This window comes from Bradyrhizobium sp. 61 (assembly GCF_023073075.1).
Classification (GTDB): Bacteria; Pseudomonadota; Alphaproteobacteria; order Rhizobiales; family Xanthobacteraceae; genus Bradyrhizobium; species Bradyrhizobium barranii.
The window spans coordinates 344,342-401,640 of record NZ_JADPIU010000084.1; the positions used below are offsets into that span (position 1 = coordinate 344,342).

General features: G+C 65.1%; 49 protein-coding genes (2 of these 49 running past the window's edge). 21 read left to right on the forward strand and 28 right to left on the reverse strand.

Annotated elements, in window-relative coordinates; translation table 11 throughout:
* Together IVB46_RS35060 and IVB46_RS35065 are read right to left on the reverse strand one after the other, a co-directional pair.
* A protein-coding gene (locus IVB46_RS35060; RefSeq protein WP_247308266.1) for a hypothetical protein crosses the window boundary here: on the reverse strand, positions 1-156 show its 5' portion. It extends 678 nt beyond the left edge of the window; 156 of the gene's 834 nt are visible here — the first part of the coding sequence; it begins with the start codon at positions 154-156; its stop codon lies beyond the left edge, outside the window.
* A gap of 75 nt (positions 157-231) precedes the next feature.
* Positions 232-729 (reverse strand): hypothetical protein, encoded by a 498-nt coding sequence (locus IVB46_RS35065; protein ID WP_028146949.1) that lies wholly within the window; start codon positions 727-729, stop codon positions 232-234.
* 457 nt (positions 730-1,186) lie between these two features.
* Between IVB46_RS35065 and IVB46_RS35070 the strand changes: the two genes are divergently transcribed.
* From IVB46_RS35070 to IVB46_RS35095, 6 genes are all read left to right on the forward strand, one after another.
* Positions 1,187-1,420 (forward strand): hypothetical protein, encoded by a 234-nt coding sequence (locus IVB46_RS35070; RefSeq protein WP_028143219.1) that lies wholly within the window; start codon positions 1,187-1,189, stop codon positions 1,418-1,420.
* A gap of 192 nt (positions 1,421-1,612) precedes the next feature.
* Positions 1,613-2,497 carry a squalene synthase HpnC gene (gene hpnC / locus IVB46_RS35075; protein WP_247308268.1) on the forward strand — a complete coding sequence of 295 codons (885 nt, stop codon included), beginning with the start codon at positions 1,613-1,615 and terminating at the stop codon, positions 2,495-2,497.
* Positions 2,487-3,326 (forward strand): presqualene diphosphate synthase HpnD, encoded by an 840-nt coding sequence (hpnD, locus tag IVB46_RS35080; RefSeq protein ID WP_208085714.1) that lies wholly within the window; start codon positions 2,487-2,489, stop codon positions 3,324-3,326. The genes hpnC and hpnD overlap by 11 nt, the downstream gene beginning before the upstream one ends.
* Complete coding sequence (gene hpnE / locus IVB46_RS35085; protein ID WP_247308270.1) at positions 3,326-4,582, forward strand: hydroxysqualene dehydroxylase HpnE; 1,257 nt, start codon at positions 3,326-3,328, stop codon at positions 4,580-4,582. Before hpnD ends, hpnE begins: the two co-directional genes overlap by 1 nt.
* Positions 4,583-4,633: 51 nt before the next feature.
* The gene (gene shc / locus IVB46_RS35090; RefSeq protein WP_247308272.1) at positions 4,634-6,601 is read left to right on the forward strand and encodes a squalene--hopene cyclase; all 1,968 of its coding nucleotides are present in this window, start codon (positions 4,634-4,636) and stop codon (positions 6,599-6,601) included.
* Positions 6,598-7,347, forward strand: a complete 750-nt coding sequence (locus tag IVB46_RS35095; RefSeq protein ID WP_063984634.1) for a phosphorylase — start codon at positions 6,598-6,600, stop codon at positions 7,345-7,347. The genes shc and IVB46_RS35095 overlap by 4 nt, the downstream gene beginning before the upstream one ends.
* A gap of 166 nt (positions 7,348-7,513) precedes the next feature.
* On the opposite strand, the gene hpnH is transcribed toward IVB46_RS35095, so the two are convergent.
* Complete coding sequence (hpnH, locus tag IVB46_RS35100; protein WP_063984632.1) at positions 7,514-8,674, reverse strand: adenosyl-hopene transferase HpnH; 1,161 nt, start codon at positions 8,672-8,674, stop codon at positions 7,514-7,516.
* A 35-nt stretch (positions 8,675-8,709) separates the two neighbouring features.
* Positions 8,710-9,636 (reverse strand): 4-hydroxy-3-methylbut-2-enyl diphosphate reductase, encoded by a 927-nt coding sequence (gene ispH, locus IVB46_RS35105; protein ID WP_247308275.1) that lies wholly within the window; start codon positions 9,634-9,636, stop codon positions 8,710-8,712.
* 462 nt (positions 9,637-10,098) lie between these two features.
* Here ispH and IVB46_RS35110 point away from each other — a divergent pair, with 462 nt between their 5' ends.
* On the forward strand, positions 10,099-12,687 hold the full coding sequence (locus tag IVB46_RS35110) for an MMPL family transporter (RefSeq protein ID WP_247308278.1): 2,589 nt from the start codon (positions 10,099-10,101) through the stop codon (positions 12,685-12,687).
* Here IVB46_RS35110 and IVB46_RS35115 read toward each other — a convergent pair.
* Entirely contained in the window at positions 12,655-13,323 is a 669-nt protein-coding gene (locus IVB46_RS35115) for a DUF2147 domain-containing protein (protein ID WP_247308282.1), read from the reverse strand. The genes IVB46_RS35110 and IVB46_RS35115 overlap by 33 nt on opposite strands.
* Positions 13,324-13,464: 141 nt before the next feature.
* Here IVB46_RS35115 and hpnO point away from each other — a divergent pair, with 141 nt between their 5' ends.
* Positions 13,465-14,856 carry an aminobacteriohopanetriol synthase HpnO gene (gene hpnO, locus IVB46_RS35120; RefSeq protein ID WP_028146959.1) on the forward strand — a complete coding sequence of 464 codons (1,392 nt, stop codon included), beginning with the start codon at positions 13,465-13,467 and terminating at the stop codon, positions 14,854-14,856.
* A gap of 113 nt (positions 14,857-14,969) precedes the next feature.
* Here hpnO and IVB46_RS35125 read toward each other — a convergent pair whose 3' ends face one another.
* The 6 genes from IVB46_RS35125 to IVB46_RS35150 all read right to left on the reverse strand — a co-directional run bounded on the left by IVB46_RS35125 (position 14,970) and on the right by IVB46_RS35150 (position 20,509).
* Positions 14,970-15,737 carry an anti-sigma factor gene (locus tag IVB46_RS35125; RefSeq protein ID WP_063984628.1) on the reverse strand — a complete coding sequence of 256 codons (768 nt, stop codon included), beginning with the start codon at positions 15,735-15,737 and terminating at the stop codon, positions 14,970-14,972.
* On the reverse strand, positions 15,734-16,282 hold the full coding sequence (locus IVB46_RS35130; protein ID WP_028146963.1) for a sigma-70 family RNA polymerase sigma factor: 549 nt from the start codon (positions 16,280-16,282) through the stop codon (positions 15,734-15,736). The genes IVB46_RS35125 and IVB46_RS35130 overlap by 4 nt, the downstream gene beginning before the upstream one ends.
* A gap of 142 nt (positions 16,283-16,424) precedes the next feature.
* Positions 16,425-16,754 carry a cupredoxin family copper-binding protein gene (locus tag IVB46_RS35135; RefSeq protein ID WP_247308286.1) on the reverse strand — a complete coding sequence of 110 codons (330 nt, stop codon included), beginning with the start codon at positions 16,752-16,754 and terminating at the stop codon, positions 16,425-16,427.
* A 39-nt stretch (positions 16,755-16,793) separates the two neighbouring features.
* Positions 16,794-17,735 carry a metallophosphoesterase gene (locus tag IVB46_RS35140; RefSeq protein WP_247308289.1) on the reverse strand — a complete coding sequence of 314 codons (942 nt, stop codon included), beginning with the start codon at positions 17,733-17,735 and terminating at the stop codon, positions 16,794-16,796.
* Between the two features lie 260 nt (positions 17,736-17,995).
* The gene (locus IVB46_RS35145) at positions 17,996-18,877 is read right to left on the reverse strand and encodes an alpha/beta hydrolase (RefSeq protein ID WP_247308290.1); all 882 of its coding nucleotides are present in this window, start codon (positions 18,875-18,877) and stop codon (positions 17,996-17,998) included.
* 12 nt (positions 18,878-18,889) lie between these two features.
* Positions 18,890-20,509, reverse strand: coding sequence for a GMC family oxidoreductase N-terminal domain-containing protein (locus IVB46_RS35150; protein ID WP_247308293.1), 1,620 nt, complete (start codon positions 20,507-20,509; stop codon positions 18,890-18,892).
* Positions 20,510-20,720: 211 nt separating this feature from the next.
* Between IVB46_RS35150 and IVB46_RS35155 the strand changes: the two genes are divergently transcribed.
* On the forward strand, positions 20,721-21,893 hold the full coding sequence (locus IVB46_RS35155; protein WP_085403878.1) for a M20 aminoacylase family protein: 1,173 nt from the start codon (positions 20,721-20,723) through the stop codon (positions 21,891-21,893).
* A 76-nt stretch (positions 21,894-21,969) separates the two neighbouring features.
* Here the strand turns inward: IVB46_RS35155 and IVB46_RS35160 are convergent, their stop codons facing one another.
* From IVB46_RS35160 to IVB46_RS35170, 3 genes are all read right to left on the reverse strand, one after another.
* Entirely contained in the window at positions 21,970-23,598 is a 1,629-nt protein-coding gene (locus tag IVB46_RS35160; RefSeq protein ID WP_071915688.1) for an inorganic phosphate transporter, read from the reverse strand.
* A 108-nt stretch (positions 23,599-23,706) separates the two neighbouring features.
* Positions 23,707-25,149 carry a UdgX family uracil-DNA binding protein gene (locus IVB46_RS35165; protein WP_247308296.1) on the reverse strand — a complete coding sequence of 481 codons (1,443 nt, stop codon included), beginning with the start codon at positions 25,147-25,149 and terminating at the stop codon, positions 23,707-23,709.
* On the reverse strand, positions 25,149-26,384 hold the full coding sequence (locus IVB46_RS35170) for a putative DNA modification/repair radical SAM protein (RefSeq protein WP_247308299.1): 1,236 nt from the start codon (positions 26,382-26,384) through the stop codon (positions 25,149-25,151). Before IVB46_RS35170 ends, IVB46_RS35165 begins: the two co-directional genes overlap by 1 nt.
* A 163-nt stretch (positions 26,385-26,547) precedes the next feature.
* Here IVB46_RS35170 and IVB46_RS35175 point away from each other — a divergent pair, with 163 nt between their 5' ends.
* Genes IVB46_RS35175 through IVB46_RS35185 form a run of 3 tightly spaced genes read left to right on the forward strand, consistent with a single transcriptional unit; the run spans position 26,548 to position 32,190 of the window.
* Positions 26,548-27,330 carry a DNA repair protein gene (locus IVB46_RS35175; protein WP_247308302.1) on the forward strand — a complete coding sequence of 261 codons (783 nt, stop codon included), beginning with the start codon at positions 26,548-26,550 and terminating at the stop codon, positions 27,328-27,330.
* Positions 27,233-28,819: a DNA polymerase Y family protein gene (locus IVB46_RS35180; protein WP_247308305.1), complete on the forward strand. Its 1,587-nt coding sequence runs from the start codon at positions 27,233-27,235 to the stop codon at positions 28,817-28,819. The genes IVB46_RS35175 and IVB46_RS35180 overlap by 98 nt, the downstream gene beginning before the upstream one ends.
* Entirely contained in the window at positions 28,816-32,190 is a 3,375-nt protein-coding gene (locus IVB46_RS35185) for an error-prone DNA polymerase (protein ID WP_247308309.1), read from the forward strand. Before IVB46_RS35180 ends, IVB46_RS35185 begins: the two co-directional genes overlap by 4 nt.
* 255 nt (positions 32,191-32,445) lie before the next feature.
* On the opposite strand, the gene IVB46_RS35190 is transcribed toward IVB46_RS35185, so the two are convergent.
* On the reverse strand, positions 32,446-33,216 hold the full coding sequence (locus IVB46_RS35190) for an SDR family oxidoreductase (protein WP_247344594.1): 771 nt from the start codon (positions 33,214-33,216) through the stop codon (positions 32,446-32,448).
* 176 nt (positions 33,217-33,392) lie between these two features.
* A complete protein-coding gene (locus tag IVB46_RS35195; RefSeq protein WP_085403970.1) occupies positions 33,393-33,680 on the reverse strand; it encodes a hypothetical protein in 288 nt (95 codons plus the stop codon).
* 113 nt (positions 33,681-33,793) lie between these two features.
* Here IVB46_RS35195 and IVB46_RS35200 point away from each other — a divergent pair, with 113 nt between their 5' ends.
* The 3 genes from IVB46_RS35200 (at position 33,794) to IVB46_RS35210 (ending at position 39,742) form a co-directional block, all read left to right on the forward strand.
* Positions 33,794-35,200: a CoA transferase gene (locus IVB46_RS35200; RefSeq protein ID WP_247308315.1), complete on the forward strand. Its 1,407-nt coding sequence runs from the start codon at positions 33,794-33,796 to the stop codon at positions 35,198-35,200.
* Between the two features lie 151 nt (positions 35,201-35,351).
* On the forward strand, positions 35,352-36,596 hold the full coding sequence (locus tag IVB46_RS35205) for an efflux RND transporter periplasmic adaptor subunit (protein ID WP_247308318.1): 1,245 nt from the start codon (positions 35,352-35,354) through the stop codon (positions 36,594-36,596).
* Positions 36,597-36,625: 29 nt separating this feature from the next.
* Entirely contained in the window at positions 36,626-39,742 is a 3,117-nt protein-coding gene (locus IVB46_RS35210) for a CusA/CzcA family heavy metal efflux RND transporter (protein WP_247308321.1), read from the forward strand.
* Between the two features lie 20 nt (positions 39,743-39,762).
* On the opposite strand, the gene IVB46_RS35215 is transcribed toward IVB46_RS35210, so the two are convergent.
* From IVB46_RS35215 to IVB46_RS35235, 5 genes are all read right to left on the reverse strand, one after another.
* Positions 39,763-40,725: an amidohydrolase family protein gene (locus IVB46_RS35215; protein WP_247308324.1), complete on the reverse strand. Its 963-nt coding sequence runs from the start codon at positions 40,723-40,725 to the stop codon at positions 39,763-39,765.
* Between the two features lie 51 nt (positions 40,726-40,776).
* A complete protein-coding gene (locus tag IVB46_RS35220; protein WP_247309093.1) occupies positions 40,777-41,334 on the reverse strand; it encodes a hypothetical protein in 558 nt (185 codons plus the stop codon).
* Positions 41,335-41,359: 25 nt separating this feature from the next.
* Positions 41,360-42,790, reverse strand: coding sequence for a TolC family outer membrane protein (locus IVB46_RS35225; protein WP_208073218.1), 1,431 nt, complete (start codon positions 42,788-42,790; stop codon positions 41,360-41,362).
* A 188-nt stretch (positions 42,791-42,978) separates the two neighbouring features.
* Positions 42,979-43,758 (reverse strand): enoyl-CoA hydratase, encoded by a 780-nt coding sequence (locus IVB46_RS35230; protein WP_063984610.1) that lies wholly within the window; start codon positions 43,756-43,758, stop codon positions 42,979-42,981.
* 162 nt (positions 43,759-43,920) lie between these two features.
* The gene (locus IVB46_RS35235) at positions 43,921-44,556 is read right to left on the reverse strand and encodes a hypothetical protein (protein WP_247308327.1); all 636 of its coding nucleotides are present in this window, start codon (positions 44,554-44,556) and stop codon (positions 43,921-43,923) included.
* A gap of 289 nt (positions 44,557-44,845) precedes the next feature.
* Here IVB46_RS35235 and IVB46_RS35240 point away from each other — a divergent pair, with 289 nt between their 5' ends.
* A complete protein-coding gene (locus IVB46_RS35240) occupies positions 44,846-45,391 on the forward strand; it encodes a sigma-70 family RNA polymerase sigma factor (protein WP_028146986.1) in 546 nt (181 codons plus the stop codon).
* Positions 45,392-45,393: 2 nt separating this feature from the next.
* A complete protein-coding gene (locus IVB46_RS35245) occupies positions 45,394-46,032 on the forward strand; it encodes a DUF1109 domain-containing protein (RefSeq protein WP_014496784.1) in 639 nt (212 codons plus the stop codon).
* Between the two features lie 11 nt (positions 46,033-46,043).
* Here the strand turns inward: IVB46_RS35245 and IVB46_RS35250 are convergent, their stop codons facing one another.
* Together IVB46_RS35250 and IVB46_RS35255 are read right to left on the reverse strand one after the other, a co-directional pair.
* Positions 46,044-47,147 (reverse strand): DUF2336 domain-containing protein, encoded by a 1,104-nt coding sequence (locus tag IVB46_RS35250; RefSeq protein ID WP_247308330.1) that lies wholly within the window; start codon positions 47,145-47,147, stop codon positions 46,044-46,046.
* Between the two features lie 63 nt (positions 47,148-47,210).
* On the reverse strand, positions 47,211-48,368 hold the full coding sequence (locus IVB46_RS35255) for a GGDEF domain-containing protein (protein ID WP_247344597.1): 1,158 nt from the start codon (positions 48,366-48,368) through the stop codon (positions 47,211-47,213).
* A gap of 433 nt (positions 48,369-48,801) precedes the next feature.
* On the opposite strand from IVB46_RS35255, the gene IVB46_RS35260 reads away from it, so the two are divergent.
* The 4 genes from IVB46_RS35260 (at position 48,802) to IVB46_RS35275 (ending at position 53,013) form a co-directional block, all read left to right on the forward strand.
* On the forward strand, positions 48,802-49,371 hold the full coding sequence (locus tag IVB46_RS35260; protein ID WP_008140099.1) for a sigma-70 family RNA polymerase sigma factor: 570 nt from the start codon (positions 48,802-48,804) through the stop codon (positions 49,369-49,371).
* On the forward strand, positions 49,368-50,057 hold the full coding sequence (locus IVB46_RS35265; RefSeq protein ID WP_063984606.1) for a hypothetical protein: 690 nt from the start codon (positions 49,368-49,370) through the stop codon (positions 50,055-50,057). The genes IVB46_RS35260 and IVB46_RS35265 overlap by 4 nt, the downstream gene beginning before the upstream one ends.
* A gap of 15 nt (positions 50,058-50,072) precedes the next feature.
* Entirely contained in the window at positions 50,073-51,779 is a 1,707-nt protein-coding gene (locus IVB46_RS35270; RefSeq protein WP_247308335.1) for a S8 family serine peptidase, read from the forward strand.
* A gap of 511 nt (positions 51,780-52,290) precedes the next feature.
* Positions 52,291-53,013 carry a TIGR03809 family protein gene (locus IVB46_RS35275; protein WP_247309095.1) on the forward strand — a complete coding sequence of 241 codons (723 nt, stop codon included), beginning with the start codon at positions 52,291-52,293 and terminating at the stop codon, positions 53,011-53,013.
* 125 nt (positions 53,014-53,138) lie between these two features.
* On the opposite strand, the gene IVB46_RS35280 is transcribed toward IVB46_RS35275, so the two are convergent.
* The 5 genes from IVB46_RS35280 to IVB46_RS35300 form a co-directional block, all read right to left on the reverse strand.
* Complete coding sequence (locus IVB46_RS35280) at positions 53,139-53,447, reverse strand: GIY-YIG nuclease family protein (protein WP_247308337.1); 309 nt, start codon at positions 53,445-53,447, stop codon at positions 53,139-53,141.
* A gap of 243 nt (positions 53,448-53,690) precedes the next feature.
* Positions 53,691-55,061, reverse strand: a complete 1,371-nt coding sequence (locus IVB46_RS35285; protein ID WP_247308339.1) for a TIGR03808 family TAT-translocated repetitive protein — start codon at positions 55,059-55,061, stop codon at positions 53,691-53,693.
* Between the two features lie 199 nt (positions 55,062-55,260).
* Positions 55,261-55,917: a pyroglutamyl-peptidase I gene (locus IVB46_RS35290; protein ID WP_247308341.1), complete on the reverse strand. Its 657-nt coding sequence runs from the start codon at positions 55,915-55,917 to the stop codon at positions 55,261-55,263.
* Positions 55,914-56,903, reverse strand: coding sequence for a methylmalonyl Co-A mutase-associated GTPase MeaB (gene meaB, locus IVB46_RS35295; protein ID WP_247308343.1), 990 nt, complete (start codon positions 56,901-56,903; stop codon positions 55,914-55,916). The genes IVB46_RS35290 and meaB overlap by 4 nt, the downstream gene beginning before the upstream one ends.
* 51 nt (positions 56,904-56,954) lie before the next feature.
* Positions 56,955-57,299 carry the 3' portion of a tripartite tricarboxylate transporter permease gene (locus IVB46_RS35300; protein ID WP_208085735.1) on the reverse strand. 1,167 nt of this gene lie beyond the right edge of the window, so 345 of the gene's 1,512 nt are visible here — the last part of the coding sequence; the start codon falls outside the window, past its right edge; the stop codon is at positions 56,955-56,957.

A 57,299-nucleotide genomic window follows, 5' to 3' on the forward strand; every position in this document is an offset into this window, starting at 1 on the left:
ATGCAGCAGGCTCTCGTCCTTGCCGAGGAAGCAGAGCACGTGACGCGGTTTTACCGACGAAGGCTGCATGCTCGTACCCTGCTGGTCATTGGCGAAGGCGCGGCTGGTTACGAAGAGCCCGGCGGCCTTGAGCAGCTGTCTGCGAATTGGGTCCATGTCCGCAACAATGTCAGCAAAAAGCCCCCGGCTCGCGAGAACCGGGGGCGTGTTCCTTATCCGCTGGGAAGGGCGTCAGCCCTTCGTCATCGTGATGTTGACGCCGCGGATCTCGCCCTTCGAGCTGATCTGCACCGTCTGCTTGGTGCCGTTGGTGCGCAGCGACAGGTTGGCGGCGAAGCCGTTGGCCTCGACGAACACCTCGATCTGGCCGCCGCCGGCGGTGCCCTGGAGATTGCCGAAGATGTTGCGGTTGGTCTCGCTCCAGTTGCCGGAGATTCGCTCGCCCTGGCTCGTCACGTCGCTGGTGAGGTCGAACTTGTAGCTGTCGGACGCGCAGTGAAGGGCCTGCTTGAGGCTGAGACCGGTGCCGGCGACCTTGTAGTCGGCCTTGCAGCGGATGCGCTCGGTGCTGCCATCGGACAGCGACACCGTGCCGGTGCCGCTCCACGCACCGTCGAAACCTGCAAACGGTCCGGACGACTGAGCATGGCTTGCCGAGACTGAGAAGAGCAGCGCAGCCCCGATGCCGGCCGCCTTGATTGCCTGTCCAGATCGCCCAAAGAATTGCATTTTGAATATCCCGTTTTCGAACGACGTTCGCTTAGGATGAACGTCTCGCCACATCGAAAGTTTAGTGTTCCGAGCCTGTGTCTGGTTCAAAGCCTGACGGCCAGGGACGGCGGTTCACGACGCCCTCGCGCCAGGTCAGGCTGCGCGATTCTCTCTGTTTCGGTGTGTTTCTGGCGGCAAAAGCAGGGCGGAGAGATGCAGCTCTGCAACAGGTGCGCATCAAAACGCGGTGTGCCAGAATTATGACGTAGTATCAATCTCTTACATCTGCCAATGAAGAGCGAGGGAAGACCTGATTTGGTGGCTGTGGCGCCAATTTGGCCGCATTTGCCAGTGCTTGTGCCTTCTCCGAGGCCGCACGTTCCGCGGCGACTTGCCATCAGAACAATCCGTTCCGGTCGTCCGCCCTTTGCTGTCCGGGATCGGTGTGGTTCTGCCGTCAGAATGAAGGAATACAATGCGTAAGCTTCTCGTCGCTCTCACCCTGCTGTCGGCATCCCTTTCGACGGCGGCATTCGCCCAGGCAGGACGCGGCACGGACGCGGAACAGAAGGCCTGCACGCGCGATGTGCAGAAGTTCTGCCGCCCGGTCATCGACCAGGGCGATTTCACCATCCTGGCCTGCCTCAAGGAGAACCGGGCCAAGATCTCGCAGGCCTGCGACCAGGTCCTGAAGACCCACAACCAGTAAGCTCGGCCACTGGCCTACCAAGGGCGGCCCCGGGGCCGCCTTTTCGGGCCGGATCCGGAAGGGCAGCCATCGAGAGACAGGATTGGTTTTGCGGCCGTATTCCCCTATATGGGGGCCGCGGCGGCATCGTCGGCATGAGCCCGCGCGAGCGAAAAAGCCCTTCCTGTCCAAACGATTGTAAACCAGCCCTCGATGACCTCTGCGAGCGAATTGCGATCCGGCAAGGGTGACCGCGACGAGAATTTTCCCGTCGCGTCCTGGATCATTCATCCGCGCCATCGTGCGCTGATCCTGGCGTACTACAATTTCGTCCGCACCGCCGACGACATCGCGGATCACGCGACGCTGCCGCCCGACCAGAAACTCGCTTATCTCGACCTGCTCGAGGCGGAACTGCTCGGCGAGGGCGACACTCAGGCCGAAGCTGTCATTCTGCGGCGGGCGTTGGCCGAGCGAGGCATGGCGCCGCGCCACGCGCTCGACGTGCTCATCGCGTTCCGCATGGACGTCACCAAGCTGCGCTACGAGAACTGGGACGAGGTCATCCACTATTGCCGCTACTCGGCGATGCCGGTCGGCCGTTTCATGCTCGACGTCCACGGCGAGAGCACGTCGACCTGGGCGGCCTCGGACGCGCTCTGTGCGGCGCTCCAGATCAACAACCACCTCCAGGATTGCGGCAAGGATTTTCGCGAGCTCAATCGCGTCTATCTGCCGCGCGACGCGCTGGCCGCGAGTGGCGCCTCGGTCGAGCAGTTGGGGCTGACGCAGTCGCCGCCGGCGATGCTGGCCTGCCTTCAGGCGCTCGCCGTGCGCAACGCAGCCCTGCTCGACGAGGGCAGGTCGCTGAGCGCGGATATCCGGGATTTCCGCCTCGGCGTCGACGTCGCGGTGATCCAGGCCTATGCCGATCGTATCGTGCGTCTGTTGAAGGTGCGCGATCCCCTGCGCGAGCGTGTGCATCTGAACAAGTTCGAGCTTCTCATTTTCAGCGTCGCCGGCATGATCGGCGAAGTCGGCCGCCGCGCGATCGGACGCAAGGCCATTTCCAGACCGGGGACTGCACATGACGCTTGAGGCGACCTCGCCCAGCGCCAATTACGGCTCGACCGCATCGAACAGCTCCTTCTACGCTGCGATGCGCATCCTGCCGCATGACCAGCGCGAAGCGATGTTCCAGATCTACAGCTTCTGCCGACAGGTCGACGACATCGCCGACTCCGACGGCCCGCGCGACGAGCGGCTCGCCGCGCTTCAGGAGTGGCGCAACGACATCGACGCGCTCTATCAGGGCCATCCGCCGCCGCGGCTGAAGGACTACGTCGCCTCGGTGAAGACCTTCGGCCTCAAGCGCGAGGATTTCCTTGCGATCGTCGACGGCATGGAGATGGACGTGCCGCAGGACATCCGCGCGCCCGACATGACGACGCTCGATCTCTACTGCGATCGCGTCGCCAGCGCCGTGGGGCGGCTGTCGGTGCGGGTGTTCGGCCTGCCCGAGGAAGACGGCATCCAGCTCGCCTACCATCTCGGTCGCGCGCTCCAGCTCACCAACATCCTGCGCGACATCGACGAGGACGCTGGCCTCGGCCGGCTCTACCTGCCGCGCGAGGCGCTGCTGCATGCCGGCATCACCTCCAACGACCCGAACCGCGTGATCACCGAGCGCGCGCTACCGAAGGTCTGCCAGCCGCTGACGCAGCGTGCGAAGGCGCATTTCGAGAAGTCTGACGAGATCATGAACCGCAACAAGCGCCGCGCCGTGCGCGCGCCGCGGATCATGTCGAAGTACTACCATTCCATTCTGGACCTCTTGATCGCGCGCGGCTTCAACGCGCCGCGCGAGCCGGTGCGTGTGTCGAAGGTCACGCGCATCCTGATCCTGCTCCGTTACGCTTTCATCTGATGCAAAAGACAGCTCACATCATCGGTGCTGGAATTTCCGGCCTCTCCGCCGCCGTGCGGCTCGCCAATGCCGGCTTCAAGGTCGCCGTGCACGAGGCGACGCATCAGGTCGGCGGCCGCTGCCGTTCCTATTTCGACGGCGCCACCAATCTCACCATCGACAACGGCAATCATCTGCTGCTGTCGGGCAACAGCCATGCGCGCGCCTATGCCCGCTCGATCGGCACCGAGGCGGGCCTCGTCGGTCCCGAACGCGCGCAGTTTCCGTTCGTCGACATCAAGACCGGGCAGCGCTGGCAGATCGATCTTGGCGATGGCCGGCTGCCGACCTGGGTGCTCGACGAGAGCCGCCGCGTTCCCGACACCGGGCTCAGCGATTATCTCAAGCTGGCGCCGCTGATCTGGGCGTCGGAGGAAACGCTGGTCGGCAAGTCCATTCCCTGCGAAGGCATCCTGTATCAGCGGCTGGTGCAGCCGCTGCTGCTTGCGGCGCTCAACGTCGATCCGCCCGAGGGCTCGGCCGGGCTTGCCGGCGCGATCGTGCGCGAGACGCTGCTTGCCGGCGGACAGGCGTGCCGGCCGCTGATTGCGCGCGACGGCTTGAGCGCCGTGCTGATCGAGCCTGCCGTGAAGTTCTTGCAGGAGCGTGGCCACACCGTTCAGCTCGGCCATGAGCTGCGTTCGTTTACGACCGGTGACGGCAAGGCCAGCGCGCTGAATTTCGGCGGCGAGGATGTGATCCAGCTCAGTGAGGGCGATGTCGTCGTGATGGCGGTGCCGCCGCGTGCCGCCGCGAGCCTGCTGCCCGGGCTGAAGACGCCGACCGAATTCCGCGCCATCGTGAACGCGCATTTCCGCTTTGAACCGCCGCCGGGCTCGGCGCCGATCCTCGGCGTGATCGGCGGCGTCGTGGAATGGCTGTTCGCGTTCCCGAACCGGCTCTCCGTGACCATCAGCAATGGCGATCGCCTGGTCGACATGCCGCGCGAGGAACTCGCGCAGGCGATCTGGAACGACGTCTGCAAGGCGGGCGGGGTGTCCGGCGAGCTGCCCCCCTGGCAGATCGTGCGCGAGCGCCGTGCCACATTTGCGGCCACGCCGGCCCAGAATGCCCTGCGTCCGGGGCCGGCCACTGCGCTGAAAAACCTGTTTCTTGCCGGCGACTGGACTGCTACGGGATTGCCTGCAACCATCGAGGGATCGGTGCGGTCCGGTGATCGCGCCGCCGATCTGGTTTTGGCCGCAAAGCGGCCCTGACGGGCATTGTCCCGGTCAAACTTCAATCGACTATCGGAGCAATCGAGCGACATGGATGCCGTGAACGCGACCAGCCGCGAAGCCTTGGAATCGGGCGTCCTGGAATCGAGCATTGCGTCGGCGACGCAAGGCGTTCTCGGCTTCCAGCAATCCGACGGCCATTGGGTGTTCGAGCTCGAGGCCGACTGCACGATTCCGGCCGAATACGTCCTGCTGCGCCATTATCTCGCAGAACCCGTGGACGCCGTGCTCGAGGCCAAGATTGGCAATTATCTCCGCCGCGTGCAGGGCGCCCATGGCGGCTGGCCGCTCGTGCATGACGGCGAGTTCGACATGAGCGCGAGCGTGAAGTCCTACTTCGCGCTCAAGATGATCGGCGATTCCGTCGACGCCCCGCACATGGTGCGTGCGCGCGAGGCGATCCATGCCCGCGGCGGCGCAATCAACAGCAACGTCTTCACGCGCTTCCTGCTTGCGATGTTCGGCGTGATGACCTGGCGCGCGGTGCCGGTGCTGCCGATCGAGATCGTGCTGCTGCCGTTCTGGTCGCCGTTCCACATCAACAAGATTTCCTACTGGGCCCGCACCACCATGGTGCCGCTGATGGTTCTTGCCGCGCTGAAGCCGCTGGCGAAAAATCCCAAGGGCGTCGGGATCGACGAGCTGTTTCTCCAGGATCCGCGCTCGATCGGCATGACCGCGAAGGCGCCGCACCAGAGCATGGCCTGGTTCGTGCTGTTCCGCGCGCTCGACGGCATTTTGCGCGTGATCGAGCCGATGTTTCCGAAGAGCCTGCGGCAGCGCGCGATCGACGCGGCGCTCGCCTTCACCGAGGAGCGGCTCAACGGCGAGGACGGCATGGGCGCGATCTATCCGCCGATGGCCAACATCGTCATGATGTATGACGCGCTCGGCAAGGACGAGAATTATCCGCCGCGCGCGGTCACGCGCCGCGGCATCGACAAGCTGCTCGTGTTCAACGGCGACGAGGCCTATTGCCAGCCCTGCGTCTCGCCGGTGTGGGACACGACGCTGACCGCCCACGCGCTGCTGGAAGCCGGCGGTGACATAGCCGTGCCTGCGGCCAAGCAGGGCCTCGACTGGCTGATCCCGAAGCAGGAGCTCGAGGTGAAGGGCGACTGGGCGGTGAAGCGGCCCGACGTACGCCCGGGCGGCTGGGCCTTCCAGTACAACAATGCCTATTATCCCGATCTCGACGACACCGCGGTGGTGGTGATGTCGATGGACCGCATGCGACGCGAGCACGGTGCGACCGGCTATGACGCCGCGATCGACCGCGGCCGGGAGTGGATCGAGGGCATGCAGAGCGACGACGGCGGCTGGGCCGCCTTCGACGTCAACAACCTCGAATACTATCTGAACAACATCCCGTTCTCGGATCATGGCGCGCTGCTCGATCCGCCGACCGAGGACGTCACCGCGCGCTGCATCTCCATGCTGGCCCAGCTCGGCGAGACCGAGAAGTCCAGCAAGCATGTGGCCGACGGGGTCGCCTACCTCAGGAAGACCCAGCACCCGGAGGGGTCCTGGTACGGCCGCTGGGGCATGAACTTCATCTACGGAACCTGGTCGGTGCTCTGTGCCCTCAACATGGCCGGCGTCCGCCATAACGACCCGATGATTCGGAAAGCCGCCGACTGGCTGGCCTCGATCCAGAACAAGGACGGCGGCTGGGGCGAGGCCGCCGTCAGCTACCGTCTCGACTACAAGGGCTGGGAGGCGTCTCCCTCGACCGCCTCGCAAACGGCATGGGCCTTGCTTGCCCTGATGGCTGCTGGCGAGGTTGATCACCCGGCCGTCGCCCGCGGGGTGGAGTACCTGATTGCAACACAGAACAAAAAAGGACTGTGGGACGAGCAGCGGTACACCGCCACAGGCTTTCCTCGTGTATTCTATCTGCGTTATCACGGTTACCCGAAGTTCTTCCCGCTGTGGGCGTTGGCGCGGTATCGGAACTTGCGGAACACCAACAGCAGGGTGGTAGGGGTCGGGATGTGACTTTGGGGACGGGGGACTATCTGACCGTGGGTAATGCCATCGACCCGCGGCCGATATTGATCGTGACTGGACTGGTTCAGGAGGCCCGTATCGCGGCTGGGCCCGGAATGGCGGTCATTTGCTCGTCGAGCAGCCCGACCCAGTTGCGGGCGCTGCTGACGGTGGTGGATCCCGAGACGATTCGCGGCGTGATCTCGTTCGGCGTGGCCGGCGGGCTCGACCCGACGCTGCGCTCCGGCGACGTCGTGCTGGCGACCGAGGTGCTCTCCGGCGATACCCGCTGGGCCGCGGGCCTGTCGCTCGGCGACGACCTGATCGACCGCCTGACGTCGGGCCGCCGCCGCGTGGTGCGCGGCAGCCTTGCCGGCGCCGAGGAGGTGGTTACGAAGCGGTCCTGCAAGGCGGCGCTGCATTCGGAAACCGGCGCCTCCGCCGTCGACATGGAGAGCCACATCGCGGCCGCCTACGCCGCCGAGGCGGGGCTGCCCTTTGCCGCGGTCCGCGTCATCAGCGATCCCGCCCATCGCGCGCTGCCGGCGCTCGCCCGCGCCGCCATCAAGCCGAACGGCCAGATTGATCTCGCCGCCGTGCTCCGTGGCATCGTGCGCAATCCGACCACGCTGCATGCGCTGGTCTCGACCGGCATCGACTTCAACCGCGCGCTGCGTAGCTTGCGCGGCTGCCGCGACTATTTGATCGGCACCGAGCTCGTCGACAGCGAGGCCCTGGTCTCCAAGGCGGCCTGAGCGACTTCCTCGATTCAGTAAAAGACAAAGGCCCGGTCGCGCGACCGGGCCTTTTGTTTTTGTGTCCGTAGCCCGGATGGAGCGGAGCGCAATCCGGGGTTTTGCAATACGGAGGACCGTCCCGGATTTCGCTTCGCTCCATCCGGGCTACAGGACTGCGTTGTGACTACGCGGCGGTCGACGCCTTCCGCGCGGCCTTCTCCTGCGCGGCGGCGGCTTCGTCCTTGCGGATCTCCGACAGGCGCTTCTGCACTTCCGCCGAGAAGATGTACTGCGCCGGACGCTGCTTGGTCATGTCGATCTCGGGCGCCATCGGGCCCGTGGTCCTGATGCCGCGCAGCGACACCCACATCGCCTTCAGCGGGTGGCTGATGGCAGCGGTCGCAGCCGTCGGCTCGTAGCCGCAATGGGCCATACAGTCGGCGCACTTCTCGTACTTGCCGGTGCCGTAGGTTTCCCAGTCGGTGGTGTCCATCAGCTCCTTGAAGGTTTTTGCGTAGCCTTCACCGAGCAGATAGCAGGGCTTCTGCCAGCCGAAGATGTTGCGCGCGGGCATGCCCCACGGCGTGCACTCGTATTCCTGGTTGCCGGCGAGGAAGTCCAGGAACAGGCCGGAATGCATGAAGTTCCACTTCTTGCCCTTGCCCATCGCGAAGACGTCGCGGAACAGCTTCTTGGTCTTGGTGCGATTCAGGAAGTGCTCCTGGTCCGGCGCACGCTCATAGGCATAGCCCGGCGACATCGAGACGCCGACACCGAGCTCGACGGTGAGGTCGAGGAATTTCGCGATCTCCTCGGCCGGATGGCCGTCGAAGATGGTGGCGTTGACGTTGACGGTGAAGCCGCGCGCCTTGGCCGCCTTGATCGCGGAGACGGCGCGGTCGAACACGCCCTTCTGCGACACGGCCTTGTCGTGATGGTCCTTCAGGCCGTCGAGATGCACCGAGAAGAACAGGTACGGGGAGGGCGTGAACAGGTCGAGCTTCTTCTCGAGCAGCAGCGCGTTGGTGCAGAGCGAGACGAACTTCTTGCGTTCGACCAGGCCACGCACGATCTCGCCGATCTCCTTGTGGATCAGCGGCTCGCCGCCGGGAATGGCGACCATCGGCGCGCCGCACTCGTCGGCCGCGTCCCAGCACTCCTGGGCGGTCATGCGGCGGTTGAGGATCGCATCCGGATAATCGATCTTGCCGCAGCCGACGCAGGCGAGGTTGCAGCGGAACAGCGGCTCCAGCATCAGCACGAGCGGATAGCGCTTGCGGCCAAGCAGTTTCTGCTTGAGCAAATAGCCGCCGATACGCATTTCCTTGAAGAAGGGGATAGCCATTACAAGTTTCTTTCTGGGCTAGGAATTCGGGTGGGTCAGCTCGCAGCCAGTTCGGCCGGAAGCCGGAATTCGATGTTTTCCTCGCGGCCCGGCAGCACCGAGACCTTGACTGGTCCGATCCGCCGCATCGCTTCGATCACGTCATCCACGAGTACCTCAGGCGCCGAAGCGCCGGCCGTGACGCCGACGCTCTTGGCATCTTTCAACCACTCCGGATTGAGCGCGCTGCCGTCGGCAATCAAATAACTCGCGACGCCGGCCTCAGTGCCGATTTCGCGGAGCCGGTTCGAGTTCGAGCTATTGGCAGCGCCCACCACCAAGATCACGTCGACCAGCTTGCTCAAGTCCCTTACCGCAGATTGGCGGTTCTGTGTCGCATAGCAGATATCCCGGATATCCGGGCCTTGAATATCTGTAAAGCGGGCCTGGAGGGCCGCAATAATGTCCTTGGTGTCGTCGACCGACAGGGTGGTCTGGGTGATGTAGGCCACTGGCGTATCTGCCTGCAGCGTCAAGGCCTTAACCTCTTCAACGCTTTGGACGAGCAGCACCGGGGCGGGAACCTGGCCCATCGTGCCCTCGACCTCGGGGTGGCCGGCATGGCCGATCAGGATCAGGGTGCGGCCCCTGGAGATGTAGCGTTTCCCCTGATTGTGAACTTTCGTGACCAGGGGGCAGGTGGCATTGAGCACCGGAAGGTCGCGCGCGGCAGCCTCTTCCTCGACGCTGCGGGCGACGCCATGGGCACTGAAAACGGTCACGGCTTTCGGCGGAACCTCGGACAGTTCCTCGACGAAGATCGCGCCCTTGTTCTTCAGGCTCTCGACCACGTACTTGTTGTGCACGATCTCGTGGCGCACGTAGACGGGCGGGCCGTACTTCTCCAGCGCCCGTTCCACGATCTCGATCGCACGCACCACGCCCGCGCAAAAGCCGCGCGGCTGCGCTAGATAAACTTCCATAGGACGCCCATCACGCAATTTGCACCAATCCGCTTCTCAAGTCCCCGGCGGCACTTCGATACTGTCCAATGAGTTGCAATAACCGCACCATTGGTTTCGCGCACGCGGTAACCGCCCACCCTACCTGGGCCCCGGCGCATGGAGGCACAGCACTTTGTGTCAAAAAATCGGCAAAAAGGAAAGACCGGATGAAACCCTGGTTCCGTTACCGTGCGCATCCGCGGTATTATAATAGGGCATGCGCTCTGAGCAAAATGGCGACATTTGTGCTCACCGCTTCGCCACTTTCCCGCCTCAAGTCACCGGCTATACCGACCGCCCCGCATGATTTTGCCTAGGTCTGTCGCCGTTTACCTCGAACCTTCGTGCGGCGAGAACCACTCAAAACAGCAATAGGTTTCGCCGGGGAACTCCGATAAACAGCGGGCGTTTCCGGCAAGCTGTTAACCGCAGAAAGAAAAGATGCTGCAAAGCGTAGTCGTTGCCATCGTCAGGGCCTGCACCCGGTTTGCCTCCCTCGTCGTCGTTCTCGGGCTCCTGCTTTCGGTCGGGGCGGGCTATTACACGTCTAAGCATTTCGCCATCAACACCGACATCAATTCGCTGATTGCCCAGAATTTGGACTGGCGCCAGCGCGACCAGCAATTCGACCGTGCCTTCGACCGCGACGCGACGATTCTCGCGGTCGTCGAGGCCAGGACGCCGGAGATGGCGACCGCGGCAGCGGATGCGCTCTTCGCCAAGCTGAAGGACAACAAGACCGACTTCCAGTCGATGCAGCAGCTCGGCACCGGCGAGTTCTTTGAGAAGAACGGCTTGCTGTTCCTGCCGACCGAAGAGGTCGGCAAGATCACCAGCCAGTTCGAATCCGCAGCGCCCCTGGTCGAGATCATGGCCGGTGATCCCTCGATCCGCGGCCTGACCGGCGCGCTGGAGACGGGACTTGCCGGCGTCAAGCGCGGCCAGGTCAAGCTCGACAATACCGCGCGGCCCTTCAATCAGATCGCGCAAACGGTCGAGACCGTGCTCAACAAGGGCAAAGCGAGCTTCTCCTGGCGTGAGCTCGTCAGCGACGAGCCGCTGACGGATTCCGATAAGCGCGCCTTCATCGAGTTCAAGCCGATCCTGGACTACAACGCGCTGGAGCCCGGCAAGGGCGCCACCGACGCGATCCGCAAGGCGGCAGTTGATCTGGATTTTGCGAACAAGTACCAGGCACGAGTGCGACTGACCGGTCCGGTCCCGATCGCCAACGAGGAATACGCCACCGTCCAGGAAGGCGCCGTCGTCAACGGCGTCGGGACTGTGCTGGTCGTGCTGCTCATCCTGTGGATGGCGCTGCACTCGTCGAAGATCATTTTCGCGGTGTTCGTCAATCTCTTCGTCGGCCTTGCGCTGACGACCGCTGCCGGCCTGATGATGGTCGGCTCGTTCAATTTGCTGTCGATCGCGTTCGCCGTGCTGTTCGTGGGACTGGGCGTCGATTTTGGTATCCAGTACAGCGTCCGCTACCGCTCGGAGCGCTACAAGCACAACGATCTCTCCGGCGCGCTGGTGCTTGCCGCCAAGCGCTCCGCGGTGCCGCTGTCGCTGGCGGCAATGGCGACCGCCGCCGGCTTCCTCTGTTTCCTGCCCACCGATTACAAGGGCATCTCCGAGCTCGGCCAGATCGCCGGCGTCGGCATGCTGGTGGCGTTCCTCTCCAGCATCACCGTACTGCCCGCAATGCTGAAGCTGTTGAACCCGCCCGGTGAGCAGGAGCCCGTCGGTTATGCCTTCCTGGCGCCGCTCGATTACTTTCTGGAGAAGCACCGTGTGCTGGTCGTGGGCGGCACGTTGCTGCTGGCGCTCGCCGGCCTGCCGCTGCTCTACTTCCTGAAGTTCGACTTCAACCCGATGAACCTGCGCAACCCGAAGGCCGAGTCGATCGCGACCTTCCTCGATTTGCGCAAGGATCCGAACACCGGCGCCAATGCCATCAACGTGATGACCACGTCCGAGGAGCAGGCGAGGCAGGTCGAGGCGAAGCTGGAGAAGGTGCCGGAGGTGCTGCGCGTGATGTCGCTCGACAGCTTCGTGCCGACCGACCAGGCGCCAAAGCTGAAGCTGCTCGCGCAGGGCGCCAAGGTGCTCAACCCCGCGCTCAATCCTGACCAGGTCGACGCTGCGCCAACGGACAAGGAAAACGTCGAGGCGTTGAAATCCTCGGTCGACAATCTGCGCCGGACCGCCGGTGACACGAAGGGCCCGGGCGCCGTCGCCTCGCGCCGGCTGGCCGACGCGCTCGAAAAGCTCGCCAATGGCGACGAGGCCACGCGGAACAAGGCGCAGGACGTGTTCGTCACGCCGCTGAAGATCGCGTTCGACCAGCTCAGGAACGCGATGCAGGCCGGGCCGGTCACCCTGGCCTCACTGCCCCCCGAGCTCGTCAGCGCCTGGAAGAGCAAGGACGGGATCATCCGCGTCGAGGCGCAGCCGAAGGGCGATCCCAATGACAACGACACGCTGCGCAAGTTTGCAGCGGCCGTGCTCGCTGCCGAGCCGACCGCGATCGGCGGGCCGGTCTCGATCCTGAAATCCGGTGACACCGTGGTGAAGGCGTTCATCCACGCCGGCATCTACGCGCTGCTGGTGATCGGCCTGTTGCTTTGGATCACGCTGCGGCGGTTCGTCGACGTGCTGATGACGCTCGTGCCGCTGCTGGTCGCCGGCGCGGTCACGCTCGAAATCTGCGTGTTGATCGGCCTGCCGCTCAACTTCGCCAACATCGTCGCGTTCCCGCTGCTGCTCGGCGTCGGCGTCGCCTTCAAGATCTATTATGTCGTGGCCTGGCGCTCTGGCAGGACAAACCTGCTCCAGACCAGCCTGACGCGCGCGATCTTTTTCAGTGCGCTGACGACGGCGACCGCGTTCGGCAGCCTGTGGCTGTCGAGCCACCCCGGAACGTCCAGCATGGGCAAGCTGCTCGCACTCTCGCTGGTGACGACGCTTGCCGCAGTGCTGCTGTTCCAGCCGGCCCTAATGGGCAAACCCCGCAATCTCAGGGAGTAGGCAGATGTCGCCGACCGGGTCGGCGGCGTTCTTCTGACCGGGCTTGGCGGTGGTGGTGGCGGTCTTCTGGGCTGCGGGGGCAGGGGCCGGCGCTGTGGCGCTGGCGCCGGTCGTGCCGGCTGTTGTGGTGCCGCCGTTGTTGCCTTGGGCTTTCGGCGCCGCGCCGGTGGGCTTCGGCGCGCCCTTGGCCATGGCGTTGGCGGTGCTCAAAGGAATCGGCGGGGCGACGCGGGTCCAGGTCTCGCCGCCGCAGAGGAAGCCCATCACGCAGCCCTTGATTTCGAGCTGGTCGGTGCCGACGGTCGTGATGGTTGCGCTGTAGAGCTGGCCGTCCTTGGCGTTGTAGACCTGCCCTTCCCACTGATCGACGCCGGGCTTCTTCTTCATGTCGATCAGGGTCGCCATGCCCAGCGTCGGCCTGGTCTTTTTCGACGCATCCGGATTGTATTCATCGCGGCCGCCGGGCTGTTTTTCCCAGGAAACCGCGCCCCACATGCTGCCATTGCATTGGGCGACACGAATGTTGGCGACGGCGTCGGCGACCCGCCAGTCGCCGGTGGGATCGGCGGCGAGCGCGGGTGTCAGGCAGGTGTAACCACCAGCCAGTATTAGTCCGGTGTAAAGGGCTAAACGCATGATAGTTCCTTGGCAGTGCAACATGGTTTAAAGCTGTGCTTGCGAAGATGGTCCGAAAAAGGGCAAAAGGCCGCACAGACCGTTTTCGGTAACGGTCCCTTTTCAGTTGACGAGCCGGCCCTCAAGCGAAGTATGTAGCGGATGCACAGCCCAAATCCAGACATGTCTCAGCTATTCGCGGACCGTCAGGCCCAGCGCAGCACCCTGCATAATCGGTATCTGAACGAACAGTTCGTTCGGGTTCTCAAGACCATCGGCTACGATGTCGGCTTCCAGAAGGGGCAGGGGCAGTACCTCTACGATCGCGAGGGGGCGCGCTATCTCGACCTGTTGTCCGGCTTTGGCGTGTTCGCGATCGGGCGCAATCACCCTGTCATGCGCGAGGCGCTCAAGAGCGTGCTCGATGCCGACCTGCCCAATCTGGTCCAGTTCGACGTCTCGGTGCTCGCCGGCGTGCTCGCCGAGCGGCTGCTGAAATACGTCCCCTATCTCGACAAGGCGTTCTTCGCCAATTCCGGCGCCGAATGCGTCGAAGCCGCGATCAAGTTCGCGCGCGGCGCCACCGGCCGTCCCGGCATCGTCTACTGCGCCCACGGCTATCATGGCCTGACCTACGGCGCGCTGTCGCTGACAGGTGATTCGAACTTCCGCACCGGCTTCGAGCCGCTGCTGCCCGGCTGCACCTCGATTCCGTTCAACGACCTCGCCGCGCTCGAAAAGGCGCTGGCCTCGCGCGAGGTCGCGGCTTTCGTCGTCGAGCCGATCCAGGGCAAGGGCGTCAACATGCCCACCGACGAGTTCCTGCCGGGCGCTGCCGCACTCTGCAAGAAATACGGCACGCTGTTCGTCGCCGACGAGATCCAGACCGGCATGGGCCGCACCGGCCGCTTCCTGGCGGTCGAGCACTGGAACGTCGAGCCCGACATGGTGCTGCTGTCGAAGTCGCTGTCCGGCGGACACGTGCCGGTCGGCGCCGTGCTGACGCGCAAGAGCATCTTCGACAAGATCTTCAATCAGATGGACCGCGCCGTGGTGCACGGCTCCACCTTCTCCAAGAACGATCTGGCGATGGCCGCGGGCATCGCGACGCTCGACGTCATGGAGTCCGAGAAGCTGATCGAGTCCGCCGCCAAGCGCGGCGCCGAGCTGCGCCTCGCGCTGACCCGCATGGTGCCCGGCTACGAGTTGATGAAGGAAGTGCGCGGCAAGGGCCTGATGATCGGCGTCGAGTTCGGCCCGCCGAAGTCGCTGCGGCTGCGGGCGTCCTGGAACGTGCTGGAAGCTGCCAACAAGGGCCTGTTCTGCCAGCTCATCACCGTGCCGCTGTTCAAGGACCACAAGATCCTCACGCAAGTCGCCGGTCACGGCAGCCACACCATCAAGCTGCTGCCGCCGCTCACCATCACCGAGGAAGACTGCGGCTGGATCGAGCGCGCCTTCGACGACGTCATCGCCGGCAGCCACAAGGTCCCCGGCGCGATCTGGTCGCTCGGCAAGACGCTGGTGGACAACGCGGTGCGGCGGTCGGCGTAAATTCGCCGATCTATCTCAGCAATCGTCATTGCGAGCGAAGCGAAGCAATCCGGTATGCCTCTGCGGATGCGGGCTAGATTGCTTCGCTCCGCTCGCAATGACGCTGGTTTCAGCTACCCCTCCACATTCGCCTTCATCGCCGCCTCGAACTTGTCGACGAATTCGGCGAGCTCGTCGGCGCCGATATCGCTGACGGCCCAGAAGTTCAGGCCGCGATTGCCCCAGCGGCGGCAGTTGAAGCCCTGCATTGTCTCGGTCTTCGGCGCGCGATATTCCGCGTTCGATGTCTGCGATACGAACAAATTGATCACGTGCTGCCGGCGCTTGTAGACGACGGCGCCGATGGCGCGGGCGTCGATATAGTCGAGCCGGCCGCCGACCAGCGTGAAGCCTTGCGCGGTGAGATCGATCACGGGCGGGGCGACGTCGAGCTTGCCGTTGAACCACGGCTTCACGGTGTGCTGGTCGGTGGAGACCACGTCGATGAGATGGCCGGCCTGAAGCGAGCGCAGATGCGCGGAGACGACCTCCGACAGGATGCGCTGCTGGTCGTCCTGGCGCAGCACCACGGCGACGACGCCGGAGGCGGCGAGCGCGGAGACGGCCGAGCCCATCGCAAAGCCGCGCAGCACGGAGCGGCGGGTCGGTTGCCGGCGCTGCGGCTGTGGCAGCGAGGCTTCGATCCGGGCGCGCAGGCTAGCCGGCGCGGCATAGCGCAAATCGGTGTCGGCGAGCACGCGCTGCATCTCGCGTTGCGCGGCAAACTCCGCGGCGCAGTCCGGGCAGCTGGCAATGTGGGCTTCGACCTCGCGCGCGTGGCCGGCATCGAGCTCGTTGTCGAGCAGCGCGTGAAGCAGGATTTTTGCTTCGTCGCAGGTCATCTCGAGTGCTCCTCTTCCGCCGTCCAGGCCGCGCGCAGCATGGCGCGGGCGCGGGCGAGGCGGGACATCACGGTGCCGACGGGGGCGCCGACGGCCTCGGCGATTTCACGATAGGACAGGTTGTTGATCTCCCGCAGCACGAATGTTTCCTTGAACGGTTCGGCGAGCGCGTCGATCAACTTGCGGATGGCGCCGGCATCGCGGCTGCGCAGCACCTCGGTCTCGGGGCTCGCCTCGCTCTCCTGCCAGATCGGCGTCTGCTCGGCGGCGCCGGGCGTATCCTCGATCGCGCTGGGCCTGTGCGCGCGCCGCGCATATTCGGCGTTGCAGACATTGCGCAGGATCGCGAACAGCCAGGGCTTCATCGCCGGCCCGCGATAGCTGTCAAAGTGCTTCAGCGCGCGCAGATAGCACTCCTGCACCGCGTCCTCGGCGTCGGAGGCATCGCGCAGCAGATAGCGCGCGAGCGTGTAGACGTCGTCGAGATAGGGCAGCGCGGCTTCGCGGAAGCGCTGCGCCTTCTGCAAATCGTCGTTGGCGGGCATCGCTCCTCGCTTTGCCTCTTGTTCTGCGCGTCGCGTTGTTTCGTCCCTGTTTGTTTCGTCCCCGTGTGTGACGGAAGGCACACGAGCCCGGCCGGCGTGGGACCACCGGCCGGGCAAGACGTTGATGCCTTGGTTTGAGACGTTACTCAACCTTGATCATCCCCGTCATGTGCGGGTGCAACGAACAAAAATATTTGTAGTCGCCCGCATTGGTGAAGGTGAACGAGAACTTGTCGTCGGTGTCCAGGGCCTTGGACCTGAACTTGCCGGCCGACACCACGGTGTGGGGGATGTCGTCCCGGTTGGTCCAGGTCACGGTGGTGCCGAGCTTGATCTTCAACTCGGCCGGCTGGAAAACGAAATTGTCGATATGCACTTCCATGTCGTCGTCGTCGGCACGGGCCGTCGTTGCGGGCAAGAGGATGGCCGCGACCACGGCGACACCGAAGTCGCGGCGATTGAGTGTTTTCATTGTCAGCTTCCGTTCAGCCTTTTTCCGTTCAATCTTGGATCAACCCTGCAGCGGCGTGTCGATGATCGCGAGCCGCTGCTCGTTCTGCTTGAAGTTGATGCTGGCGACGCCGAGCATGCCGCGCAGCTTTGCGTCCTCGACCTTCATCGGTCCGGGCGAGGGCGCGGACCCCGGCGCCGGCTGCGGGAACGCAGTCGAGCGCGCGGTGTGGAAAGTGACGTTGCCCTCGACCTTCTGCATCACCTGATGGATATGGCCGTTCAGCACGGTGACGGAGCCGAAACCCTTCACGTGTTCCAGCGCGCGGCCGCCGTCCTCGGTGCCCCAGCCCCATTCGGGATAGACCGTCCAGAGCGGGATATGCGCGAACAGCACGATCGGTGTCGATTTCGACTTGCCGCGCAGATCGTCCTCGAGCCAGGCGAGTTGCTCGGCGCCGAGATTGCCGAGACCGCCGCCCTTGAGGTCGACGACGTTGACGAGGCCGATGAAGTGTACGCCGCCGGCGTCGAACGAATACCAGCCTGCACCCTTGGTGCCGCGGCCGTAACGCTCGCGATAGAATTTCACCTCCTCGTCGAGAAAGTCATGCTCGCCAGGCACGTAGTGCACGTCGAGCTTGCTCTGCGAGATGATGCGGTCGGCATTGTCGAACTCGGCGGCCTTCGACAGGTGCGTGATGTCGCCGGTGTGGATCATGAAGGAGGGTTTTGCCGGCATTGCGTTGATCTTGTTGATGGCCTCCTCCAGCGTGCCGAGCGCGTTGGGGTTCGCCGGCTTGTCGAAGCCGACATGGCTGTCGCTGATCTGGAGGAAGGTCATGCCGGGCGCGGCTGCCGTGGCGGCCTGCGCGGAATCGATGATACCGAGCGAGCGCGGCACGCCGCCCGTGATGGTCCAGAGCACCCCGGTGCCGGCCCAGGTCATGCATTCCAGCACCTTGCGGCGGCTGACGCCGTCCCCGTGATCGTGTCCGCTCATCGCACGTCTCCTCTCGCCCGGAATTGGGCTTCGGGGAGGTGATTGAGGGAGGGGGAGGCTTATTCCCGGATACGATGACGTTTTCGTGAGGTGGGGATCTCGTGTCCCGGACGCGGTGCAGCGCCCAAAAGCGCGTTCACGCGCGTCTTCGACGCGTTATGGCGGTGCGCCGCAGAGCCGGGACCCACGCGGCTCGGGTTGTCTGGGCCCCGGCTCTGCGCAGCAGCGTTGCACGCTGCAGCGCGTCCGGGGCGCGAGACCTACTCTGTGAACTCCCGCACGGCGGCCACCACGCGCTCCGGCACTTCCTGCGCCACGCAGTGCCCGGCGCCCGCGAAGACCAGCGTGCTGACACGCGGAATCAGCGACACGGCGCGTCGCGCCATCTCCTTGTAGATCGGCCCCGACTTCGCGGCGGTGGTGACGCGCACTGGGCAGTCGATCTCGGTGAGCGAGACAAACGGATTGCCGCGGACATCGCCGACATAAACCTGCTCCATCGCCTCGTAGATCGGACGCAGGATTGCGAATTCGATCTCGGGCGTGCAGCAAAGCCGAACCCCGCCATTCTCCAGCGGCACGAAGCCGTGGCGCACATAGGCCCGCAGCGATGGTTCGGTCCAATCGGCAAACGCCGGCGCTGTGCGGTAGCGCTCGAACACGGTGTCGGCACTGTCGAATTCGGCCCGCCGGCGCAGCGTGCCCTGGACGCGGGTGAGCGAGTCTTCGCTCAAGCCTCCGGGCCGCGCCGCGCGCGGGTCCATCACGGTCGGCTCCATCACGAACAGGCGCGTGAAGCGTCCGGGCCGAAGTTTCGTCGCGAGCAGGAGATCGGTCGCGCCGGCGCTGTGGCCGATGCCGTAGATGTCGCGCAGATCGAGCGCATCGATCACCCGGCAGACATCCTCGGCATAATCAAGGAAATGATAGGCATCGGGCTTGTGGCTCGCGCCGTGGCCGCGGCGGTCGAGCGCGTAAACGGTGCAGGTCGATGCAAGCTCGCGCGCGACCTCGTCCCAGACGTCGGCGACGAAACCGGTGCCGTGCACGAGCAGCGCGGGCGGCCTCCCGCTCTCGCCCCATTGCAGCATCGCGATCTGCGCGTCAGTGGGGCCAATGGAGAAGCGATGTGGATTGATCATGGGGACGGGACGCTACTTCGCGTCCTCCAAAATCATCGTCGCGCCCTTCTCGGCGATCATCGCTGTCGGCGTATTGGTATTGCCTGACGTTATCGTCGGCATGATCGACGCGTCGATAATGCGCAGGCCGCTCAGGCCGTAGAAACGCAGCCGCTCGTCCACCACCGCCATCGGATCATTCGCCGCGCCCATCTTTGCGGTGCCGACGGGATGGAAGATGGTGGTGCCGATGTCGCCGGCGGCCTTGGCGAGCGAGGCATCGTCGTCGCCGACGGTGGGGCCGGGCAGATATTCGCTCGGGCGATATTTGGCGAGCGCCTTCTGCTGCATCAGTCGCCGCGTGGTCCGGATGGCGTCTGCGCCGACCTGGCGGTCGTCGTCGGTCGACAAATAGTTCGGCGCAATGATCGGCTTCTCGTCCGCGCTCGCCGAGCGCAGCCGCACCGTGCCGCGCGAGGTCGGCTGCAGATTGCAGGCGCTCACCGTGATCGCGGGGAAGCGGTGCAGGGGATCACCGAACTTGTCGAGCGACAGCGGCTGCACGTGGAACTGGATGTTGGCGCGGGCGCGCGTCGCGTCGGAGCGGGTGAAGATGCCGAGCTGCGACGGCGCCATGGTCAGCGGACCGCGACGGCGGAAGGCGTAGTCGAGCCCCATCAGGCCACGGCGGAACAAATTGTAGTAGGTCTCGTTCAGCGTGCGCACGCCCTCGACCTTGTAGATCGCGCGCTGCTGGAGGTGGTCCTGGAGGTTGCGACCGATTCCGGGCTTGTCCATCACGATGTCGATGCCGAGCGGCGACAGCCAGTCGGCGGGACCAATGCCGGAGCGATGCAGCACCTGCACCGAGCCGATGGAGCCTGCCGAGAGGATCACCTCGCGCTTGGCACGCGCCTCGATGACCTCGCCATTCTGGATGAAGCGTACGCCGACGGCGCGGCCCTGCTCGATGATGAGACGATCGACCAGCACGTTCTTCTCGAGCCGCAGATTTTGGCGGTTCAGTGCGGGCTTGAGGAAGCCGCGCGCCGACGACCAGCGCCGGCCGCGCTTCTGGTTGACGTGGAAATAGCTGGTGCCTTCGTTGTCGCCGGTGTTGAAATCGGGAATGCGCTTGATGCCCATCTCCTCGGCGGCGTCGCCGACGGCGTCGAGAACGGCCCATGACAGCCGCGGCGCCTCGATGCGCCAGCCGCCGCCGGTGCCATGATGCTCGCTCGCGCCGAGGAAGTGATCTTCGAGTTTCTTGAACAGCGGCAGCACGTCGTCATAGCCCCAGCCGGTCATGCCGAGCTGGCGCCAGTGGTCGTAATCGGCGGCCTGTCCGCGCATCGAGATCATGGCGTTGATCGCCGAAGAGCCGCCGATCACCTTGCCGCGGGGATAGGCCAGCGAGCGGCCATTGAGACCGGGCTCGGCCTCGGTCTTGAACATCCAGTCCGAGCGCGGATTGCCGATCGCGAAGAGATAGCCGACCGGAATGTGGAACCAGATCCAGTTGTCGTCGCCGCCGGCTTCGAGAATGAGGACGCGATTCCCTGATACGGCCGAGAGGCGGTTGGCGATGATGCAGCCGGCCGTGCCGGCTCCGACGACAATGTAGTCAAACTCACCTTCGAGGCGCCTCGGCATTCTGCTTCCACCCAAACAGGCGTCATGCCCGGGCTTGTCCCGGGCATCCACGCGCTTTCCGTCCTAATAGTCAGACGTGGATGGCCAAGACAAGCTGGTGGCAAGCCCGGCCATGACGAGAGCACAGGGGACCCTCGATCCGCGGGAGTTAGGTGGACTGGTGCTTGCATGGTAGACAGTCCTGTATTCCCAACAAGGCTTGAGACCCTCCATGCCCATCGTGAACCGCGTCGCCGACCTCCAACCCGATATTCAGGCCTGGCGCCGGGACATCCACCAGCATCCGGAGCTGCTGTACGACGTTCACCGCACCGCAGCATTCGTTGCGGACCGGCTGCGCGAGTTCGGCTGCGACGAGGTTGTGACCGGCCTCGGGCAGACCGGCGTGGTCGGCGTGATCAAGGGCAGCAAGCCGGCCGGCGACGGGCTCAAGGTGATCGGCATGCGCGCCGACATGGACGCGCTGCCCGTCGACGAGCAGACCAATCTGCCTTACGCCTCCAAGACTCCGGGCAAGATGCACGCCTGTGGCCATGACGGCCACACCGCGATGCTGCTTGGTGCGGCCCGCTACCTTGCCGAGACCCGCAACTTCGCCGGCGATGCTGTCGTGATCTTCCAGCCGGCCGAGGAGGGCGGCGCCGGCGGCGCGGCCATGGTCAAGGACGGCCTGATGGAGCGTTTCGGCATCGAGCAGGTCTACGGCATGCACAACGGCCCGGGCATTCCGATCGGCTCGTTCGCGATCCGGCCGGGCCCGATCATGGCGGCGACCGACGAGGTCGACATCATGATCGAGGGCCTCGGCGGCCATGCCGCGCGTCCGCACAAATGCGTCGATTCCGTGCTGGTCGGCGCGCAGGTGATCACCGCGCTGCAGTCGATCGTCGCCCGCAGCGTCGATCCCCTGGAATCGGCCGTGATCTCGATCTGCGAATTTCACGCCGGCAACGCCCGCAACGTCATTCCGCAGACCGCAACGCTGAGGGGCACCATCCGCACGTTGTCGCCGGAGGTGCGCAAGCTAGTCGAGAAGCGCGTGCACGAGGTGGTGGCGGGCGTGGCGCAGATCACCGGCGCCAAGATCGACCTGCACTACAAGCGCAACTACCCTGTCGTGAACAACCACGCTGCGGAGACCGAGGTGGCGCGGCGCATCGCCAGGAACGTTGCCGGCGAGGCCAATGTGCACGAGATGCCGCCGCTGATGGGCGGCGAGGATTTCGCCTACATGCTGGAAGCGCGGCCCGGCGCGTTCATCTTCTGCGGCAACGGCGACAGCGCCGGCCTGCATCACCCCGCCTACAATTTCAACGACGAGGCGATCGTGTTCGGCACGTCCTATTGGGTCAAGCTGGTCGAGGAATCGCTCGCGGCGTCTTAACGCCGACCCCCGAAGCACAAACGAAAAGGGCCCGTGCATCGCACGGGCCCTTTGTCTTTGAGGCGCGTGATCGGCTTCAGAAGATCCGCGAGAAGATCACGTAGAGCGTGGCCGACAGCGCGATCGCGCAGGGCAGCGTCAGCACCCAGGCCATCAGCAGGTTGCGGATGGTCGCCATCTGCAGGCCCGAGCCGTTCGCGGCCATGGTGCCGGCGACACCCGACGACAGCACGTGGGTGGTCGAGACCGGCAGGCCGAACACGTCGGCGGCGCCGATCGTGGCGGCGGCGACCAGCTCGGCGGAGGCGCCCTGTGCGTAGGTAAGATGGGTCTTGCCGATCTTCTCACCGACGGTGACGACGATGCGCTTCCAGCCGACCATGGTGCCGAGGCCGAGCGCGATGGCGACGGCGACCTTCACCCAGGTCGGGATGAACTTCGTGGCGCTATCGAGGCCGCCCTTGTAGGCGTTCAAGGTCGCGACCTCTTCCTTGTTGAGGTCGTTTTCCTTGTCCTTCATCAGGAAGCGGATTGCTTCCGAGGTCAGGTACATGTCGTTACGGGTGTTGCCGACCACTTCCGCCGGTACCTTGTTGAGCGAGCCGTACTTCGCAACCTGGTCGCCGACATCCTTCACCAGCACCGACAGCGAGGGGTAGGTGCCTTCGCTGATGTGGTGCGAGGTGATGTACTGCGTCACCGCAGGACGGGGATCGCCGATGATCGAGTGACCGGCGCCCTTGGCCGCGATCACCTTGGAGGCTGCGTCCGAGACCTTCTGGAACTGGGCGACCTGGCTCTCCGGCAGCGCGCGGTTGAGCGCGTAAGCCGTCGGCACGGTGCCGATCAGGATCAGCATGATCAGGCCCATGCCCTTCTGGCCGTCGTTCGAGCCGTGGGCGAAGCTGACGCCGGTGCAGGTCGCGATCAGCAGGCCGCGGATCCACAGCGGCGGCGCCTTGTTGCCTTCGGGCGCGGCATAGAGCGCCGGATTGCGCACGATGAACTTGAGCAACAGCAGCAGCACGGCGGCGCAGATGAAGCCGAACAGCGGCGACAGCAGGAGCGCGTAGCCGATCTCGGTGGCCTTGCTCCAGTCGACGCCCGAGGTGCCGTCGCGGCCGCGCATGACGGCATTGGCGATGCCGACGCCGATGATCGAGCCGATCAGCGTGTGGGAGGAGGAGGCGGGCAGGCCGAAATACCAGGTACCGAGGTTCCAGATGATCGCGGCGATCAAGAGTGCGAACACCATGGCGAAGCCGGCGCTGGAGCCGACCTGGAGGATCAGCTCGACCGGCAGCAGCGAGACGATGCCGAACGCGACCGCGCCGGAGGACAGCAGCACGCCGAGGAAGTTGAAGAAGCCCGACCACATCACCGCGAATTCAGCCGGCAGCGAATGGGTGTAGATCACGGTCGCCACCGCGTTGGCGGTGTCGTGGAAGCCGTTGACGAATTCGAAGCCGAGCGCGATCAGCAGCGCGACGAACAAGAGGATGTAGGGCAGGAAGGTCGTCACCTTCGTGCCGGTCGCGTTGACGTCGACATAGATGCTGTAGGCAACGAACAGCAGGCCTGCGGCAAGGATGCCGAAGAACAGGATCATCGTGAGCGGGTTAAAACCCTTGTCGAGATTGGGCCTGGAAGCCGGCTGGACAGGCGTCGGATCGCCTACCGCACGGTCGAATGCAACATCTGTCATTTTTTGGACGCCCCTTAACTAATTTGAAGGGCTATTGTCCGCGATGGATTTGAAGGCTGGATGACAACTGCGTCGTAAAGTCGCTTTCCCTCCAGTATTTGCCAGTATTTAGGCGGCGCGCGGGGCTTTCTTCTGCAAACCGGCGGCAATCTTCAGGTCTTCGACAAAGCGCTGATATTCCAGCACTTTGGCTTCCGGATCGGGCAGTCGCAGCAGATAGGACGGGTGCACCGTCACGAGCGCCTTGCGGCCGTCGGGCAGGTCTATGAGCCGGCCACGGGTCTTGCCGATCGGGATGATCTTGCCGAACACGCTTTGCGCGGCGGTGGCGCCCATCGCCACGATGAGCTCGGGCTGGATTGCCGAAACTTCCCGCTCGTACCATTGCCGGCATGCCCGGATCTCCGGCGTCGCCGGCTTCTGGTGCAGACGGATCTTTCCGCGCGGCACGAATTTGAAGTGCTTGACCGCGTTGGTGACGTAGACCTTGTTGCGGTCGACGCCGGCTTCCTGAAGCGCCCGATCGAGCATCTGGCCGGCCGGGCCGACGAACGGATGGCCGGCGAGGTCTTCCTTGTCGCCGGGCTGCTCGCCGACCAGCATGATGGTCGCGTCTTTCGGGCCCTCGCCGAACACGGTCTGCGTCGCGTCCTTGTAGAGCGGGCAGGCGCGGCAGTGCGCGGCCTCCTCGCGGAGCGCTTCGAGATCGTCGGCAGCCAGCTTGCGTGGCATCGGAGCCTCCGGCCGCTTCTGGGGCTTGTGCGGATCGGTTGCGGCATTGGCGATCATGGCGCCGGTCATGCGCTCGGCGTCCTCGATCAAGGGCTTAATGATCGACGCCTCGGGCAGGTTCCTCCAGTATTTCTTCGGCATCTCCGTCTGCATTGCCTTCACCTTGAGCCGGGCCGGGTTGAAGATGCTGGCGTAATAGCGCCGCCAGGTTTCCTCCAGCCGGTCTTCGCCCGGTGCTTCGTTCTTGCTCACACCCGGGGTGAATGAGAGCGCGTGGCCATCCCAATGCGCGCACAGATCGGGTGTCAGGATCGACCAGGGCATGTCGGCAAAGCGCTTGGCGAAGAACGGCGCGGCGAGCTCGACGATGTGATGCTCCGGCTCGAACCAGGCGACGTAATGCGCTGCGCGCTCGCGTCCGATCTCGCGGAAGCGCACGAAGGCATGCATCTTGTGCTCGTCGCGATGGACTGCTCTTGCCATGGCGGTGACTTGCGCGACATCAGGATCGGTCGCGACCTCGATGAGATCGTGATTGTCCTTCAATCGCCAGAGCAGGCGATAGAGGATCGCAAAGCGCTCGGGATCGCGATGCAGGATCGCGGCCTTGGCGAGCTCGACGAATTTTGCCGAGACGTTGAAGGTGCCGTCGTTCACCTCAAATATCGGAGACGGCGCGGGCGGTGCGAACAACTCGGCTTCGCCGCCTTGCACGGTCCAGGTGACATCGGTTGGCGGCACATGATGCAGCACGAGGCTGCGTGCGGCTTTGCGCCAGCCGTCGAAATCGGTTTCGGTGTCGAGGGTGATGTACTGCATCAGAAGCCAAACCCCAGTTGTGTTGCCTTCGGCTTGAACCGTTCGATCAGCCGCGCCTCGTCGAGGCGGTGCGGCGCGGGGCGGTGATCGCTGAGGACGATGAACGGCAGCGCCTTGTTGCGGGGCACATGCAGCCGCGCGAGATCGGAGAGGCGGATCGTGGTGGTGCGTCGTGTCGCGATGATGCGTTCGACCGCCTTGGTGCCGAAGCCGGGCACGCGCAACAGCTCCTCGCGGCTGGCGCGGTTGACGTCGAGCGGGAAGCGGTCGCGGTGGCGCAGCGCCCAGGCGAGCTTCGGATCGATGTCGAGCGGCAGCATCGCGCTGTCGTCAACGATCTCCGCAACGTCGAAACCGTAGAACCGCATCAGCCAGTCGGCCTGGTAGAGCCGGTGCTCGCGCAGCAGCGGCGGCGCGCGCAGGGGCAGCGCGCGGCTCGCATCGGGGATCGGGCTGAAGGCGGAGTAGTAGACGCGCCTCAGCCTGTAGGAGCCGTAGAGATTGGCGCTGGTGTGCAGGATGGTGTGATCGTTGGCACTGTCGGCGCCGACGATCATCTGCGTGCTTTGCCCGGCCGGTGCAAAACGCTGCGGCCTGGCCTTCGTCTTCGCGCTGCGGCCTTCCTCGACCTCGTCGAGCTTCAGCCGCAGCCGGCCCATGGTGCGGCGGATCGCGCGCACATCCTTTTCCGGTGCGAATTGCTGCAGGCTCGTCTCCTCGGGCATTTCGATGTTGATGGAGAGACGGTCGGCATATTTGCCGGCTTCCGCGATCAGCGCGTCGTCGGCCTCGGGAATGGTCTTGAGATGGATGTAGCCGCGAAAGTGATGCTCCTCGCGCAGTTTGCGCGCGACGCTGACCACCTGCTCCATGGTGTAGTCGGGGCTGCGGATGATGCCGGAGGAGAGAAACAGGCCCTCGATGTAGTTGCGCCGGTAGAAGTCGAGCGTGAGCTTGACCACCTCGTCGATGGTGAAGCGGGCACGCGGCACGTTGGAGGAGGCGCGGTTGACGCAATAAAGGCAGTCGTAGTTGCAGGCGTTGGTCAGGAGCACTTTGAGCAGCGAGATGCAGCGTCCGTCCGGCGCGTAGGAATGGCAGATGCCCATGCCCGGCGCGGTCGAGCCCATGCCCTTGCCATCGCTGGAATCCCGCTTCTCGGTACCGCTGGAGGCGCACGACGCGTCGTATTTGGCGGCATCAGCCAGAATCTCCAGCTTGCGTTGTACGTCCATCGTGGGATCCCTTTGATTCAGCTTACGAATCCGGATGAGCACCAATTCGATTGACTCCCCGGCCGCTGTTAGCTTTATATTAGAACATATCATGAACAAATGAGCCAGCCGCAGGTTCTTATTTTTGAGAACCTCGGCAATCACCTCTGAAGGAGCGGCGTATATGAGCGGCGCACGGATGAACGCGCTTGCGACCTTGCGCGGCCAGATCGAGCGCATCGAGACGGCGGAGGTCGTGCATCAGCACGATCGCGTCGCGCTCGGCCACGGCGAGGTCGACAGCGCGCTGAAGGGCGGGCTCGCGCGCGCGGTGATCCACGAGGTGTTTTGCGAGGGCCGGCAGGGAACCGCTGCGACGGGTTTTGTCATGGGGCTTGCGGGGCGTGTCTCGCGGCGCCGGCCGCTGCTGTGGGTGCGGCAGGATTTTTCGGAACTCGAGACCGGCGCGCTGTCGATGAGCGGGCTTGCCGAGATCGGTCTTGATCCGCGCCGCGTGGTGATGGTGCGTGCCGCCGATGTCGAGAGCGCGCTGCGGACCTCGGCCGATGCGCTCGCCTGCGACGCGCTTGGCGCCGTCGTGCTCGAGCTCTGGGGTGAGACGCGGCAGTTCGATCTCGTGGCGAGCCGCAAGCTGACGCTGGCCGCGCAATCTTCCGGCGTCACCGGCCTGATGTTGCGGATGGCCGCGCAGCCTTTGCCCTCGACCGCGGAGACACGGTGGATGTTACGCGCGGCGCATTCGCCGCCGGGCCCGGCATGGAGTTCCTGGGGCGCGCCGCGCTTCGATGCCGAGCTCTTGCGCAATCGTCATGGCCCGTGCGGCCGGTGGATCATGGAATGGAAATGTGATGAGTGCCAGTTCAGTGAACCGTCGGCGTATCCTCAGCCTGTGGCTGCCGCGCCTGCCCATCGATCGGATTCAGCGGTTCTTCGGCGCGCTGGGTAAGACCAATGATCCGAGCATCGTTGTCATCAAGGACAACAATGCGCTGGTGATCCATGCGCTGGACGAAGCCGCCGAGCGCCTCGGCTTGCACATCGGCCAGCCCCTGGCCAATGCACGGGCGATGTGTCCGGACTTGAAAGTGTTCGACGCCGATGTTGTGGCCGATGCGAAGACGCTCAGCGACGTCGCCGACTGGTGCGACCGCTTCACGCCGCTGGTGGCGCTCGATCCGCCGCACGGGCTGTTTCTGGACATCACCGGCTGCGCGCATCTGTTCGGCGGCGAGGCTGCGTTGTTGCAGACCTTCGTCCGCGCACTCGCCCGTCAGGGTTTTGCCGTCAGCGCGGCGATCGCCGGCACCTCGGTCTGCGCGCGCACGCTGACGCGGCAGGCCTCCGGCACCATCGTCGCCGATGGCGGGGAGGCGGCGGCAATCAGCCGGCTGCCGGTGTCTGCGCTCGGTGCGGGCGAGGCCATCACCACTGGCCTGCGCCGCGCCGGTCTGAAAACCATCGGCGATGTCGCCTCGCGCGAGCCGCATGAGATCACGGCGCGGTTCGGCGCGCGGTTCTCCACGCTGCTCGCGCATGCGCAGGGGCATGGCGATGCCCCGATCAATCCGCGCAAACCGTTGCCGGATTACATCGTGGAGAAGCGCTTTGCCGAACCGATCGCCACCGACACCATGATCGCGATGACGCTGTCGCGGCTGGCCGATACGCTGATCGCGTCCATGGAGAAGCAGGGCAAGGGCGCGCGGCGCCTGGAAGCCGCCTTCTTTCGTACCGACGGCGTGGTGCGCGCGATCATGGTCGAGACCGGGCGGCCGGTCACGCAAAGCAAAGTCATCGACCGGCTGTTTCGCGAGCGCCTCGATGCGCTCGCCGATCCGCTGGATCCCGGCTTCGGTTTCGACATGGTACGACTGTCGGCAAGCCGCACCGAGATCGTGGTGCAGGAGCAGCGCGATCTCGACGCCCATGTCCATGACAATGACGAGCTCGCCGCGCTGATCGACCGCATCGCCGCGCGCATCGGCGGAAAGCGCGTCGTCGTGCATTTGCCTGAGGATACCCATATCCCCGAATGTGCGGTGCTGGCCGCGCCTGCCCAGCACCATCTCGCCGTGGCCATGCAGGCCGAATGGCCGGCGCGCGCCGAGAGCGAGCCGCCGCTGCGCCCCCTGCGGCTGTTCGACAGACCGGAGCCGATCAAGGTGCCGTTCGCGACCGTGCCCGACGGCCCGCCGCATCAGTTCACCTGGCGACGCGCGCTGCATGCGGTGGTGCGGGTGGAAGGGCCCGAGCGCATCGCGATGGAATGGTGGCGGCAGGACGGCAAGCAATTGACGCGGGATTATTTCCGCATCGAGGATGCCGAAGGCCTGCGCTTCTGGATCTTTCGCGACGGTCTTTACGAAGGAGAGGTGTTCGACGACGAAGGCAAACCCATTCCTCCAAACTGGTATGTGCACGGTCTCTTCGCATGAACACGCCTGCTTATGCCGAGATCGGCATCACCACCAACTTCTCCTTCCTGCGCGGCGGCTCGGATCCGCGCGCCTATGTGCATCAGGCGAGCATTCTCGGCATTCCCGTGATCGGCATTGCCGACCACAACACGCTCGCCGGCGTGGTGCGCGCCTACAAGGAGCTCGACAATGACAAGGTGCTGCACAAGCCGAAATTGCTGATCGGCGCGCGCATTGTTTTCATCGACGGCACGCCCGACATTTTTGTCTATCCGCGCGACCGCGCCGCCTATGGCCGGCTGTGCCAGCTCCTCACCAGAGGCAAGCGCGGCGATGACATCACGCGGATCGAGAAGGGCGAGTGCCGTCTCACCTTCGGTGATCTTCTTGAGTTTGCGGAAGGCCAGCTCCTGGTCCTGACGTTGCCGCATCGGTTCGAGCCCGAGCAGGCGCTGGATGTTCTCGCAAAGCTTAAGGACAGCCGCGCCGAGGGCGTGTGGCTGGCGGCGAGCCTGGTCTATCGCGGCGACGACCGCCGCCGCCTGGCGCGGCTCGATGATCTCGCCGCCAAAGCAAACGTGCCGCTGCTCGCGACCAACGAGGTGCTCTATCACGATCCCGGCCGCCGTCCGCTCCAGGACGTGCTGACCTGCATCCGGGAAAAAACCACGATCGAGGCGATCGGGCGGAAGCTCGAAGCCAATGCCGAGCGCTTCCTGAAGACGCCACGCGAAATGTCGCGGCTGTTCCGCGATTTTCCCGAGGCGATCGCGGAGACCATGCGCTTTGCGGGCAAGATCGATTTCACGCTCGACCAGCTCAAATACCAGTATCCGGACGAGCCGGTGCCGCGAGGCAAGACCGCACAAGGGCATCTGGAGGATCTGACCTGGGCGGGCGTGCAGACATATTTCGGCGGCAACATCGATGACAAGCTGCGCGCGACCCTGAAGAAAGAGCTCGCGCTGATCGCCGAGCTGAAATACGCGCACTACTTCCTCACCGTGCACGACATCGTACATTATGCGCGCAGCCAGAACATCCTGTGCCAGGGGCGGGGATCGGCGGCGAACTCGGCGGTCTGCTACGTGCTCGGCATCACCTCGGTCAATCCGACCAGCGTCGATCTCCTGTTCGAGCGCTTCATCTCCAAGGAGCGGCTGGAGCCGCCTGACATCGACGTCGATTTCGAGCATTCTCGGCGCGAGGAGGTGATGCAATATGTCTATCGCCGCTACGGCCGCCACCGTGCCGCGATCATCGCGACCGTGATCCATTACCGCCCGCGCAGCGCCATTCGCGACGTCGGCAAGGCGCTGGGCCTGACCGAGGACGTCACCGCCGCGCTCGCCGACACCGTCTGGGGAAGCTGGGGCAAGGGCCTCAACGACATGCAGGTCAGGCAGGCTGGGCTCGATCCCAACAATCCCATGATCAACCTCGCGGTCGAGCTTGCGACCGAGCTGATCGAATTCCCGCGCCATCTCTCCCAGCATGTCGGGGGCTATGTGCTGACGCAGGACCGGCTCGACACCTATGTGCCGATCGGCAACGCCGCGATGGACGACCGCACCTTCATCGAGTGGGACAAGGACGACGTCGACGCGCTCAACATGATGAAGGTCGACGTGCTCGCGCTGGGCATGCTGACCTGTATCAGGAAATGTTTTGACTTGATCGACTACCACAAGGGCAAGCGCTGGGTTCTGGCGAGTGTCCCTCAGGACGATCCCAAGGTTTACGACATGCTGTGTGCTGGGGAATCGCTCGGCGTGTTCCAAGTCGAGAGCCGCGCCCAGATGAACATGTTGCCGCGGTTGAAGCCGCGGACCTTCTACGACCTCGTCATAGAGGTCGCGATCGTGCGCCCCGGGCCGATCCAGGGCGACATGGTGCATCCGTATCTGCGGCGGCGGAACGGCCAGGAAAAGGTGAGTTATCCCTCGCCATCACCCGAACACGGTCCCGCGGACGAGCTCTACAAGGTGCTGCACAAGACGAAAGGCGTGCCCTTGTTCCAGGAGCAAGCCATGCGCATCGCGATCGAGGCGGCGAAATTCACCTCCGAGGAGGCTAACGGCCTGCGCCGCTCGATGGCGACCTTCCGCAATGTCGGCACCATCGGCCAATACGAGGAGAAGCTGATCGGCAACATGGTCGCGCGCGGCTACGATGCCAACTTCGCCAGAAGCTGCTTTGACCAGATCAAGGGCTTTGGCTCCTACGGTTTTCCGGAGAGCCATGCCGCGAGCTTCGCGCAGCTCGTCTACATCTCGTCATGGCTGAAATATCATCACCCCGATGCGTTCTGTTGCGGCCTGCTGAACTCGCAGCCCATGGGCTTTTACGCACCGGCGCAGATCGTCGGCGACGCCCGCAAGAATGGCGTCGAGGTGCGCGACATCGACGTGTCCTGCAGTTTTGCGCAGAATACGCTGGAGAATATGGACGACGGATATTGCGCCGTCCGTCTGGGTTTTCGCCAGATCGACGGCTTCCACTGGCTCGATCCGGATGAGGAGGAGCTTAAGAGGCAGCAGGCTGAGCGGCAGGGCAAGGTCTATGTCACTCAGGAAGACTGGGCCGACCGCATTATCAAGGCTCGCGACCGCCAGCGGTTCACCTCGCTCGAAGACTTCGCCCGCGACACCGGGCTGCCCAAGCGTGCGCTGATCCTGCTCGCGGATGCCGACGCGTTCCGCTCGCTCGGCCTCGACCGCCGCGAGGCGCTGTGGCAGGTGCGGCGGCTGCCCGACGACGTGCCGCTGCCGCTGTTCGAAGCGGCGATCGCGCGCGAGCAGCCGGACGAGCACGCAAAACCGCTGCCGGTGATGCCACGCGCCGAGCAGGTCGTCGCCGACTACCAGACCATCCGGCTTTCACTCAAAGGCCATCCGATGGAGTTCCTGCGCGAGATGTTCACGCGCGAGCGTGTCGTGGCCTGCAGGGACATCAGCCATGAGAACGAGCGGCGCCGCGTCCGCTGCGCCGGCGTGGTGCTGGTGCGGCAGCGGCCGGGCAGCGCCAGCGGCGTTGTGTTCATGACGCTGGAGGACGAGACCGGCATCGCCAATGTCGTGGTGTGGCCCAAGATCATGGAGCAGTACCGCAAGGAAGTGATGGGCGCGCGCCTCATCCTGGTCGAGGGTTATATCCAGAGCAGCCCTGAAAAGGTGACGCATCTCATCGCCCAGCGCATGGTCGACCGCTCGCACGATCTGGTCGGTCTTGCCAACGATACGCTGAGCCGCAAGCATCCGGTGCCGGCAGGCGCCGACCTGATCGAGCCCCTCAACGACGATCCCCGGGCCCACGCGGATATGCCGGCGCAAAAAATCCGCCACCCCCGCAACGTCCGCATCCTGCCGCCATCGCGGGATTTTCATTGAGGATGTGACGCAGAATGTCGCCACACCGTCATTGCGAGCGCAGCGAAGCAATCCAGACTGCCGCCCGCGGAAAGACTCTGGATTGCTTCGCTGCGCTCGCAATGACGAGCTTGTTGAGCCGGGCCGTGTCACACTCTCGGTGTCATACCCCGCGAAAGCGGGGTATCCAGTACGCTGCGGCCCCTCGGCTCTAGCCTAGCCGTCTCTGGAATACTGGGTCGCCCGGTCAAGCCGGGCGACGACAGTGTGCTCGTCTCAAAAATTCACCCGGTTCGAGATCGCGCCGTCCACGACGAGATTGGAGCCCGTGGTGAACCCCGACACCGGGCTTGCCAGAAACACCGCCGCGCTTGCGATCTCCTGCGGCGTTGCCATGCGGCCCGTCGGATTGCGCTTCATCGCGTCGTTGTAGCGCTCCGGCATCTTCTGCTCGATCACGTTCCAGACGCCGCCCTTGAAATAGACCGTGCCGGGCGACACCACGTTGACGCGGATTTTCTTCTTGGCGTATTGCCGCGCCAATCCCTTGGCCATGTGGATCAGCGCCGCCTTGATCGGGCCGTAGGAGCTGGCGAGATCGGCCTGCGCCGCCGAAATCGAGGAGATGATGACGAAGGCGGCATCGCCGCTTTTCTCGCCGCTGGCCTCGAGGAACGGCCGCGCGGCGTCGAACGCATGCACGGCGCCGAGCACGTCGAGCCGGAAGTTCTGTTCCCAGGACGCCGCATCGTGGCCCTGCGCCATCGCGCCGGCATTGGCGAACAGCAGGTCGACGCCGCCGAGCTCCTTTGCAGCAGTCTCGATCCAGGATTTCAGCGCCGCGCCGTCGGTGACGTCGACCGGACCGCCGCTGGCGCGGATCCCGCTTTCCTTGAGTTCAGTGACGGTCGCCGCGACCTGATCCGCGTTGCGCGCGCACACCGCGACGTTGGCGCCTTCACTGGCCAGCGTCGCCGCAATCGCCCGCCCGATGCCGCGCGTGCCGCCGAGGACGATGGCGTTCTTGCCTTTGAGACCGAGATCCATTGTTTGGTTTTCCTTTTTGTTGGTGCAAAGAGTGTAGCCGTTTCGAGAGACATGCTGAACTCTCCAATTCGTCATTGCGAGCGTAGCGAAGCAATCCAGAAATGCATCCGCAGAGACAGTCTGGATTGCTTCGTCGCAAGGGCTCCTCGCAATGACGACGCGGAGAGGCGGTTCCCTCACTCCGGTGCCGCCCCCACCGGCGGGCCGCCGGGCGGGCGGTGCAGGAAGGTCAGCGACACGTAGGCGCCGGCCCAGGAGCCGATCGCCGCGAAAGCGACATAGAACGGGTTTTCGGTGTAGCTGATCACGGCGTAGGAGGAGAGCAGGTACCAGACCGCGCTCCAGTTCGCCGCCGGCACGCGCTTGCGCGCGATCACGGCCGAGGTGAACATGACATAGACTGCGTCGGTGGCCGCCGTTGCGATAAACACGGCGCCTGCGGTGAGGGGATCTACGGCGGCCATTGCATTCCTTTCTGCGATCATGACATGGTCGCGAAAACTACAGCATGATCCGGAAAATGCGCAGCGGATTTCCGAAAAGATCATGCTTAAATCTGAAAGGGAGAGAAGCGGTCATGCAAAGCCCCGCCGATATTCTCAAGGATCTCTGGACCTCCATCGGCGGCGACAAGGCCGCGCTCGAACGCGTGCGGCTGACCGGCGAGGAGCCGCAAATTCCGTCCTCGTTCCGCGTCGCCGTCGCCGGGCAGACGACGATCGCCGCCGCCGGTCTCGCCGCCGCCGAAATCTGGAGACTGCGCAGCGGTGAGCCGCAGGACGTCTCCGTCGACATGCGCCACGCCGTCGCCGAATGCCGTTCGGAGCGTTATTTGCGCCTCGACGACAAGCCGCCACCGCCAGCCTGGGACGCTATCGCCGGCGTCTACAAAACCGGAGACAACCGCTTCGTCCGTTGCCACACCAATTTCCCGCATCATCGCGACGCGGTCTGCAACGTGCTCGGTTGCGAGCCCGAGCGCGACAAGGTTCAGGCCGCATTGATGCAATGGAAGGGCGAGGATTTTGAAACTGCGGCCTATGCCGCGGGCGGCGTTGTCGCCCTGATGCGTTCCTACGACGAATGGTCCGCGCTGCCGCAGGCGCGCGCGCTCGCCGAACTGCCGCTGGTCTCGATCGAGAAGATCGGCGAGGCCCCGCCCAAGCCATGGCCGCAGGGATCGTCGAACGGCGATCGTCCGCTTTCCGGCCTGCGCGTGCTCGATCTCTCTCGCGTCATCGCAGGCCCCGTTGCCGGTCGCACGCTCGCTGCGCACGGCGCGGATGTGCTGCTCGTCTCGGGGCCGGAGCTGCCGGCCATTCCCTGGCTCACCATCGACACCGGCCGCGGCAAGCTCACCACGTTGGTCGAACTGAAGAGCGAGGCGGGCAGGGCGCAGTTGCGCGAGCTGTTGAAGGGCGCCGACATCTTCTCGCAAGGCTATCGTCCGCGCGCGCTTGCAGCCCTCGGGTTCGCGCCGGAGGATGCAGCGAACATCAATCCCGGCATCGTCTATGTCACGCTGTCGGCCTATGGCCATGCCGGCCCCTGGGCGGAGCGGCGCGGTTTCGATTCGCTGGTGCAGACCACGACGGGCTTCAACCACGCCGAGGGGCAGGCCGCGGGCATCGACGGTCCCAAGGAATTGCCGGCGCAGATGCTCGACCATGCCACCGGCTATCTGATGGCGTTCGGTGCGATGATGGCCAAGGCACGCCAGGCCCGCGAGGGCGGGAGCTGGCACGTGCGCGTGTCGCTGGCGCAGACCGGACGCTGGCTGTGGAATCTCGGCCGGCTCGATGGCGGCCTGGATACCCCGGATCTTACGGGCGAGGCCGTACATGCTGCATTCATCGAGTCCGTGCCATCTGGCTTCGGCACGTTGAAGGCGGTGCGCCATTCCGCGCTGCTGTCGACCACGCCGGCGCGATGGAGCCGCCCGGCGATGCCGCTCGGTAGTCATCCGTCACAATGGCCGGCTTGAAACTGACGTGAAGCTGACGCGATGCAATATTTTAACGCAAACGGAAAGGTGGCTGGCGTTTTTTAGGTTGTTTGAAATCCCAATTCAGCACTATTAGCGCGACCGATAAGGCAGGCGTCTGCCGAGATCGTCGCAGACTTGACCGGGCCCCATGGTAGTTGAAAATACCAAGCGATTGCAGGTGTTTACAAAACAACGGGTGATCACATCCGTAGTTTTACTGGCACTCGCCTGCGCCGGTGCCTATGGCTTCCTGCGTGCGGGTGCCAAGGAAAAGAGCCACTCCGAGGTCTCCAGCCAGTCGCGCAGGAATGCGCAGAATTTCACGCCGACGCCGTCCGAGTGGGCGACGCTGACGATCGAGCCGGTCAAGGCCAAGACCTTCCGGGCCGAATATGTCACCGAGGGTAAGGTCGCGGTCGATGAGGATCGCTCGACGCCGGTGTTCTCGCCCTATGCGGGCCGGGTGACCAAGCTGCTCGCCAAGCCGGGCGAGATGCTGAAGCAAGGTCAACCGCTGTTCACGATCGAGGCCGCCGACACCGTGCAGGCCCAGAACGATTTCATCGCGGCGATGACCGCGCAGAACAAGGCGAAGTCTGCGATCGATCTTGCCGACATCCAGTTCAGGCGCGCCAAGGACCTCTATGAGGGCCGCGCCATTCCGCTGAAGGACTATCAGCAGGCCGAAACGACCCAGGTCCAGGCGCAGAACGACGTGCGCTCCTCGGGGACGGCGCTGGAAGCCGCGCGCAACAAGCTGCGCATCCTCGGCTTCACCGACGAGACCATCAAGGCATTCCAGGACAAGGGCGTCATCGATCGGGAGATCACGATCTATTCGCCGATCTCCGGCACCGTCGTGCAGCGCAAGATCGGTCCGGGCCAATACGTCAATTCCGGCGCCAGCGATCCGGTCTTCGTGATCGGCGACCTCTCCACGGTCTGGCTCACCGCCTTCGTGCGCGAGAGCGATGCGGCCGCGGTGTGCATCGGCCAGGACATCAGCGTCAACGTGATGGCGCTGCCGGGCCACCCCCTGACCGCCAAGATCAGCTACGTCGCCGCCGCCATCGATCCCAACACCCGCCGCCTGCTGGTTCGCGCGACCATCGACAACAAGGACGGCCTGCTCAAGCCGGAAATGTTCGCCAACGTCACGATCTATTCGGCCGGCGACCGTGCCGCGCCGGCGGTGCCGAAGCAGGCGCTGATCTATGAGGCCGACAAGGTCCGCATCTGGGTCGCGCGCGAGGACAAGTCGGTCGAGCTGCGCCAGATCAAGATCGGCCTCATCAATGGCAATTTCGTCGAGGTTACCAGCAATCTGAAGCCAGGCGAGCAGGTCGTCACCAAGGGCAGCCTGTTCATCGACCGCGCGGCGTCCGGTAGCTGATCGACGACCCAAGAAAATTGAAGACCTGAATGGATCGTCTCGTCGCCCTTGCCGTCAACCGGCGCTTCCTGATGGTCGGGATGTTCGTCGCCGTGCTGATCGGCGGCGTGATCGCGTTCAACCAGCTCAACATCGAGGCCTATCCCGATCCGACGCCGCCGATGGTCGACATCGTGACGCAGAGCCCGGGCCTGTCGGCGGAGGAGATCGAGCGCTACATCACGATTCCGATCGAGACCCAGGTCGCGGGTCTGAAGAACCTCACGACGATCCGTACCATCTCGCTCTACGGCCTCTCCGACATCAAACTGCAGTTCTCCTTCGCCTATACGTATGACGAGGCGCAGCAGCAGGTCTTGAACCGCCTGGCGCAGCTCGCGCCGCTGCCGGGCAATGTGCAGCCACAGATCTCGCCGCTCAGCCCGATCGGCGAAATCTTCCGCTACCGCCTCGTCGGTCCGCCGAACTACAGCGTGCTCGACCTCAAGACCATCCAGGACTGGATCCTGCAGCGCCGCTTCCGCGCCGTGCCCGGCGTCATCGACGTCACCGGCTGGGGCGGCAAGAGCAAGACCTACGAGCTCCAGGTCGATTTCAACAAGCTCGTCGCCAACGGCCTGACGCTGCCGCAATTGCTCCAGGCGGTCAGCAATTCCAACGTCAATGTCGGCGGCAACACCGTCAATATCGGCCAGCAATCGGCCGTGGTACGCGGCGTCGGCCTGATCCGTTCCATCGACGACCTCGCCAACACCATGGTCTCGCAGACCAACGGCAATCCGGTGCTGGTCAAGGACGTCGCCACCGTCACTGTCGGTCAAAAACCCCGTCTCGGCATTGCCGGCCTCGACGATTCCGACGACATCGTGCAGGGCATCGTCCTGATGCGCCGCGGTGAGCAGAGCTCGCCAACCATCAAGCGCGTCCACCAGCTCGTTCAAACCATCAACGACTCCAGCATCCTGCCGCCCGGCGTGCGCATCGAGCGCATCTACGATCGCGGGGACCTGATCGACCTCACCACCCACACCGTGCTGCACAACATGGTGGTCGGCATCCTGCTCATCGTGCTGTTGCAGTGGATCTTCCTCGGCGATCTCCGCAGCGCGCTGATCGTCGGCGCCACCATTCCGTTCGCGCTGTTCTTCGCCGTGATCATCCTGGTGCTGCGCGGGGAATCCGCGAATCTGCTGTCGGTCGGCGCCATCGATTTCGGCCTCATCGTCGACGCCACCGTCATCATGGTGGAAGCGATCTTCCGCCGCCTGACGCAGACGACGCCCGTGTCGGAATCCGAGCAGATGTCGCCCGAGACGCTGTTCGGCATGAAGAGCCATGCCATCCTCAGCGCCGCCGCCGACGTGTCACGCTCGATCTTCTTTGCCGCCGCCATCATCATCGCGGCGTTCCTGCCGCTGTTCACGCTGTCCGGCGTCGAGGGCAACATCTTCGGGCCGATGGCGCGCACCTATGCCTATGCGCTCGCCGGCGGGCTTCTTGCGACGTTCACGGTGACCCCGGCGCTGTCCGCGATCATCCTGCCGGCGCATCTCGAGGAGACCGAGACGAGGGTCATGCGGATCCTGCACCGGATCTACATGCCGGTGCTGAATTGGGCCGTCGCCAACCGCGGCATCATGCTTGGTGGCGCCGTCGGTCTCGTGCTGATGACGGTGGCGCTCAGCCGGCTGCTCGGCCTGGAATTCCTGCCCAAGCTGGAAGAGGGCAATCTCTGGATCCGCGCCACGCTGCCGCCGACCATCTCGCTTCAGGAAGGCAACACCTACGTCAACGAGATGCGCAAGCTGATCCGTGCCCGGCCCGAGGTGGAATCCGTGGTGTCGCAGCATGGCCGCCCCGATGACGGCACCGACGCGGCCGGCTTCTTCAACGCCGAGTTCTTCGCCCCTCTCAAGCCCGCGAGCCAATGGCCGGGAACGCACGACAAGGAGGAGTTGACCGCGCAGCTGTTGAAGCAGCTCGACGATCGCTTCCCAGGTGTCGAATTCAACTTCTCGCAATATCTCCAGGACAACGTCTCCGAAGCCGTCTCGGGCGTGAAGGGCGAGAACTCCATCAAGCTGTTCGGCAGCGATCTTCAGGCGCTCACCGACACCGCCAACAAGATCAAGTCGGTGCTGGCGACAGTGCAGGGCGTCACCGACCTCGCGGTGTTCACCTCGCTCGGGCAGCCGACCATTCAGATTGACATCGACCGTGCCAAGGCCGCGCGCTATGGGCTCGCGCCCGGCGACATCAACGCCACGATCAAGGTCGCGATCGGCGGCGATACCGCAGGCGATCTCTACGAGCCGGGCTCCGATCGTCACTTCCCGATCATCGTCCGCCTCGCGCCGGAATATCGCAGGAGCGCCGAGGCGATCCAGAATTTGCGCATCGGCGCGCCTGGCCCCAACGGCACCGTCACGCAGATTCCCCTGAGCGAGGTCGCCACCATCAGCCTCGTCTCCGGTGCCGCCTACATCTATCGCGAGCAGCAGGAACGCTATCTGCCGATCAAGTTCTCGGTCCGCGAGCGCGACCTCGGCAGCGCGATCCGCGAGGCGCAACAGAAGGTCGCCGAGCAGGTGCAGCTGCCGCCCGGCGCGCACATGGACTGGGTCGGCGAGTTCGGCAATCTCCAGGACGCCATCCGCCGGCTGTCGATCGTGGTGCCGATCTCGCTGACGTTGATCGGCGTGCTGCTCTGGTTCAATTTCGGCTCGATGACCGACACGCTGCTTGCCATGAGCGTGATCCCGATGGCGATCTTCGGCGGCGTGCTCGGGCTGTTGATCACCGGCACTGCGTTCAGCGTCTCCGCCGCGATCGGATTCATCGCGCTGTTCGGCATTGCGGTCATGGACGGCATCATCATCCTGTCGCAGTTCAACCAGCTCATCGAAGAAGGCATGGACCGCATGAGCGCGGTGATACGCACCGGCGAGTTGCAGCTCCGGCCGGTGCTGATGACCTGCGTCGTTGCCGGCGTCGGCCTGCTGCCGGCGGCGCTGTCCGAAGGCATCGGCTCGCAAGTGCAGAAGCCGCTCGCCGTCGTCGTCGTCACCGGCATGATGCTCGCGCCGGTCGTGATCCTGGTGACCTTGCCGGTCCTGATCTCCTTCTTCTCCCGCCGCGCGCGCTGATCGCGCGCCGTCGCCGCGCCTCAGAATCCGTAGAGACGCGCGGGATTGTCGACCAGGATCTTCTTGCGCACCTCCGCATCCGGCGCCCACACAGGAAGCTGGTTGAGGAGCCGGCCGTCTTCGATCTGATAGAAGGGCGCGATGTCGGTGGGCTTGCGTCCCTCGACGGGGCTGGAATCTGGATGCGGCCAGTCGGTGCCCCAGACGATGCGGTCCGGGTTCGCCGCGATCAGCGCCCGGGCATAGGGCACCATGTCCTGATAGTCGGGCGCGAGGTTCGACGAGCGATAGGCTCCCGAGATCTTCACATAGGCCTTGCCGGATTTGACGAGCGCGATCAGGTCGGAGAATCCCGGCTGCTCCAGTCCGAGCGACGCCTCGAGGCCGCCGAAATGGTCGAACACGACCGGCACGGGCGAAGCCAGCACGAGCTCCTTGATCGCCGAGATCATCGGCAGCGTGGTGTAGAGCTGCACGTGCCAGCCGCGCGCCTTCATGCGCTCGGCGGCGGCCGAGAAACGCGCGCGGCCGACATTCGGATCGCTGACGCCGCCGGTGGCGAGATTGATGCGACTGCCGCGAAAACCGTCCGCCTGCATCGCGTCGAGCTGGGCTTCGGTCGTCTTGTCGTCGATCACGGCGACCCCGCGCGCTGTCGCGCCGCGCGCCTTCATGCCGAACAAGGTGGAGGAGTTGTCGGTGCCGTAGACGCTCGGCGTCACGATCACCACGCGCTCGATATGCAGCGCCTTGTGCAGCGCCGCCATTTCCTCGGGGCTTGCCGGTTCCGGCGTATAGACGCGCCCGGCGAAGAACGGAAACTTTTCGACGTCACCATGGATGTGCGTGTGGCAGTCGCAGGCATGGGCCGGAACGTCGAAATCGACCGGCGTCGCGGGCTGCGCCGCACGGGCGTGAGCTTTGTTGGTCATGGCTACTCCGGCGGCAAGGGAGGCAAGCAGGACGCTGCGTCGGTTGAGCATGGTTCTCTCCCTGCTTCGTTATTTTTGAGGTGGGACCGGAACAATATCACATCAGCCGGGTAACCGCTCCGCTTCGCTGCATAGCTGCTCGACAAGATCCGCAAGCGGGCGTGAGCCGTCGATGCGCACGACCGGGCAGGGCAGGCCCGCGAGCCAGGCTTCATCTTTTGTGAGACTGCGGCCCTCGCGATCGCCGGCTTCGTAGCGCGAGGCCCATTCGATGAACGACTCCGTCTCCTCATGACGCCAGCCACCCTGTGCGACGGCATCAGCTCCGAAATGCGTAGCCTCGCGGCCGCGCAGGCGCTGCAAGCGAAGCTCGCGCGGCGTCGTCACAAAGACGACAAGATCGAAGAACGGGACGATCTCGTCGCCCCAGCCGGTGACGGTTCCGCTCAGCACCCAGTCGCGGCGCGGCAGAAACATCTCGCGCATCAGGCGCAGGCGCTCCGCGGCGGGGCGCGTCGTCTGGTAGGGCGGCACGGTCGGCAGCCAGAAATAATCGTCGCTGTCGTGATGCGGCAGCGCAAGCCGGCCGGCGAGTGCGCGACCGAGCGTCGTCACGCCGGAGCCCGAAGCTCCCATCAGATGGATGCGGCAGCTCTTCATCGGCATCAGGCCAGACGATTTGAAACTACTGCCCCGACGGCGTGCGCAGGCCGTGCCAGGCGTCGCGGACCTGCTGGTAATGCACCTCGGGCAGATAGTCCGGCGTGTTGAGACTGAGCGTCTTGACGTCGAGATGGCCGACGGCGCTGAGCAGCGTGTAGGAGGCGATCACGCGGTCGCGCAGTGCGCCGATCAGGCGGGCCTTGGCCTGGATCAAATCGGCCTGCGAGTTCAGCACGTCCACCGTCGTGCGCTGCCCGCCGGCGGCCTCGCGCTGCACGCCCTGGAGCGCGACGGTCGCCGCCTTCACCTCTGATTCGGAAGCGGAGACCGTGATCTTGGCGCCCTCATTGGCGACCCAGGCGCTGGTCGCCGCCGTGCGCGCCTGGTTGCGGACCTGGTCGAGCACGAGCCGGCTCTGCGCCGTGATCTCCTTGGCCTGTCGGGTCTGTGCGGCGGCCTGGCCGCCGTCGTAGATCGGCGCGGTGACGTTGGCGACGATCGAGGCCTGGTCTTCGGCGATGGTGCTCAGCGTCGGGTCGTTGCTGCGGCTGCGGCTGGCGCTGCCCTGAAGACTGGCGCTCGGCAGCAGCGCGCCCTCGGCGACGCGGATGTTGGTCGAGGCGACATCGACGTCGAAGCCCGCCGCCATCACCGCTGGATGCTGGCGGATCGCCGTCGTCAGAGCATCCTCGCGGCTCTTCGGCAGATAGCGGTCGACGACTTCGGCGGGCCGAAGCTGCGATGGCGCATTGCCGATCACCTGCGCGTATACCGCCTGGCTCACCGCCAGCGCGACTTCTGCGGCGTTGAGATCGGCGAGCCCCCGGCTGAGCCGCGCCTCGGCCTGGGCGCTGTCGGTCGGCGTGACGTCGCCCGCGTTGAGGCGGCGCTGAGTGACGGCGAGCGTCTCGCGCAGGAACGCGACGTTGGAGCGTTGCGCCTCGACCAGTGACTGGTTGGCCAGCACGTTGGTGTAGGCGGTGACCGCGTCGAGCAGCACGCCTTGGCCGACATTGCGCAGCGCCTCGCGGCCGGACTGCACCTGAAGTTCCGCAGCGCGGACGCTGTTGGCGGTGCGGAACCCGTTGAACAGGGTCTGCGTCACGGTGACGCCGATGATCCACGGCTTCAGATTGGCGGTCTGGATCGTGTTGTCGGGCAGCAAATTGCGCACCGATTGCAGGCCGGCGCTGAGGCTTGCCACGATCTGCGGCCGGTAGCCGGCGAGGGCCTGCGGCACGTTTTCATCCGTGGCGCGTTGCCGCGCGCGCTCGGCATTGAGCTGCGGGTTGGTCTGGTAGGCCTTGGCGAGCGCCTCAGGCAGGGCTTCCGCCCATGCGGCGGAGGGCAGGGCGCAACAGAGCGCCAGCGTGGTCCATGTCGCAAGCACAGGACCCACGCCCGATCGATGCCGCGTCATCACGCGACCAACTCTGGCGGCACGCCCAATCATGTAATCCTGCTAAACCCCGGCTGTCCGCCCCCGCCGACGGTGGCCTCTTAACTGTTTAACCAGCCGGGGTCCCGCAGGCAAACTGCCGCGGGGAAAACCCCCATCTATTCCGTGCTTGTTGCAGGTGCGTCACAGGGTTTCTGCACCAGGGCGGCGAAGCCTTACACCAGCCTGACCGCTCGCGGGCATTACCGGTTCTTGTTGACAGGCTTGCGCTTCTCGATGAACGCCGCCATGCCCTCGGAGCGGTCCTCCAGCGCGAAGGTCGCGTGAAACAGGTTGCGCTCGACGCTCATGCCTTCGGCGAGCGTGGTCTCGAAGGCGCGGTTGACCGCTTCCTTGGCCATGGCGACGGCGGGCCGCGACATCGATGCGATCTTCTCGGCGGCTTCCATGACCTCGTCCATGAGCCTGTCGGCGGGCACGATGCGGCTGACGAGGCCTGAGCGCTCCGCTTCCGCCGCATCCATCATGCGGCCGGTGAGGCAGAGGTCCATCGCCTTCGACTTGCCGATCGCGCGGGTCAGGCGCTGGGTGCCGCCGATGCCGGGAATGGTGCCGAGCGTGATTTCGGGCTGGCCGAACTTGGCGGTGTCGGCGGCGATGATGAAGTCGCACATCATGGCGAGCTCGCAGCCGCCGCCGAGCGCATAGCCCGCGACCGCGGCGATGGTCGGCTTGCGGCAGCGCGCGACGCGGTCGCCGCCGATCGCGGCGAAATCCTCGGAGAACATGTCGATGAAGCCTTTCGGCTGCATCTCCTTGATGTCGGCGCCGGCGGCAAAGGCCTTCTCACTGCCGGTCACGACGATGCAGCCGATGGCGTCATCGGCCTCGAGATCGTCGACGGCCGCGGCAATCTCGCGGAAGACGCCGAAGGAGAGCGCATTGAGCATCTTCGGCCGGTTCAGCTTGATGATGCCGACCGCGCCTTTGCTCTCGACGATGATGTGTTCGAACGTGCTCATGCTCCACCCACGCGTTTGATTGGGCGGGCAATGTGCCCGCTGGCGCGGTGGGCTTCAAGGGCCGAAAAGCTGTCGGAACGAGGCCGTCCGGAACGCGCGGCGAGACGCGCGTTCCGGACGAGGTCCCTCACCCCAAAATCAGGCCAAAAACCAGGCCAAGCATCAAGCGAAGAACATGCGTGCGGCAGACGCCAGCGTCAGCAGCGTGCCGACGCCGATGAAGATCTTGCCGATCAGCGAGCTCTGGTCCCAGGCCGAGTTGTGGCTGCTCGCCATCACCGGCGCCGGCCGCGCGTCGGTTGCGGCGATCACCGCCTTCTGTGCCGGCGGGTCCTGTTGGAGGGCGCGGTCGATGTCGTTGAGCTGATCGGGCGCCACCACCTGAGCCTCGTCATTCGGCGCGGTGGTATTATCGGCTGCAGCCTGAACGTTGTCGTTGGCGCGGCCGGTCAACGCGGAGGCCGCGGCAGCCGTCGGCGTATCGGCTGCGGCGATCTGCGCGTTGGCGTTGGCGACTGCCGGCGGCATCTGGCTCAAGGCCGGCACGTCGTTTTCGGCCTTCGCCGCGCCGTCCTTCTTGTCGGCCTTGTCGTCGGATTTCTGCGCCGTCTTGCCGCTGTCGCGGTGGCGCGATGCATGGCGTCGCTGGTTGCTCGGCTTGACTGCGTCGGCCTGGTTGCTCGCGCTGTCCGATTTGCTGCTTGCGGCTGAACTCGGTGCCGCCTGTGCAGCGGTTCCGACCAGCACGAAAAGGCCGGCAAGAAGAATCAGTGCGGCGCGCCCGCTGGCTTTCATCATGTTGACGATCTCCCCAATTCCGCCTGTCCCGGGACCGAACAGAGCCCCTGGGGCGTGACCACAGCGGGGCAAAAAATGGGAATCTTCGGGCTATCCCGGGCAAAAGCGGGGCAAACCGCCGCCTCGCAACCGGCCGCCGGATGCGGACGGGACCGATCGGTGTTATGAGCCGTCGCGGGCTTCGACGGCCGCATCGCGTGGCGAGGCACGGCGCAGATCACGAAGTCGTGATCTTTCGGGTGCCGGCGTAACAAACTGAAAGAGCTGCCGAATTGCATGGTGAGGGCGCGTGCGCGGACGTGAGGACGAGTGGACCGGCCTGATGCGGTCGGCCATGGCAGGCGATGATGCGGCGTATCATCGCCTGTTGAAGGCGGTCACGCCTGTGCTGCGCGCTGCCGCGAGGCGGGGTCTGGCGCGGGCCGGGCAGCCTCCCGACCAGGCCGAGGATATCGTGCAGGAGATTTTGTTGGCGGTGCATCTGAAGCGGCACACCTGGGACAGCGAAGCCCCCTTCGCCCCGTGGCTGTTTGCGATCGGGCGCAACAAGCTGATCGATGCGCTCCGGCGGCGGGGCCGGCGGGTCTTCGTCAACATCGACGATTTCGCCGAGACGCTGCCGGGCGAGGCGCCGCAGGAGACGGCCTCGGCGGCCGAGGTCGCAACGCAGCTCGACACGCTGCCGCAGCGCCAGCGCGACGTGCTGCAGTCGATCGCCGTCGACAGCGCTTCGATCAAGGACACGGCGTCAAAGTTTTCGATGAGCGAGGGTGCGGTGCGGGTCGCGCTGCATCGCGGACTTGCGGCGCTGACTGCCAAACTGCGGGACCACTAGTCATGGATACCGATCAACTCATTCGCTCGCTCGCGGCCGACAACGCCCATCGCGCGCCGCGCGTCGGCGCCGTGCTGACGATGGCGCTGCTGGTGGCGGCGCCGTTCTCGATCCTGATCTTCGCCAGCTTTCTTGGCGTGCGGCCCGACGTGATGACCGCGATGCATAATCCGTTCTTCGACACGAAGTTCGCGGTCACGCTGTCGCTTGCGATCCCCGCGATCATCGTCAGCCTGCATCTGTCGCGGCCCGAAGCCTTGATGCGCGGTTGGGGCTGGCTGCTGCTGCTTCCCGTCGGCCTGCTTGCGGTTGCGATCGGCAGCGAGACCATGATGGCCCCGGCGATGCCGATGACGATGCGGCTGGTGGGCAAGAACTCCCGGGTGTGCATGCTCGCGATCCCCGCGATGTCGCTGCCGCTGCTTGCGGGCGCGCTGTTCGGCCTGCGCCACGGCGCGCCGTCGCATCCTGCACTCGCCGGCGCGCTCGCCGGCCTGCTGTCGGCCGGCCTTGCCGCAACGCTCTACGCCTCGCACTGCACCGACGACTCGCCGCTGTTCGTCGCGACCTGGTATACGATTGCGACGGCACTCGTGACCGCGATCGGCGCCTACGCAGGTTCGAAAGTCTTGCGCTACTAGCGGTGCCGGCCTCACGCCACCGGCGTCGTGCCCTGCTGCATGCGGTGGAAGCGCAGCACCTGCTGCGCGGTCGATGAGCGCAGGGCCTCGTAGGCATCGCGCAGCGTCAGCATGTCGGTCTTCGAGCCGCCCGAGAGCTTTTCGCGCATGGCGATGATCGCGCGGACGCTCGACCATTGCATGCCCGCGACCTTGGCGAGGACCATCACGCCCTCGTTGCGGCTCTCGATCATCATGTTCTCGGCGGTCTCGACCGCCACGCCCGCGAGCGCCGCGAGCCCTGCATTGGTCTCGTCGAACTTGCCCTGCTCGGCGAAGCTGGTGACCTGAAACTCGTTGAGACGACCGTCCTCGTGCAGCGATCTCACCAGTGCGCGCGCCATTTCGGTCTGCCTGGTCATGGCGGCGGCGCGGACCCGCTGGGTCGCTTCCTGGACCACGCTGGACACTTCGTCCGCGAGCTCCGGATGCGCGGTCTCGAGCTTCCTGCGCACGCTCAGGGACGCCTTGGCGATCAGCTTCAGGTAGTGATGGCGCGGCAGGTCGGGCCGCAGGCCGATGCAGGTGGCGAGGTCATCGTCGCGTTCGGCGCGCGTGACGAGGTCGGTGAAACTTCCCTCGGAGAGCTTCGCGCCCGGATTGCTGACGGTCGATTGCACGACGTCTTCGTTGCCGCGCGCCACCAGCACGTCGGTCAGCGCTTCCGACAGCACCCGCCGCAGCGAGATCGCCTTGAGATGCGCCTGGCCCCTGGTGCGCGCGATCTCGATCAGGGTCGCCTCGTCCAGCCGTTCCGATTTCGAGAGCACGGGTCCGGAGACTTCGATCACCTCGTCGAGCGCGAGGGTGCGGATGATCTTGGGCGGCGCGGCCGCGATCGGCGCGAGACGGTTGGCGAGCAGCGTTCTCGCCGAGGCCTCGATCTGCTCGATCAGGCACTGGAACACGTCGTCGAACACCCTGATGTGCTCGTCGGAATAATCCACCGCATTGTTGATGAAGAGATCGGTGACGCGGCGCAGGGCCTCGACCCGGCGCGCGACGGTGCCGTGCGAGAGCGCGGTCTGCAATTCCTCAAGCAGGTTCTCGGATGGTTTTTCGGATTTCGATCTCATGGCCCTGTCCTGGAGCGTTCGGTCCGGCTGCGGCTTCTGCGCAGCCAGGAGAAAATGGATTAGTCAGCTCGTTGCAATACGGTTGCGCCCTTGCGCCTTGGCGGAATAAAGCGCGCTGTCGGCGCGTGCGAGAAACGTGTCGGCAGTATCGTTGTCGCGCAGCGTCACGACGCCCGCGGAAATCGTCACCCGCATGCCGGGGGAAAATGCGCTCCAGTCGAGATCGGCGACGATACCGCGCAGCCGCTCGAGCATGCGCCCCGCCGCGCCGCCGTCGGTGCCCGGCAGCAGCAGCAGAAATTCCTCGCCGCCATAGCGGCCGAAAAAGTCGGCCGGGCGGATATTTGCAAAAATGGTGATGGCGAAGGTGCGCAGCACCTCGTCGCCGACGGGGTGGCCGTGGGCGTCGTTGATGCGCTTGAACCAGTCGAGGTCGATCAGCGCGATGGCGCAAGGTGCGGACGCCTGCTGCGACTTTTCGACCTCTGCATCGAGCAGCCGCATGATGCAGCGGCGGTTGTAGGAGCCGGTGAGCTCGTCGAGCTCGGCGAGCTCCTCGATGCGCTGATAGGCGGCTTTCAGCTCGATGCTGCGCCGGTACAGGACCTTTCGCAGTGTGGCACCGAACAGGCCGAGGAAGGCGCACTGGCCGATCACCAGGACGAAGCACAGCATCGAGGCGGTCCGCTGGAGCTTCGTGGCGACTGGCATGCCGATCGGCAGGTCGGAGGCGAGGAAGACGGCCGCGAGGCAGGTCGTCGCGATCGCCCAGGTGAACATCGCCTGCGCCGAGGTCATGCGCAGCGTGCCGAAGGCGAAGATCAGGAACAGCACGCTGATGAAGGCGATGCCGAGGGTCGGCACCGACACCAGGAAGATGAACTGCAGCGCCATGTGCGCCGAGATCTGGAAGACGGTGAGATAGTGGTCGCTGTGCCTGTCGCCGACGCCGGCCTCCGACATCACGACGAAGATGCCGATGATCATCAGGCCGCCGATCCAGAACAGCGACGGAACGCTCATCGGGACGACGCCGTCATGGGCATAGATCAGCAGCACGAAGGCGCCGAACGAGTAGCTTGCGACCTGGCCGACATACATCTGCCGGCGTTGCCGAACCCGGCGCGCTCGCACCTCGGGCGCAGCCGCGTCGGGCATGAGAACGAGATCCGCGACCTCAGCGGCATTCCTCTCCGGTAAGGTCGTCGCGGCCGTGCTCATTGTCCCGCCAAGGGTGAATGTCGCCCAAAAATCTACGCGGCAAGCCTTTAGGTTTGGTATCCTTCGAAATCGAATCCAAACGGTGCAGCGAGCAACAGGGTGACAGCGGCCGGCGGGGAAATTTGCCGGCGATTAGGCATCGTTGGCGACGGGGTCGAGCCAAAGCAGGGCTTGGTGAGACATACGTCGTGCAGGGCTGCTATGGTTCCATCATGTCGGGCCGTCCGCGCCGGACGGCATTGCGCAGGGAATGCTTCATTACTATGTTACCGTTATCGAGCGAGCCGGCCAACCGCCGCGGGTGGCAAAAGGAAAATTCGCGTATGTGGGGTAGATCACACAGACCCCCGTGTGACTGCGGTAGGCTGAAGAATTTCGCCCCGCCCGTCGAACCGTCCGCCGCGCCGACCCGACCAACTTTGCGAGACGGGCATTGAGCGTGACACAGGCGGCTTCGGACGAGGTCCTCATCGCCAGGATCGCTCAAGGTGACCGGCTCGCCATGCAGGTGCTGTACGGGCGGCACCATGTCAGGGTCTACAGGTTCGGGCTAAGGCTCGTGCGGGACGAGCAGGCGGCGGAAGACCTCATCAGCGAGGTGTTTCTCGACGTCTGGCGTCAAGCCGGCAAGTTCGAGGGTCGATCCGCCGTTTCCACCTGGCTGCTGGCAATCACCCGATTCAAGGCCCTGTCTGCGCTCCGGCGCAGGAAGGACGTTGGGTTGGACGACGAAGCTGCCAACGCGATCGAGGATTCGTCTGACGATCCGGAAATCGCGGTGCAGAAAAAGGATACCAGTGAAGCGTTGCGGGAGTGTCTGACGGGCCTCTCGCCGGACCATCGGGAAATCGTCGATCTCGTCTACTACCACGAGAAATCCGTGGAAGAGGTGGCCGAAATCGTTGGTATTCCGGAGAACACTGTGAAGACGCGCTTGTTTTATGCGCGCAAGAAACTGGCCGAACTGCTGAAGGCAGCCGGCGTTGAGCGAGGCTGGCCATGATGGCATTGAGCAAAAAGATGCTGGAGCAAGAGCCCAGTGAAATTGAACTGCTGCTGCCCTGGCACGCCGCCGGTACGCTGAACGCGCGTGACGCTCGCCGCGTCGAGGAAGCGCTGGCGCGTGATCCGGCGCTTGCAAAGCAATATGCCGCGATCCGCGGCGAGTACGAAGAGACCATCCATCTGAACGAGAGCTTAGGGGCTCCGTCGGCGCGGGCGATGCAGAAGCTGTTCGCCGCGATCGACGCCGAGCCGGCGCGGCCGGTCGGTTCGCTGCCGCTCTCGGCGCGCATCGCGACCTTCTTCTCGAGCCTGTCGCCGCGTACGCTGGCCTGGTCGGCGAGCCTGGGTGCCATCGCGCTGCTGCTCCAGGCCGGCATCATCGGCGCCGTGCTGATGAAGACCCAGCCCGCGACCTTCGAGACCGCTTCGCTGTCGGTCGGCGCGCCGATCACGCGTGAGCTTGGAGCTCCACCTGCGCGCGCGCTGGTGCGCTTCACGCCCGAGGCGCGCGTCGCCGACATCACCGCGCTACTCGACAGCTACCAGGCTTCGATCATCGGCGATGCCAAGGGCGGCATGTTCCGTCTCCAGTTCGACAAGGCGATGGGCCGGGACGAGCTCGCCTCGCTGCTCGGCAGGATGTCGCGCGAGAAGTTCGTCAACCTCGCCGTTGCGGCGCCGTAAGGCGCCGCTGCACCGATGACGCGCAAGTCCGAGAGTAAGTCGCGAGCCGGGGCCTACGCTTCATCGGTCGGAGCTGCACTCCTGCTCGCCGGTCTCGGCGTCGAGGTTGCGCAGGCGCAGGCGATCATGCGCACGCCGACGATCAGCGTCCCCACGCGCACCCCGACCATCTCGCCCAGCATCGCCGCGCGCGTCAGCCCCGGTGTTGGTGCGCGGGCTGTCGGCGTCGGCCCCGGCCCGCGTTCTATCCCTGCTATCCCGCGTACCACCACCACGGCGCGGATGAGACCGGTGCTGCCCTATGCGCGCTATTCGCCGAACCTGTACCCGGCCTGCACCGCCCCCTATCGCGACGCCGACGGCGAATGCCTGGCGCAGCCGGGCGCAGGCGGCGATGGCGCGGGCAAATCGGGCAAGAAGAGCGCCGGCAAGGGGCGGGGCAACAGCACGCCGGCCGCCGTCGACTTGCGCACCTTCGCCAACGAATTCGTGGCCGAGATCGACGGCGCGCTGTCGGCGACCGAAGCCGACGAGCTTGCGCGTCGCCACGGCTTGACGCGTGTCTCATCCGAGAATTTCCCGCTGATCGGGGCGACGTTCGGCCTGTTCCGCATCACGGACGGCCGGCCTTCCGAGACGGTGCGGCGTGAGTTCGCCGCCGACGGCAGCGTGCGCTCGGTCCAGCCGAACTTCCGCTACGTGCTCCAGGATCAGAAATCGTCGGTGCCGACCGAGGGCGATCCCGCGCAATATGCGCTGGCCAGGCTGCGCCTGCCGCAAGCGCATACGCTGGCGCACGGTGCCAACGTGACGGTTGCCGTGATCGACTCCGGAATCGACGCCCAACATCCCGAGCTCGCCCATTCCATCGCCGACAACTTTGATGCGCTCGGCAGCGCCGAGGGCCCGCATGTCCATGGCACCGGCATTGCCGGCGCCATCGTGGCGCATGCCAAGCTGATGGGCAGCGCGCCCGAGGCGCGCATCATCGCCATCCGCGCCTTTGGCGGCTCGACGGGTGGAGCCCAGAGCTCGTCCTACATCGTCCTGCGCTCGCTGAATTACGCCGCCGAGCACGGCGCGCAGATCGTCAATATGAGCTTTGCCGGTCCGAAGGACGCCGTGATCGAGCGCGCCATCGCGGCGGCCGCCGCCCGCGGGCTGGTGCTGATCGCGGCCGCCGGCAATGCCGGCGCCAAATCGCCGCCGCTCTATCCGGCCGCCAATCCCAACGTGATCGCGGTCAGCGCGACCGACCAGCAGGACAAGCTGTTCTCGGCGTCCAACCGCGGCAATTACATCGCGCTGGCCGCGCCCGGCGTCGACATCTTCCTGCCGGCGCCCGACGGCAAGTACCAGATGACCTCGGGGACCTCGTTCTCGGCCGCCTATATCTCCGGCGTCGCCGCGCTGCTGCTCGAGCGCAATTACACGCTCAAGCCGGAGGCGCTGCGTATGACGCTGGCGAAGACCGCGCGCGACCTCGGCTCACCCGGCCGTGATGATCTCTTCGGCGACGGTGAGGCCGACGCGTTTGCCGCGGTGATGGCCGTTCCCGCCGACAGCGCGACGCCTGTTGCGGCTGCGTCCGGTACAACAAAACGTGAAGATGCCGAGAAGCGTCGCGACGAGCCTGGCATCCGCGCGATCGAACAACCCTCGCTGTCGAGTGCAGACGATAAATCCACGATTTCTCAGGTGGATAGGCCGGCGACGCGATAGCGGCTGCGACAACTTTGCGCGCCGTGCGAGGGCCAAGAAATCGAACGCCGCATTGAACGTTCAGCCGGCTGCCACGACCAAATTATGTGGGAGCGGTCATCCCTCCCCATAAGTCATATCAGGCGCGAGCGCCCATCCACCCCAAGCGCCCATATGGCTCGACCCGTCCGGTTGTCCCCCCGGACGGGTCTTTTCTTTTCAGGCGTCTGATTTCTTGAACCGCTCGGCGCGATCAGCTTCCGGTTGAGCGAACGTGGCGGCGCCCCTTGTCGGCGTCCGCGAGTCGCCCCGCAGTCCGGTTATGCTTGTGCGAAGCTTGACTCGAAAACACAGCAATTGTCCGCACGACTACGGTGATTGACGACGACCGGCGTGTCGTTGCTGGACAAGTCAAAACTTTTCCACAAAATATTCATGTCGCGTCTAAATTGATTCGTGTGCGTTGCGTCGCGTCCGTATTTTTCTCCCAACGGGCTGGTTTATGACACATCGCCAAGAGGCTGTTCGCGACGTGGCGCGTGGCCGCGACATTGCGGCACGCTGGTGCGCTCTCGCCGAGCAGCGGCTGGAACATCTCTCCGAAATGTTCGAGACCGGACGGTGGCGACGCTATCACTCCGAGATCGCATTCCTCGAAAACATCCAGGAAGCCAAGCGCGCCGTCCAGACCTGGCGCGCGCTCGCGACCGGTAGTGACGTGGCCGCGGCGGCCGCGAGTGTCTCGCCCGTATTCGGCTGGTCGCCGGCGACCATGCCCCGCGTGTTTCCGCGCGACCAACAGGCGCAGACCGTGCGGCCGAAGGCCGTCCACATCGCCGCGGAGACCGCCGTCCCGGCCAGGCTCGCGCCCAAGCCGGAGGTCCTTGCCGAAATCACCGAAGCCCCGCTCGCGCCGCGAGCGACGCCTGCTACGGTGGCATTGTTCACTGCGCCCGCCGCGGTCGCTCCGCTCAAGGCTCCCGCTGTGCGGGCGCCACTCACCGCACCCCCTGTGAGGTCGCCGGTCGCCGCGCCTGCCGCAATGGCGGCGTTCACCACGCCTGCCGTGAAGGCGGCGTTCGCCGCACCTGCCGTGAAGGCGCCCCCCGCCACGCCTGCTGCAATGGCAACGCTTCTGCCGCAGTTCGCCCCGCCCGCCGCCGAAATCGTCGCCGCACCCGAGCGCGTCGTCGAATTCACCTTCAGCCTCGACGGCCTGCAAGCGAAGTACCCGCTGCTGAGGAACGCGTTTTAAGGCGGACATTCAAGACGGTCGCCGCGACTTCTTGCGCCGTCATCCTGAGGCGCGAGACACGTGGCGCAATGCGCCGCGTGGGGAGCCTCGAAGGATGCGCGGCCCGTCTGCCGCCGCGCTGACGCTTACTTCTTGGACCTCGGCGCCCCCGCCCGCCGCCGCGCAAGCTGGCTTACCGATCCCCAATCCGAGCGAATGAGCGCCTCCTTCTTGGCGCGACTCCACCCCTTGAGCTGTCGCTCAGCCGCAATGCCGTCGGTGATCCGATCGAAATACTCCGACCACATCAGGATCACTGGCCGTCTCGAATAGGTGTATCCCGGATAGGCACCGGCATTGTGTTCGTCGACGCGTCTCGACACGTCCTCGCCGGTAGCGCTCCCGATATAGAAGGAGCCATCCGCACACCGCAGCATGTAGACATAGATGCCCACAACATCATCCTTCGAGGCTCCCCGTGCGCTGCTCCGCACCGCACGGCTCGCACCTCAGGATGACGGCGCTGTGCTTGTTGTCAATGCTTAGCGGAGCAACTTTTGAGTGTGTCGTCGAACAGCGTGACGTTGTCGAACCCAAGCTCCGCCTCTCGCCCCGTCATCCTGAGGTGCGAGACACGTGGCGCAATGCGCCGCGTGGGGAGCCTCGAAGGATGTGCGGCCCGTCTGCCAACGGCGCAGCTACCGCCGCACCGCATTGCCGCCGACCATCAGCTGTGCGAAGCGCTGTGCGCCGTCGGCCGACAGATCCGACGTCACTGCACGGGCGTGATCGAGCCCGACCACGGCGCCGCGCGGGGTTTCCGAGATCATGTTGTTGTTGACGAGCGCGGTGCCTGCGCCGGACACCACGGAGACGCCGACGCCGGCCAGCGCCTTGCGGATCACATTGCCCGTGATCGCGACGTCGCGCAGATATTTGCCCCAGCCGGCGACGATGCCATAGGACGGCGCGTTCTCGATCACATTGCCGGTCACGGAGCTGTCAGCCTCGATGTAGATGCCGACACCGGCATCGTCGTCGGGGGCGGTGCCGATCGGCCGCTTCGGGATCAGATTGCGGATGATGTTGCCCTGGACCACCGCGATGCGGCCGCCTTCGTTGAAATTGCAGACCGAGACGCCGACGGCGGCACCATCGACCGTGTTGTTGGCGATAATCGCGGCTTCGAACGAAAACTCCGAATAGAGCGCGACCTCGCGCACGTCGCTGACGCTGTTGCCTGATATGTGGATGTTCGAGGCCGAATTGCCGCGCACCGCCGAGTAATCGCAGTTCCTGATGCGATTGCCGCGCACGATCACATTGCCGGCGCGAAACGCGTTGATGGCGTTGCCGTACTGGCCCGAGCCGCCGGGACCGGCCTTGATGTCCTCGATGCGGTTATCGGTGACCAGCGTGCCGTCGTCGCCGATTGCGGTGCGCAGGATCTCGATGCCGTTGTCGTTGGTGCCGATGATGGTGTTGCGCGAGACGCTGAGGCCTCTCGCGTCGAACGAGACCACCGCCGTCACCGCGATGTTGGTGAAGATGTTGCCGGAGATGTCGCCGGACACCTGCTCGAGCCAGATGCCGCTGCCGCCGGATCCGGCGATCTCGCAATCGGTGATGCGGACGTCACGCCCGCCGAGGACATGGATCAGTCCGCGCCGCGTCGGCAGCGGAATGCCGCCGCCGTCGAAGCCGATGCCGGTCAGGCCGATCGAGTCCGACCCGTCGCTCTGGATCGCTGCGGCCCCGCCGGTGAAGATGATTTTTGTCGCGCCGCGCACGCCGATCAGCTGGGCGCCATTCGGCAACCGCAGCAATCCGCTGCGATAGATGCCGGGTGGCAGCGCCAGCGGCATCTGGGCCCGCGCAGCGTCGTCGATGGCGCGCTGGAGCACGCGGGTCTGGTCGTCGCTGCTGGCGGGCCGCACGCCGTATTGCGTGGCATCGCGGCCGAGCAGGGATGTCAGCGGCGCCGCGCGCGCGGCGTCGGCCGGCATGGCGAGGGCGCCCGCGATGCCTGCGGTCGAAGCTCCGATGAGATGACGGCGATTGAGGTCCATGACGCATCCTTCGGCGGACGCGGGAGGTCCGCGACCGACTAGGTAGCGCAGGGTGGCTGGGACGGTGAGGATTGTTCGCGGTAGGGTTAAATGTTTACCCAGAGCAAGGTGCCGTAGGGTGGGCAAAGCGTAGCGTGCCCACCATTGTTACACGAATGCGGATGTTTGGTGGGCACGGCGCTACGCGCCTTTGCCCACCCTACGAAATCTGAGTGTTCCGCTGCTTCCTTGCCAATCCCACCATCTCCATCAGCATGGCCTCGCCGGCATCAACCAACTCGTCGAGCGTAATCCGGGCTGCGCCCTTGCGCCGCACCGCGCCGCTGCGCGCGAGCAGGGGAATGTGGATGAACGCCGCAAGCTGCGGTCCGCCCGCCCTCACATTCTCGATCGCGCGCCAGCTCAGATAATTGCAGAGATAGGCGCCGGCATCGCGCGAGGCGCGCGCGTCGATGCCGGTGAGGCGCGCGGCGCGCAGCAGCCTTGCCGTGTGCGGACCGAACGTCATCGCGTCCGCATGGCCGGCGATGCCGCGCTTGCTGGAGCGGGTGTTGGCGGCATCGGGCCAGAGCATGGTGACGGCATTGCGCGCGCGGGTCTCGATGCGCAGGTAAGGCGTGCGCGCGGCGAGGCCGAACATCAGCAGCGCATCCGGCTTCTGCTTCGCGAGCACATCAGGCAATTGCCGGTCGACCGCGGCATAGGTGACTGGGAAGATGTGGCTCGCGAGCGAGACATCGTCGAGGGCCGGCCGGCGCAATTGCGCCAGCCGCGCGACCAGCGGCTGGGTCGGGTTATAGGGCGCGCCGGGAAACGGTCCGAAGCCGGTGAGGAGAATGCGGAGCTTTTCGCTCATTGCAGCAACTCCAAAATCTGCTCGGCGGCGAGTGCCGGCGTGAGATGGCCTTCGGCCACCTCAGCCTCGATCTTCCTGACCTTGGTCCGCACCGACGCCTCGCTGCGCAGCCGCGCCAGCATGCGCTGCTCCAGCATCGACCACATCCACTTCACCTGCTGCTCGCGCCGCCGTGCAGCGAAATCGCCGGACGCGTTCATCGCCTTGCGGTGATCCAGAACCTTCTGCCAGAGTTTTGCGATCCCGTCGCCGGTCAGCGCCGAATAGGTCTCGACCGGCGGGTGCCAATGCTCGGACCGCGGCGCCAAAATATGCAGTGCGCCGCGATAGTCGGCGGCGGTGATGTTGGCGCGCTTGAGATTGTCGCCGTCGGCCTTGTTGATCGCGATCATGTCGGCGAGCTCGACCAGGCCCTTCTTGATGCCTTGCAGCTCGTCGCCGCCGCCCGGCAGCATCAGTGCGAGGAAAAAATCGGTCATGTCACAGACTGCGGTCTCGGACTGGCCGATGCCGACGGTCTCGACCAGCACGACGTCGAAGCCGGCGGCCTCGCACAACAGCATGGCCTCGCGCGTCTTGGCGGCGACGCCGCCGAGCGTGCCTGACGATGGCGAGGGACGGATGAAGGCGTCGTCGGAGGCCGACAGCCGCGCCATCCGCGTCTTGTCGCCAAGGATCGATCCGCCGCTGCGTGCCGAGGACGGATCGACCGCGAGCACCGCGACCTTGTTTCCCTGCTCGATGAGATACGTCCCGAGCACATCGATGGTGGTGGACTTACCGACGCCGGGCGAGCCGGTGATGCCGACCCGAACCGCCTTGCCGGTGTCGGGCAGCAACTTCTGCACCAGTTCGCGCGCCAGCGCCTGATGGTCGCTGCGCCGGCTTTCCACCAGCGTGATGGCGCGGGCGAGGGCTGCGCGACTGCCGGAGCGCAAGTCGCGGGCGAGGGTTTTGATGTCCAGCGAGGCCTTCTTCTCAGTCATGCCCTGCTTTACAACGCTCCGGCGGGGCAGGCGAGGGCCGCTCGCCCGATATCACCGAGTCGTTGCCGCTGCCGTCTGCACCGGCTTCACCTTGCGCCAGATCCACACCAGCACCGGCCAGAGCAGCGCGCCGATCGCCATGGCGGCGAGGATCGCCGCGACGGGCCGCTCGAAGAACGGCAGGATACTGCCGTCCGACTTGATCAGCGAGGTCACGAAGGCCTGCTCGACCATGGTGCCCATGACGATGCCGAGTACCATCGCGGCCACCGGATAGCCGTTCGCCTCCATAACATAGCCGATGATGCCGAAGGCGGCGACGGTGACGACGCCGAACATGTTGTTGCCGATCGCGAACGAGCCGACCGCGCAGCACAGCATGATGATCGGCATGAT

Bases quoted from the DNA above. Each gene is read 5' to 3' on its own strand.
- IVB46_RS35065 (WP_028146949.1), bottom strand. From the start codon at position 729: ATGCAATTCTTTGGGCGATCTGGACAGGCAATCAAGGCGGCCGGCATC.
- IVB46_RS35070 (WP_028143219.1), top strand. From the start codon at position 1,187: ATGCGTAAGCTTCTCGTCGCTCTCACCCTGCTGTCGGCATCCCTTTCG.
- hpnC (WP_247308268.1), top strand. From the start codon at position 1,613: ATGACCTCTGCGAGCGAATTGCGATCCGGCAAGGGTGACCGCGACGAG.
- hpnD (WP_208085714.1), top strand. From the start codon at position 2,487: ATGACGCTTGAGGCGACCTCGCCCAGCGCCAATTACGGCTCGACCGCA.
- hpnE (WP_247308270.1), top strand. From the start codon at position 3,326: ATGCAAAAGACAGCTCACATCATCGGTGCTGGAATTTCCGGCCTCTCC.
- shc (WP_247308272.1), top strand. From the start codon at position 4,634: ATGGATGCCGTGAACGCGACCAGCCGCGAAGCCTTGGAATCGGGCGTC.
- hpnH (WP_063984632.1), bottom strand. From the start codon at position 8,674: ATGGCTATCCCCTTCTTCAAGGAAATGCGTATCGGCGGCTATTTGCTC.
- ispH (WP_247308275.1), bottom strand. From the start codon at position 9,636: ATGGAAGTTTATCTAGCGCAGCCGCGCGGCTTTTGCGCGGGCGTGGTG.
- IVB46_RS35110 (WP_247308278.1), top strand. From the start codon at position 10,099: ATGCTGCAAAGCGTAGTCGTTGCCATCGTCAGGGCCTGCACCCGGTTT.
- IVB46_RS35115 (WP_247308282.1), bottom strand. From the start codon at position 13,323: ATGCGTTTAGCCCTTTACACCGGACTAATACTGGCTGGTGGTTACACC.
- hpnO (WP_028146959.1), top strand. From the start codon at position 13,465: ATGCACAGCCCAAATCCAGACATGTCTCAGCTATTCGCGGACCGTCAG.
- IVB46_RS35125 (WP_063984628.1), bottom strand. From the start codon at position 15,737: ATGACCTGCGACGAAGCAAAAATCCTGCTTCACGCGCTGCTCGACAAC.
- IVB46_RS35130 (WP_028146963.1), bottom strand. From the start codon at position 16,282: ATGCCCGCCAACGACGATTTGCAGAAGGCGCAGCGCTTCCGCGAAGCC.
- IVB46_RS35135 (WP_247308286.1), bottom strand. From the start codon at position 16,754: ATGAAAACACTCAATCGCCGCGACTTCGGTGTCGCCGTGGTCGCGGCC.
- IVB46_RS35140 (WP_247308289.1), bottom strand. From the start codon at position 17,735: ATGAGCGGACACGATCACGGGGACGGCGTCAGCCGCCGCAAGGTGCTG.
- IVB46_RS35145 (WP_247308290.1), bottom strand. From the start codon at position 18,877: ATGATCAATCCACATCGCTTCTCCATTGGCCCCACTGACGCGCAGATC.
- IVB46_RS35150 (WP_247308293.1), bottom strand. From the start codon at position 20,509: ATGCCGAGGCGCCTCGAAGGTGAGTTTGACTACATTGTCGTCGGAGCC.
- IVB46_RS35155 (WP_085403878.1), top strand. From the start codon at position 20,721: ATGCCCATCGTGAACCGCGTCGCCGACCTCCAACCCGATATTCAGGCC.
- IVB46_RS35160 (WP_071915688.1), bottom strand. From the start codon at position 23,598: ATGACAGATGTTGCATTCGACCGTGCGGTAGGCGATCCGACGCCTGTC.
- IVB46_RS35165 (WP_247308296.1), bottom strand. From the start codon at position 25,149: ATGCAGTACATCACCCTCGACACCGAAACCGATTTCGACGGCTGGCGC.
- IVB46_RS35170 (WP_247308299.1), bottom strand. From the start codon at position 26,384: ATGGACGTACAACGCAAGCTGGAGATTCTGGCTGATGCCGCCAAATAC.
- IVB46_RS35175 (WP_247308302.1), top strand. From the start codon at position 26,548: ATGAGCGGCGCACGGATGAACGCGCTTGCGACCTTGCGCGGCCAGATC.
- IVB46_RS35180 (WP_247308305.1), top strand. From the start codon at position 27,233: ATGAGTGCCAGTTCAGTGAACCGTCGGCGTATCCTCAGCCTGTGGCTG.
- IVB46_RS35185 (WP_247308309.1), top strand. From the start codon at position 28,816: ATGAACACGCCTGCTTATGCCGAGATCGGCATCACCACCAACTTCTCC.
- IVB46_RS35190 (WP_247344594.1), bottom strand. From the start codon at position 33,216: ATGGATCTCGGTCTCAAAGGCAAGAACGCCATCGTCCTCGGCGGCACG.
- IVB46_RS35195 (WP_085403970.1), bottom strand. From the start codon at position 33,680: ATGGCCGCCGTAGATCCCCTCACCGCAGGCGCCGTGTTTATCGCAACG.
- IVB46_RS35200 (WP_247308315.1), top strand. From the start codon at position 33,794: ATGCAAAGCCCCGCCGATATTCTCAAGGATCTCTGGACCTCCATCGGC.
- IVB46_RS35205 (WP_247308318.1), top strand. From the start codon at position 35,352: ATGGTAGTTGAAAATACCAAGCGATTGCAGGTGTTTACAAAACAACGG.
- IVB46_RS35210 (WP_247308321.1), top strand. From the start codon at position 36,626: ATGGATCGTCTCGTCGCCCTTGCCGTCAACCGGCGCTTCCTGATGGTC.
- IVB46_RS35215 (WP_247308324.1), bottom strand. From the start codon at position 40,725: ATGCTCAACCGACGCAGCGTCCTGCTTGCCTCCCTTGCCGCCGGAGTA.
- IVB46_RS35220 (WP_247309093.1), bottom strand. From the start codon at position 41,334: ATGAAGAGCTGCCGCATCCATCTGATGGGAGCTTCGGGCTCCGGCGTG.
- IVB46_RS35225 (WP_208073218.1), bottom strand. From the start codon at position 42,790: ATGATTGGGCGTGCCGCCAGAGTTGGTCGCGTGATGACGCGGCATCGA.
- IVB46_RS35230 (WP_063984610.1), bottom strand. From the start codon at position 43,758: ATGAGCACGTTCGAACACATCATCGTCGAGAGCAAAGGCGCGGTCGGC.
- IVB46_RS35235 (WP_247308327.1), bottom strand. From the start codon at position 44,556: ATGATGAAAGCCAGCGGGCGCGCCGCACTGATTCTTCTTGCCGGCCTT.
- IVB46_RS35245 (WP_014496784.1), top strand. From the start codon at position 45,394: ATGGATACCGATCAACTCATTCGCTCGCTCGCGGCCGACAACGCCCAT.
- IVB46_RS35250 (WP_247308330.1), bottom strand. From the start codon at position 47,147: ATGAGATCGAAATCCGAAAAACCATCCGAGAACCTGCTTGAGGAATTG.
- IVB46_RS35255 (WP_247344597.1), bottom strand. From the start codon at position 48,368: ATGAGCACGGCCGCGACGACCTTACCGGAGAGGAATGCCGCTGAGGTC.
- IVB46_RS35265 (WP_063984606.1), top strand. From the start codon at position 49,368: ATGATGGCATTGAGCAAAAAGATGCTGGAGCAAGAGCCCAGTGAAATT.
- IVB46_RS35270 (WP_247308335.1), top strand. From the start codon at position 50,073: ATGACGCGCAAGTCCGAGAGTAAGTCGCGAGCCGGGGCCTACGCTTCA.
- IVB46_RS35285 (WP_247308339.1), bottom strand. From the start codon at position 55,061: ATGGACCTCAATCGCCGTCATCTCATCGGAGCTTCGACCGCAGGCATC.
- IVB46_RS35290 (WP_247308341.1), bottom strand. From the start codon at position 55,917: ATGAGCGAAAAGCTCCGCATTCTCCTCACCGGCTTCGGACCGTTTCCC.
- meaB (WP_247308343.1), bottom strand. From the start codon at position 56,903: ATGACTGAGAAGAAGGCCTCGCTGGACATCAAAACCCTCGCCCGCGAC.